The organism is Bordetella genomosp. 13 (genome assembly GCF_002119665.1).
Classification (GTDB): domain Bacteria; phylum Pseudomonadota; class Gammaproteobacteria; order Burkholderiales; family Burkholderiaceae_B; genus Bordetella.
In genome coordinates this window covers 1,698,680-1,753,240 of the sequence record NZ_CP021111.1, presented here as the reverse complement: position 1 = coordinate 1,753,240, position 54,561 = coordinate 1,698,680, and the positions used below count along the sequence as shown (strand labels likewise).

At 67.9% G+C, this 54,561-nt stretch carries 57 protein-coding genes (2 of these 57 only partly in view); 31 read left to right on the top strand and 26 right to left on the bottom strand.

The window, feature by feature from the left end; genetic code table 11:
* The 11 genes from fliP to fliF form a co-directional block, all read right to left on the bottom strand.
* A protein-coding gene (fliP, locus tag CAL15_RS07855) for a flagellar type III secretion system pore protein FliP (RefSeq protein WP_086078067.1) crosses the window boundary here: on the bottom strand, nucleotides 1-409 show its 5' portion. It extends 386 nt beyond the left edge of the window; only the first 409 of its 795 coding nucleotides appear in the window; its start codon is at nucleotides 407-409; its stop codon lies beyond the left edge, outside the window.
* A gap of 13 nt (nucleotides 410-422) precedes the next feature.
* Nucleotides 423-800 (bottom strand): flagellar biosynthetic protein FliO, encoded by a 378-nt coding sequence (gene fliO, locus CAL15_RS07850; protein ID WP_086078066.1) that lies wholly within the window; start codon nucleotides 798-800, stop codon nucleotides 423-425.
* Nucleotides 801-804: 4 nt separating this feature from the next.
* Nucleotides 805-1,320, bottom strand: coding sequence for a flagellar motor switch protein FliN (fliN, locus tag CAL15_RS07845; RefSeq protein ID WP_086078065.1), 516 nt, complete (start codon nucleotides 1,318-1,320; stop codon nucleotides 805-807).
* Nucleotides 1,313-2,314: a flagellar motor switch protein FliM gene (gene fliM, locus CAL15_RS07840; protein WP_086078064.1), complete on the bottom strand. Its 1,002-nt coding sequence runs from the start codon at nucleotides 2,312-2,314 to the stop codon at nucleotides 1,313-1,315. The genes fliN and fliM overlap by 8 nt, the downstream gene beginning before the upstream one ends.
* Nucleotides 2,315-2,316: 2 nt before the next feature.
* Nucleotides 2,317-2,907: a flagellar basal body-associated FliL family protein gene (locus CAL15_RS07835; protein ID WP_086078063.1), complete on the bottom strand. Its 591-nt coding sequence runs from the start codon at nucleotides 2,905-2,907 to the stop codon at nucleotides 2,317-2,319.
* A gap of 142 nt (nucleotides 2,908-3,049) precedes the next feature.
* Complete coding sequence (locus CAL15_RS07830; RefSeq protein ID WP_232468157.1) at nucleotides 3,050-4,447, bottom strand: flagellar hook-length control protein FliK; 1,398 nt, start codon at nucleotides 4,445-4,447, stop codon at nucleotides 3,050-3,052.
* A gap of 16 nt (nucleotides 4,448-4,463) precedes the next feature.
* Nucleotides 4,464-4,910, bottom strand: a complete 447-nt coding sequence (gene fliJ, locus CAL15_RS07825; protein WP_086078062.1) for a flagellar export protein FliJ — start codon at nucleotides 4,908-4,910, stop codon at nucleotides 4,464-4,466.
* Entirely contained in the window at nucleotides 4,903-6,369 is a 1,467-nt protein-coding gene (fliI, locus tag CAL15_RS07820; protein ID WP_232468156.1) for a flagellar protein export ATPase FliI, read from the bottom strand. The genes fliJ and fliI overlap by 8 nt, the downstream gene beginning before the upstream one ends.
* Nucleotides 6,370-6,377: 8 nt before the next feature.
* On the bottom strand, nucleotides 6,378-7,127 hold the full coding sequence (gene fliH / locus CAL15_RS07815; protein ID WP_086078060.1) for a flagellar assembly protein FliH: 750 nt from the start codon (nucleotides 7,125-7,127) through the stop codon (nucleotides 6,378-6,380).
* Nucleotides 7,120-8,130 (bottom strand): flagellar motor switch protein FliG, encoded by a 1,011-nt coding sequence (fliG, locus tag CAL15_RS07810; RefSeq protein WP_086078059.1) that lies wholly within the window; start codon nucleotides 8,128-8,130, stop codon nucleotides 7,120-7,122. Before fliG ends, fliH begins: the two co-directional genes overlap by 8 nt.
* Complete coding sequence (fliF, locus tag CAL15_RS07805; protein WP_086078058.1) at nucleotides 8,120-9,805, bottom strand: flagellar basal-body MS-ring/collar protein FliF; 1,686 nt, start codon at nucleotides 9,803-9,805, stop codon at nucleotides 8,120-8,122. Before fliF ends, fliG begins: the two co-directional genes overlap by 11 nt.
* Nucleotides 9,806-10,136: 331 nt before the next feature.
* Between fliF and fliE the strand changes: the two genes are divergently transcribed.
* The gene (gene fliE, locus CAL15_RS07800; protein ID WP_086078057.1) at nucleotides 10,137-10,469 is read left to right on the top strand and encodes a flagellar hook-basal body complex protein FliE; all 333 of its coding nucleotides are present in this window, start codon (nucleotides 10,137-10,139) and stop codon (nucleotides 10,467-10,469) included.
* 43 nt (nucleotides 10,470-10,512) lie between these two features.
* Here the strand turns inward: fliE and CAL15_RS07795 are convergent, their stop codons facing one another.
* The 7 genes from CAL15_RS07795 to CAL15_RS07765 form a co-directional block, all read right to left on the bottom strand.
* Nucleotides 10,513-10,899, bottom strand: coding sequence for a hypothetical protein (locus tag CAL15_RS07795; RefSeq protein WP_157666624.1), 387 nt, complete (start codon nucleotides 10,897-10,899; stop codon nucleotides 10,513-10,515).
* A 12-nt stretch (nucleotides 10,900-10,911) separates the two neighbouring features.
* Complete coding sequence (locus tag CAL15_RS07790) at nucleotides 10,912-11,232, bottom strand: EscU/YscU/HrcU family type III secretion system export apparatus switch protein (protein ID WP_086078055.1); 321 nt, start codon at nucleotides 11,230-11,232, stop codon at nucleotides 10,912-10,914.
* Nucleotides 11,229-12,563 carry a flagellar hook-length control protein FliK gene (locus CAL15_RS07785; RefSeq protein WP_086078054.1) on the bottom strand — a complete coding sequence of 445 codons (1,335 nt, stop codon included), beginning with the start codon at nucleotides 12,561-12,563 and terminating at the stop codon, nucleotides 11,229-11,231. Before CAL15_RS07785 ends, CAL15_RS07790 begins: the two co-directional genes overlap by 4 nt.
* Nucleotides 12,560-12,910 (bottom strand): flagellar protein FliT, encoded by a 351-nt coding sequence (locus tag CAL15_RS07780; protein WP_086078053.1) that lies wholly within the window; start codon nucleotides 12,908-12,910, stop codon nucleotides 12,560-12,562. Before CAL15_RS07780 ends, CAL15_RS07785 begins: the two co-directional genes overlap by 4 nt.
* 49 nt (nucleotides 12,911-12,959) lie before the next feature.
* Nucleotides 12,960-13,388, bottom strand: coding sequence for a flagellar export chaperone FliS (gene fliS, locus CAL15_RS07775; RefSeq protein WP_086078052.1), 429 nt, complete (start codon nucleotides 13,386-13,388; stop codon nucleotides 12,960-12,962).
* A gap of 12 nt (nucleotides 13,389-13,400) precedes the next feature.
* Nucleotides 13,401-14,798 (bottom strand): flagellar filament capping protein FliD, encoded by a 1,398-nt coding sequence (fliD, locus tag CAL15_RS07770; RefSeq protein ID WP_086078051.1) that lies wholly within the window; start codon nucleotides 14,796-14,798, stop codon nucleotides 13,401-13,403.
* A gap of 141 nt (nucleotides 14,799-14,939) precedes the next feature.
* Nucleotides 14,940-15,335: a flagellar protein FlaG gene (locus CAL15_RS07765; protein WP_086078050.1), complete on the bottom strand. Its 396-nt coding sequence runs from the start codon at nucleotides 15,333-15,335 to the stop codon at nucleotides 14,940-14,942.
* A 372-nt stretch (nucleotides 15,336-15,707) separates the two neighbouring features.
* Here CAL15_RS07765 and folC point away from each other — a divergent pair, with 372 nt between their 5' ends.
* From folC to purF, 4 genes are all read left to right on the top strand, one after another.
* Nucleotides 15,708-17,015 (top strand): bifunctional tetrahydrofolate synthase/dihydrofolate synthase, encoded by a 1,308-nt coding sequence (gene folC, locus CAL15_RS07760; RefSeq protein WP_086078049.1) that lies wholly within the window; start codon nucleotides 15,708-15,710, stop codon nucleotides 17,013-17,015.
* 73 nt (nucleotides 17,016-17,088) lie between these two features.
* A complete protein-coding gene (locus CAL15_RS07755) occupies nucleotides 17,089-17,958 on the top strand; it encodes an SPOR domain-containing protein (RefSeq protein ID WP_086078048.1) in 870 nt (289 codons plus the stop codon).
* A complete protein-coding gene (locus CAL15_RS07750; protein WP_086078047.1) occupies nucleotides 17,955-18,443 on the top strand; it encodes a CvpA family protein in 489 nt (162 codons plus the stop codon). Before CAL15_RS07755 ends, CAL15_RS07750 begins: the two co-directional genes overlap by 4 nt.
* 27 nt (nucleotides 18,444-18,470) lie before the next feature.
* Nucleotides 18,471-19,994: an amidophosphoribosyltransferase gene (gene purF, locus CAL15_RS07745; RefSeq protein WP_086078046.1), complete on the top strand. Its 1,524-nt coding sequence runs from the start codon at nucleotides 18,471-18,473 to the stop codon at nucleotides 19,992-19,994.
* Between the two features lie 25 nt (nucleotides 19,995-20,019).
* Here purF and CAL15_RS07740 read toward each other — a convergent pair whose 3' ends face one another.
* The 4 genes from CAL15_RS07740 to map form a co-directional block, all read right to left on the bottom strand.
* Entirely contained in the window at nucleotides 20,020-20,499 is a 480-nt protein-coding gene (locus CAL15_RS07740) for a disulfide bond formation protein B (RefSeq protein ID WP_086078045.1), read from the bottom strand.
* Between the two features lie 84 nt (nucleotides 20,500-20,583).
* On the bottom strand, nucleotides 20,584-21,297 hold the full coding sequence (locus tag CAL15_RS07735) for a MarC family protein (RefSeq protein ID WP_086078044.1): 714 nt from the start codon (nucleotides 21,295-21,297) through the stop codon (nucleotides 20,584-20,586).
* Between the two features lie 47 nt (nucleotides 21,298-21,344).
* The gene (locus tag CAL15_RS07730) at nucleotides 21,345-23,942 is read right to left on the bottom strand and encodes a [protein-PII] uridylyltransferase (RefSeq protein WP_086078043.1); all 2,598 of its coding nucleotides are present in this window, start codon (nucleotides 23,940-23,942) and stop codon (nucleotides 21,345-21,347) included.
* A 32-nt stretch (nucleotides 23,943-23,974) separates the two neighbouring features.
* A complete protein-coding gene (gene map, locus CAL15_RS07725; protein ID WP_086078042.1) occupies nucleotides 23,975-24,796 on the bottom strand; it encodes a type I methionyl aminopeptidase in 822 nt (273 codons plus the stop codon).
* A 295-nt stretch (nucleotides 24,797-25,091) separates the two neighbouring features.
* On the opposite strand from map, the gene rpsB reads away from it, so the two are divergent.
* The 16 genes from rpsB to CAL15_RS07645 all read left to right on the top strand — a co-directional run bounded on the left by rpsB (nucleotide 25,092) and on the right by CAL15_RS07645 (nucleotide 41,033).
* Entirely contained in the window at nucleotides 25,092-25,841 is a 750-nt protein-coding gene (gene rpsB / locus CAL15_RS07720; protein ID WP_086078041.1) for a 30S ribosomal protein S2, read from the top strand.
* A 172-nt stretch (nucleotides 25,842-26,013) separates the two neighbouring features.
* On the top strand, nucleotides 26,014-26,892 hold the full coding sequence (tsf, locus tag CAL15_RS07715) for a translation elongation factor Ts (protein ID WP_086078040.1): 879 nt from the start codon (nucleotides 26,014-26,016) through the stop codon (nucleotides 26,890-26,892).
* A gap of 106 nt (nucleotides 26,893-26,998) precedes the next feature.
* A complete protein-coding gene (gene pyrH, locus CAL15_RS07710) occupies nucleotides 26,999-27,715 on the top strand; it encodes a UMP kinase (protein WP_086078039.1) in 717 nt (238 codons plus the stop codon).
* A gap of 26 nt (nucleotides 27,716-27,741) precedes the next feature.
* Nucleotides 27,742-28,302, top strand: coding sequence for a ribosome recycling factor (frr, locus tag CAL15_RS07705; protein WP_086078038.1), 561 nt, complete (start codon nucleotides 27,742-27,744; stop codon nucleotides 28,300-28,302).
* A gap of 18 nt (nucleotides 28,303-28,320) precedes the next feature.
* A complete protein-coding gene (gene uppS / locus CAL15_RS07700; RefSeq protein ID WP_086078037.1) occupies nucleotides 28,321-29,085 on the top strand; it encodes a polyprenyl diphosphate synthase in 765 nt (254 codons plus the stop codon).
* Between the two features lie 10 nt (nucleotides 29,086-29,095).
* Nucleotides 29,096-29,953 carry a phosphatidate cytidylyltransferase gene (locus CAL15_RS07695; protein WP_086078036.1) on the top strand — a complete coding sequence of 286 codons (858 nt, stop codon included), beginning with the start codon at nucleotides 29,096-29,098 and terminating at the stop codon, nucleotides 29,951-29,953.
* Nucleotides 29,954-29,999: 46 nt separating this feature from the next.
* A complete protein-coding gene (locus tag CAL15_RS07690; RefSeq protein ID WP_198299242.1) occupies nucleotides 30,000-31,190 on the top strand; it encodes a 1-deoxy-D-xylulose-5-phosphate reductoisomerase in 1,191 nt (396 codons plus the stop codon).
* Nucleotides 31,191-31,392: 202 nt separating this feature from the next.
* Nucleotides 31,393-32,724, top strand: a complete 1,332-nt coding sequence (gene rseP / locus CAL15_RS07685) for an RIP metalloprotease RseP (RefSeq protein WP_086078035.1) — start codon at nucleotides 31,393-31,395, stop codon at nucleotides 32,722-32,724.
* Between the two features lie 166 nt (nucleotides 32,725-32,890).
* Nucleotides 32,891-35,308, top strand: a complete 2,418-nt coding sequence (gene bamA / locus CAL15_RS07680; RefSeq protein WP_198299173.1) for an outer membrane protein assembly factor BamA — start codon at nucleotides 32,891-32,893, stop codon at nucleotides 35,306-35,308.
* Between the two features lie 118 nt (nucleotides 35,309-35,426).
* Nucleotides 35,427-35,981 carry an OmpH family outer membrane protein gene (locus tag CAL15_RS07675; protein WP_086078033.1) on the top strand — a complete coding sequence of 185 codons (555 nt, stop codon included), beginning with the start codon at nucleotides 35,427-35,429 and terminating at the stop codon, nucleotides 35,979-35,981.
* Between the two features lie 9 nt (nucleotides 35,982-35,990).
* Nucleotides 35,991-37,094 (top strand): UDP-3-O-(3-hydroxymyristoyl)glucosamine N-acyltransferase, encoded by a 1,104-nt coding sequence (gene lpxD, locus CAL15_RS07670; RefSeq protein WP_086078032.1) that lies wholly within the window; start codon nucleotides 35,991-35,993, stop codon nucleotides 37,092-37,094.
* A gap of 82 nt (nucleotides 37,095-37,176) precedes the next feature.
* Complete coding sequence (fabZ, locus tag CAL15_RS07665; RefSeq protein ID WP_086078031.1) at nucleotides 37,177-37,632, top strand: 3-hydroxyacyl-ACP dehydratase FabZ; 456 nt, start codon at nucleotides 37,177-37,179, stop codon at nucleotides 37,630-37,632.
* Entirely contained in the window at nucleotides 37,633-38,427 is a 795-nt protein-coding gene (gene lpxA, locus CAL15_RS07660; protein ID WP_086078030.1) for an acyl-ACP--UDP-N-acetylglucosamine O-acyltransferase, read from the top strand. It abuts the gene before it with no gap.
* Complete coding sequence (gene lpxB, locus CAL15_RS07655) at nucleotides 38,424-39,659, top strand: lipid-A-disaccharide synthase (protein ID WP_086078029.1); 1,236 nt, start codon at nucleotides 38,424-38,426, stop codon at nucleotides 39,657-39,659. Before lpxA ends, lpxB begins: the two co-directional genes overlap by 4 nt.
* Nucleotides 39,646-40,263, top strand: a complete 618-nt coding sequence (gene rnhB, locus CAL15_RS07650; protein ID WP_086078028.1) for a ribonuclease HII — start codon at nucleotides 39,646-39,648, stop codon at nucleotides 40,261-40,263. The genes lpxB and rnhB overlap by 14 nt, the downstream gene beginning before the upstream one ends.
* Nucleotides 40,251-41,033, top strand: coding sequence for a TrmH family RNA methyltransferase (locus tag CAL15_RS07645; protein ID WP_086078027.1), 783 nt, complete (start codon nucleotides 40,251-40,253; stop codon nucleotides 41,031-41,033). Before rnhB ends, CAL15_RS07645 begins: the two co-directional genes overlap by 13 nt.
* Before the next feature lie 84 nt (nucleotides 41,034-41,117).
* Here the strand turns inward: CAL15_RS07645 and ppsR are convergent, their stop codons facing one another.
* Nucleotides 41,118-41,942: a posphoenolpyruvate synthetase regulatory kinase/phosphorylase PpsR gene (gene ppsR / locus CAL15_RS07640; RefSeq protein ID WP_086078026.1), complete on the bottom strand. Its 825-nt coding sequence runs from the start codon at nucleotides 41,940-41,942 to the stop codon at nucleotides 41,118-41,120.
* A 160-nt stretch (nucleotides 41,943-42,102) separates the two neighbouring features.
* Here ppsR and ppsA point away from each other — a divergent pair, with 160 nt between their 5' ends.
* Complete coding sequence (gene ppsA, locus CAL15_RS07635; protein ID WP_086078025.1) at nucleotides 42,103-44,469, top strand: phosphoenolpyruvate synthase; 2,367 nt, start codon at nucleotides 42,103-42,105, stop codon at nucleotides 44,467-44,469.
* Nucleotides 44,470-44,662: 193 nt separating this feature from the next.
* Here ppsA and CAL15_RS07630 read toward each other — a convergent pair whose 3' ends face one another.
* Nucleotides 44,663-45,553: a LysR family transcriptional regulator gene (locus CAL15_RS07630; RefSeq protein WP_198299172.1), complete on the bottom strand. Its 891-nt coding sequence runs from the start codon at nucleotides 45,551-45,553 to the stop codon at nucleotides 44,663-44,665.
* A 147-nt stretch (nucleotides 45,554-45,700) separates the two neighbouring features.
* On the opposite strand from CAL15_RS07630, the gene CAL15_RS07625 reads away from it, so the two are divergent.
* The 3 genes from CAL15_RS07625 to CAL15_RS07615 all read left to right on the top strand — a co-directional run bounded on the left by CAL15_RS07625 (nucleotide 45,701) and on the right by CAL15_RS07615 (nucleotide 48,294).
* Nucleotides 45,701-46,615, top strand: a complete 915-nt coding sequence (locus tag CAL15_RS07625; RefSeq protein ID WP_086078023.1) for an NAD(P)-dependent oxidoreductase — start codon at nucleotides 45,701-45,703, stop codon at nucleotides 46,613-46,615.
* Between the two features lie 111 nt (nucleotides 46,616-46,726).
* On the top strand, nucleotides 46,727-47,677 hold the full coding sequence (locus CAL15_RS07620) for a Bug family tripartite tricarboxylate transporter substrate binding protein (protein ID WP_086078022.1): 951 nt from the start codon (nucleotides 46,727-46,729) through the stop codon (nucleotides 47,675-47,677).
* A 35-nt stretch (nucleotides 47,678-47,712) separates the two neighbouring features.
* Nucleotides 47,713-48,294 (top strand): amino acid synthesis family protein, encoded by a 582-nt coding sequence (locus tag CAL15_RS07615; protein WP_086078021.1) that lies wholly within the window; start codon nucleotides 47,713-47,715, stop codon nucleotides 48,292-48,294.
* Nucleotides 48,295-48,375: 81 nt separating this feature from the next.
* Here CAL15_RS07615 and CAL15_RS07610 read toward each other — a convergent pair whose 3' ends face one another.
* Nucleotides 48,376-49,113, bottom strand: a complete 738-nt coding sequence (locus CAL15_RS07610; RefSeq protein WP_086080988.1) for a glutamine amidotransferase — start codon at nucleotides 49,111-49,113, stop codon at nucleotides 48,376-48,378.
* A gap of 172 nt (nucleotides 49,114-49,285) precedes the next feature.
* Here CAL15_RS07610 and CAL15_RS07605 point away from each other — a divergent pair, with 172 nt between their 5' ends.
* From CAL15_RS07605 to CAL15_RS07595, 3 genes are all read left to right on the top strand, one after another.
* Entirely contained in the window at nucleotides 49,286-49,705 is a 420-nt protein-coding gene (locus CAL15_RS07605; protein WP_086078020.1) for an NfeD family protein, read from the top strand.
* 64 nt (nucleotides 49,706-49,769) lie between these two features.
* Nucleotides 49,770-50,696 (top strand): SPFH domain-containing protein, encoded by a 927-nt coding sequence (locus CAL15_RS07600; protein WP_086080987.1) that lies wholly within the window; start codon nucleotides 49,770-49,772, stop codon nucleotides 50,694-50,696.
* Nucleotides 50,697-50,721: 25 nt separating this feature from the next.
* Entirely contained in the window at nucleotides 50,722-51,891 is a 1,170-nt protein-coding gene (locus CAL15_RS07595) for a GGDEF domain-containing protein (protein ID WP_086078019.1), read from the top strand.
* Nucleotides 51,892-51,903: 12 nt separating this feature from the next.
* On the opposite strand, the gene smpB is transcribed toward CAL15_RS07595, so the two are convergent.
* Complete coding sequence (gene smpB, locus CAL15_RS07590; protein WP_086078018.1) at nucleotides 51,904-52,371, bottom strand: SsrA-binding protein SmpB; 468 nt, start codon at nucleotides 52,369-52,371, stop codon at nucleotides 51,904-51,906.
* A gap of 139 nt (nucleotides 52,372-52,510) precedes the next feature.
* Between smpB and CAL15_RS07585 the strand changes: the two genes are divergently transcribed.
* The 3 genes from CAL15_RS07585 to CAL15_RS07575 form a co-directional block, all read left to right on the top strand.
* Complete coding sequence (locus CAL15_RS07585; RefSeq protein ID WP_086078017.1) at nucleotides 52,511-52,945, top strand: type II toxin-antitoxin system RatA family toxin; 435 nt, start codon at nucleotides 52,511-52,513, stop codon at nucleotides 52,943-52,945.
* Nucleotides 52,935-53,279 (top strand): RnfH family protein, encoded by a 345-nt coding sequence (locus CAL15_RS07580; protein ID WP_086078016.1) that lies wholly within the window; start codon nucleotides 52,935-52,937, stop codon nucleotides 53,277-53,279. The genes CAL15_RS07585 and CAL15_RS07580 overlap by 11 nt, the downstream gene beginning before the upstream one ends.
* A 199-nt stretch (nucleotides 53,280-53,478) precedes the next feature.
* Nucleotides 53,479-54,561 carry the 5' portion of an acyl-CoA dehydrogenase family protein gene (locus tag CAL15_RS07575; RefSeq protein WP_086078015.1) on the top strand. Its footprint extends 72 nt past the window's final position, so the window shows 1,083 of its 1,155 coding nt (coding positions 1-1,083); it begins with the start codon at nucleotides 53,479-53,481; its stop codon lies off the right edge, out of view.

Sequence of the window (54,561 nt, the reverse complement as noted above, 5' to 3'; positions counted from 1 at the left end):
TGGACAGGGGCTGGTAGGCCTCGGCATAGATCTGGTCGAAGACCGGCGACATCGTGTAGAAGGTGAGGAACAGCGCCAGGCCGATCAGCACGTGGTTGGGCGGCGAAGTCGGCGTGCCGATGGCGCTGCGCAGCAGCCCCAGCACGATGATGATGCGGGTGAAGCCGGTCATCATCAGCAGCGCGGCCGGCAGGAACGACAGCGACGTCATCAGCAGCAGCGTCTGCATGCTGAGCGAATAGGTTTCCGAGCCGCCCGGGCCGGGTGTGGACGTTATGGCCGGCAGCGTGGCCTGGGCCAGCGTGGCGCCCGGCCACAATGCCAGCGTGGCCAGCAGCAGCAGGGCTGCGTGGGGCCAGGCCAGGCGCGGGCGCTTACGCGCGATGCGGCGGCAAAAGAGGGAAAACATGATGTCCGGAAAGCTACGGGCGCTTGTTCAGCGCATCGGCGAAGCGCTTGGCCAGCGCCGTCGCGAAAGTGGCGGGCATTTGCTGTTGCTGTATGGAGGCGGCATCGGCCGCCGCCTGGGGCGAACCGGGTTCCGCGACCGGCTCGGCGGGCAGGGTATGCAGGGGCGTCATGCCGTTGGGCGTGATGCCCACCACCACCCAGGTGTCGCGCACCTGCACCACCGCGATGTTCTGCCTGGGGCCGACGGAGAGGCTGGCGACGATGCGAAGCACGCCGCCGCCCTGGCGCTGCAGCAAGCCGGACCGTCGGGCCAGCCAGGCGGCCAGTAGTATCGCGGCGACGATCAGTACTAAGGCGATCGCGACGCGCAGGACGTCGGCTTGCGTCATGGGTTCAGCGGCGATTGTTCAGGCGGTTGAGGCGTTCCGACGGCGTGATGATGTCGGTGAGGCGGATGCCGTACTTGTCCTCGACCACGACGACTTCGCCTTGGGCAATGAGGTAGCCATTGACGAAGATGTCCATCGGCTCGCCGGCCAGGCCGTCGAGCTCGACGACGGAGCCCTGGCCGAGCTGCAGCAGGTTCTTGATGGTGAGACGGGTGCGGCCGAGCTCGACGGTGAGCTGGACCGGAACGTCCATGATCAGGTCGATGTCGGTACCCGTGACGGTGTCCTTGCCCGACAGCGGCTTGAAGACCGACTGCGCGGCCGACTGGGCCGCCGGCTGGGCGGGGGCCTGCGGAGCGGCGGCGGTGGCGGCGCTGGCGGCCGGAGCCGGGTCGGACGACTTCAGGCCGTCGGCCTGCGTGGGAGGGTTCGGAACGCGGGATTGTTCCGCGAGCGCGTCGGCCCAGTCGTCGGCGGCCGAGGAGGCGGGCGTGCTGCTGTCGCCGGTCTGGTCAGTCATTTTCGGAAGCCTCGGAGGGTTCGTAGTTGAGCATATTCTGTACGCGCAGGGCGTACTGGCCATTGAAGACGCCGTAACTGCATTCCATGAGCGGCACGCCGTCGATATGGGCGGTTACGGTTTGAGGAACGTCGATCGGCAGGATGTCGCCGACCTTCAGCCGCATCAGGTCGCGGATGGATGAGGGGATGCGCGCGAACTCGGCCGCCAGCTCGACGTCGGCGCTGCGCACCTGGCGCGACAGCTGCTGGGTCCAGCGCTGGTCGACTTCGTCGAGCGCGGTCTCCTGCAGCGGACGGGTGAGCAGGTCGCGGACCGGCTCGATCATCGAGTAGGGCAGGCAGATGTTGAGTTCGCCGCCGGTGGCGCCGAACTCGATGTGGAAAGGCGTGACCACCACCACCTCGTTGCTGCCGGTGACGCTGGCGAACTTGGTGTGCATTTCCGAGCGCACGTACTCGAACTCGATGGGATACACGGGCTCCCACGAGCGGCCGTAGCATTCCAGCGACAGGTTCAGCAGTCGGCGGATGATGCGCTGCTCGGTGTTGGTGAAGTCGCGGCCCTCGACTCGCGTGTGATAGCGGCCGTCGCCGCCGAACAGGCTGTCGATGACCAGGAACACCAGGTTGGGGTCGTACGTGAACAGGGCCGTGCCGCGCAGCGGCCGCATCTGCACCATGTTCAGATTGCTGGGCACCGGCAGGTTGCGTTCGAAGTCGGCGTACTTCTGGATGCGGATGGCGCCGACCGTGATGTCGGCGCTGCGCCGCATGAAGTTCAGCAGCACGTTGCGCATGCCGCGCGCGAAGCGCTCGTTGATGAGTTCGAGCGTCTGCATGCGCCGGCGCACGACGCGGTCCGGCGAACTGAGGTCGTAGGCCCGGGTCCCTTCGGGCTCCGCAGGCGCCGAGGGCGCCGCGTCGGCCTCGCCGGTTACGCCGGCGAGCAGGGCATCGACTTCGTCCTGGGAAAGAAACGCCTCATAGGCCATGCTTATTGCACCACGAATTCCGTGAACAGCACATCGGAGACGTACTGGCCGTCAGGGATCGGCGAAAACGGCTTGTTGACGGCAGCCATGATGGCCTTGGCCATGTCGGCCTTGCCTTGCGGCGTGCGCACGGTCTGCGGCGTCTGGGCCGACAGCACCATCAGCACGCGGCTGCGCACTTCGGGCAGGTACTTCTCGATGCGCGTACGGCTTTGCTCGTCGCTGACCCGCAGCGTGATGCCGACGCGCACGATGCGCTCGGACTCGGGATCTTCGACGGTGGCGGTGAACGGCTCGAGCGGAATGAAGATGGGAGCCGGCACCTGTACCGGCGCCGTGGGCGGAGGCACGAAGGTGGTGGGCTGCGCGCCGGGCGCGCCGGCTGCCTGGGCCTGGCCCGGGCCGCCTACGCCGATCTGCACGGGGCTGAGCTCGCGGCCCGCCTGCCAATTCATGAAGAACCACGTGGCGGCCACGCTGGCGGCGGCAACCGCGAGCAGAGCCAGCAGCATGAGCAGCGGACGCAGCAGACGGCCGATGCCGCCGGAGGAGGATGCGGCGCGGGGAGCGCTAGGGATCTTGGTGGTCGCCATCTCGTTGTCGATACGGGTTGTGCGGCTATGACTGAACCGATGCTGATGGAATGAGAGCATTCTGCCCCAAAGTCCGCATGCCCAGGCACGCGAAAAACAGGACGAAAGCGGGGTATCTCACGCTATTACTGTGCAATGCCGATCAGGCGAAGGTGTCGACCAGCGCGTTGGCATCGCGCACCACTGCCACGGGCTGCGGCACGACCTGGTCGCCCTGGGCGTCACCGGCGGAGGCAGACTGGCCGCGGCCCTGCTGGCCGGTGGACTGTTCCTGCGCGAACTGGTTGCCCTGTTCGCCCACGTTAGCCTGGCCCAGCGAGATGCCGGCCTCGGCCAACGCCTGCTGCAACTGCGGCAGCGCCGATTCCAGCGCCTGGCGCACGGCGGCATGCGACGACACGAAGCTGGCGCTGGCCACGCCGTCGGAAAGGCTGAGCGTGACGCGCAGCGGGCCGAGATCGGGGGGATCCAGGCGCAGTTCGGCGGTGTGGTGGCCTCGTTGGGCGTCACCGCCCAACAGGACCAGTTGCCGGCCCAGATCGCGTCCCCATTGCGCGGAACCCACGGGGCTGGAAACCTCCAGCAGCGGCATCGGCGCCGCGGGGCGCAGTTCGGCCGGAACGGGCGTTTGCGCGCCGGGGCCGCGCACGCTGGCCGTCAGGGCGCCCAACGTGAACTGCGCCGGGGCGTCGCCGTTCTTGCCCGAGTCCGCCAGCTGCGCGCCGAAATCGGGCAGCTCGGGCGTGGCTTCGGGCATGGCGGCCGCCTGGAGGGGCGCCTCGAGAGAGGCTTGAGCGGACGTTTGCTGGCCGGCCTGCGCGGCATGAGCCGCGGCCGCGCGCGGGTCGCGCGCCGTGGCGATGGTCAGGTGACGCGGCAGCGTGACGGGCTGGCCGTTCTGGACCTGTTCCGCGGCAACGGGCATGGCGGCAGCCACGACAGTGTGCTGCGGCAACGGGGCCGCCTGCGGGACGGCCGCGGCAACGGCGGCCTGGCCGGGCAGCGCCGCGGCAGGCTGGGGCGTGCCACGCACTTGCGACGATGGCTGTTGCGCCACCGCGGCGGTCGCGGCGGCTGCCGGCGATGCCGCCACGCCGGTCTGCTGCGCGGCCAGCTTGGCGGCCGACTGGCTTTGCAGGGCTGCCGACTGCGCGGCGATTTCGAGCGCCTGCAGGGGCAGGGTGGGCGCCGCGACCGGCGCCTGCACCATGGCGACGACCTGGGCGTCGGGCGCCGCGTCGGCGGCGGCGGTGTCCGCGGCGCTGCCGTTCTCGGAACCGACGGCGTCGTCAGCGGGCGGGTCCGCTTCGGCGGACTTGCCGGGCTGGGCAGGCTGCTCGGTCTGCTCGGGCTTGGCGTCGGCCGGCTTTCCTTGCGCCGACTTGGCGGGCGCGTCGTGGCGCGGGGCGTTCTTCTGATCGTCCAGCACCTTCGAGAACGACGGACCCTTGTCTTCGCCGGCGGCCGGCTTGGCGGGGGCGGACGAAGGCGAAGTGGCGGCGATCTGCGGCAGGACAGGGAGCATGGCGGGAGTCGGCATGATGGGATGCTGCTTATCAGTAGATGGCCTGGCCGCGCATCAGGCGGGCCGAATATTCGTCGCTGGCGCGCTGCTCGCGGCGGTTCTCCGCGACCTGCTCGGCGCGCACCTGGCGCTGCGACAGGGCGTCGAACGAGTTCAGCTTGCGCTGCTCCTGCTGCCAGTGCTGGCGGCCGCGCGCCAGGTGGTCGTCGGCCACGCGCAACACATTGGTCTGCTGGCCGATGGCGTCGTCCAGCGTGGAGATGAAGCGCTGGTAGTTATGGCAGTCGGCGGCCGACATGCCCGTCTGCATGGCCTGCTGCAGGCGCTGCAGATAGTCCTGCCGGTAGTCGTACAGCATGGTCAGCTGGCGCTCGGCCTGGGTGCGCTCGGCGTTCAGCCGGCCCAGCACGCGGGCCGCCTCGTCGGTGCTTTCCTTGGCCAGACCGATCAACATGTCCAGGGGCAATTGGCTAGGCATAGGTTTCCTTGATCTCGAACGAGCCGCGCAACTGATCGATCGCGGTCGGATAGTCGATGTTGTCGGAAATGTCCTGCTGCAAATAGGCTTCCAGGCGCGGATAGCGCGCGATGGCGTCGTCCAGCTGGTGGTCGTTGCCGGCCGCGTAGGCGCCCACCGCGATGAGGTCGCGATTGCGCTGGTAACGCGAGAACGTCTGCTTGAAGCGCCGCACCAGCGCGAACTGCTGCGGCGTGATCAGCGAGGTCATGGCGCGCGAGATCGACGCCTCGATGTCGATGGCGGGATAGTGCCCGGCTTCGGCCAGATGGCGCGACAGTACGATGTGGCCGTCGAGAATGGCGCGCGCGGCGTCGGCGATGGGATCCTGCTGGTCGTCGCCCTCGGCGAGCACGGTATAGAAGGCGGTGATGGATCCGGCCTTGCCGTTGGGACCGGGCGCGCCCATGCCGGTACGCTCGACCAGTGCCGGCAGCCGCGCGAACACCGACGGCGGATAGCCCTTGGTGGCCGGCGGCTCGCCGATCGCCAGCGCGATCTCGCGCTGCGCCATCGCGTAGCGGGTCAGCGAGTCCATGATCAGCAGCACGTCCAGGCCCTGGTCGCGGAAATGCTCGGCCAGGCGGGTGGCATAGCTGGCGCCCTGCAGGCGCAGCAACGGAGATACGTCGGCCGGGGCGGCCACCACCACCGAGCGCGCCAGGCCTTCGGGCCCGAGGTTGTGCTCGATGAATTCCTTCACTTCGCGGCCCCGTTCGCCGATCAGGCCCACCACGATGATGTCGGCGCGCGTGTAGCGCGCCATCATGCCCAGCAGCACGCTCTTGCCGACGCCGGAACCCGCGAACAGGCCCATGCGCTGGCCGCGGCCGACAGTGAGCAGGCCGTTGATGGCGCGCACGCCCACGTCCAGTACCGTATCGATCGGAGCGCGCGACAGGGGGTTGATGGGCAGCGCGGTCAGCGGCGCCTGCTCGGCCCCGGTCAGCGGACCCAGGCCGTCCAGCGGCCGTCCGGCGCCATCGACCACGCGGCCCAGCATGGCGTTGCCCACCGGAAGGTGGCGGCCGATCTGGGGCTTGGCGTTGCCGTTGAGTTCTGCCTTGCGGGGCAGGGGCACGGGGCGTTGCAGCGCGGGCTCGCTGGGCATGACGCGCGCGCCCGGCGGCAAGCCCGAGATGTCGGCCTGCGGCATCAGGTACAGGGTGTGTCCATCGAAACCGACGACTTCGGCGTCGGCCCAGTAATCATGGCCGCGCGCGATCTCGATGCGGCAGGCGGCGCCCACGGGCAGGCGCAGGCCGGTGGCGTGCAGGACCAGCCCGGTGGCGCGCGTGATGCGCCCGGTGACCAGCCAGGGTTCGGTGGAGACGGTGCGGATCGAGCCGATCTGCAGCTGCGTCTTCCAGCGCTCGGTGAGCGGCACCGGCGCCGCGGCCGGATCGGCGTGCGGTTGCATGACCGGATTCATGCCTGTTCGTCCCACGAGGCGCTGCGGCCCAGCGAAGCGGCCACGCGGCGCCACCGCGTCTGCAGCGTCGCGTCGATGTCGCCGTAGGGCGTCTCGGCGCGGCATCCGCCGCGCGTGATCGATTCGTCGGCCAGCACGCGCCAGTTGCCTTCCTTCAGCTCGTCGGCCAGGTGCAGGCGCACCAGTTCGAGGTCTTCGGGATGCACCCACAGGCGCAGCGCGCCCTGCGGCGGCGTCGGGTTGATGTGCAGCACTTCGCGCACCGCGGCCACCATGGCCTCGGGATGCTGGTCGAGCCGCTCGCGCACCACCTGGCCGGCAATGTCCAGGGCCAGCGTGATCAGACTCTGGCCCAACTGCTCTTCGAGCGCGCGCAGCGAGGTCGCGAGGCTGGAGGCGAGGGCGTTGAGATGTTCGGCTTCCTGGCGGCCATGTTCGCGCGCCTGCGCCAGGCCCTCGGCATAGCCAGCCTCGCGGCCGGCCTTCAGGCCTTCGGCGTGGCCCTGTTCGCGGCCTTCGGCCAGGCCTTGCTGGTGGCCTTCGGTAAGGCCTTGCAAGCGGCCTTCGGTGCGCGCCTGCTCGCGCAGCGCCTGGCGAACCTCTTCCGGGTCGGGACCGGGATCGGGCGCGGGCTCGGGTTCCGCCGGCAGGTCTTCGACCTCGGGCTCGTCGAACGACACCATCTGCCAGCGCCGCCAGGCGGCGCGGCGCGACAGCTGCGATTCGACGGAACCGTGGTCAGACATAGGCGTCGTCCCCTTGGCTGCCCAGGACGATCTGGCCGCTCTCGGCCAGGCGGCGGGCGATCTGCAGGATCTTCTTCTGCTCGCTCTCGACCTTCGACATGCGGACCGGCCCCTGGGCTTCGAGGTCTTCGCGCAGCATCTCGGCGGCGCGGCTGGACATGTTGCGCAGGAACTTGTTGCGCAGGTCTTCGGGCGCGCCCTTGAGCGCGACCATGAGCATGTCGTTGTCGATTTCCTTGAGGATGAGCTGAATGCCGCGGTCTTCGACGTCGAGCAGGTTCTCGAACACGAACATCTCGTCGATGATCTTCTGCGCCAGGTCGGCGTCGCGCTCGCGCAGGCTGTTGACCACGGCCTCTTCCTGCGTCGAGTTCATCATGTTCAGGATCTCGGCCGCGGTGCGCACGCCGCCCATCTTGCTGCGCTTGGCGCTCTGGCCGGACAGCATGGAATTCAGCACGTCGGTCAGTTCGGACAGCGCCGCGGGCTGCACGCCGCCGAAGGTGGCGATGCGCAGCATCACGTCGTTGCGCAGGCGGTCGGTGAGCAGGGCCAGCACGCCGGCCGCGCGGTCGCGCTCGAGGTGGACGAGGATGGTGGCGATGATCTGCGGGTGCTCGTTGCCGATGAGTTCGGCCACGGTGTTGGGATCGAGCCAGTTCAGGGCGTCGATGCCACTGCCTCCTTCGCCGGCCTCGAGGATGTCCTCGATGAGGCCCGCGGCGCGATCGCTGCCCAGGGCCTTGGTCAGCACGGTGCGGATGTAGTCGTCCGAGCCCAGCGTGACGGCGGTGAACTGGTCGGCTTCCTGGCGGAACTCTTCGAGCACCACGCCGACGTCGCGGCGGGTGACCTGCTTGAGCGTGGCCATCGCGGCGCCGACCTGCTGCACTTCACGCGCCGTGAGGTAGCGGAAGACTTCGGCCGCGGCGTCCTCGCCCAGCGACATCAGCAGTACGGCGCTGCGGTTCAGGCCGTCCATGGGTTTGGCGTCAATCGTCATTTTTGCTCATCCAGGTGCGCAGCACCATCGCGACGGCGCGCGGGTCTTTGGTGGCCATAGCGCGCGCGCGCTCGAGGTTTTCTTCGTAGCGGTCGATTTCGCGGGCGCGGGCGACGGCCTGGGCTTCGCGCTCGGCCTCCTTGCGCTCGTTCTCGGCGATCTCGGGATCGACCTGCGGGAAGAAGTGATCCATGGCCATCGGCTTGATCGTGCGATACAGCCACAGCAGGATCACCGCGAACAGCAGCCAGCCGACGATGGTCTTGGTCAGCGAGACCAGTTCGGGATCGCGCCACAGCGGCACGGTCGGCTCGACGTCGTTGAACTGGCTGTTGACGACGTTCAGCGAGTCGCCGCGCGCCTCGGAATAGCCCATGGCCTCGCGGACCAGGTCGGTCAGCTTGTTGAGCTCTTCGGGCGGCAGGGCCTGCGGGTCGCCGCCTTCCTTGCCGGGCAGGTGATTGACCACCACCGCCACCGACATGCGCTTGAGCATGCCGACCGGCTGCTTGATGTGGCTGATGGTGCGGTCGACTTCGTAGTTGGTCGTGGTGTCGCGGCGGTCGCTGGACGAGACGGCCGCGGCCTGGGCGGTGCCGGTGTTCTGGCCCTGTTGTGCTTGCTGCGGCTGTTGCCCTTGCTGGCCTGGCTGGCCGGGCTGCTGATTGGGCGGCAACTGCGGATTGACCAGGGGCGCCTGCGTGGGCGCGGGCACCTGGTTGCTGAGCGCGCCCGGCACGCCGCGCGCGGGATCCACGCCGGTCTGGCGCGATTCGCTGTTCTGCTGGCTGCGCACGGCCGCCTGGCCGGGCTCCTGGTTGGGGCGGTAGACCTCGGACGTTTCTTCGCGGCGCGCGAAGTCGACGTCGGCGGTGGCCTGGGCGTGCACGTTGCCCGGACCGACCAGCGGATTCAGGATGGTGAGGATGCGTTCGACAGTACGCTGCTCGATCTCGCGCACGAAGCGCAATTGATCGGCGTCCATGCCGCGGCCTTCGCCCTGCGGCGCGGAAAGCAGGCGGCCGTTCTGGTCGACGATGGACACGTTGTCGGCGGTCAGCTCGGGAACGCTGGAGGCGACCAGCCACGTGATGGACGAGACCTGCGCGTCGCTGAGGCTGCGGCCCGGATACAGGTTGAGCAGCACCGAAGCCGTGGGCGCCTGGCGTTCGCGCACGAAGAGCGACTGGCGCGGCATGGCCAGGTGCACGCGCGCCTTCTGCACGCCGTTCATGGCCTCGACCGAGCGGGCCAGTTCGCCTTCCAGGCCGCGTTGATAGTTGATCTGCTCGGTGAACTGGCTGGCGCCGAAGCGGGCGTTGTCCATCAGCTCGAAGCCGACCGCGCCGCCGCGCGGCAGTCCCTGGGCGGCCAGCTGCATGCGCGCGTCGTAGACCCGCTCGGCCGGCACGAGGATGGCGGTGCCCGTGTCGTTGTAGCGATAGGGCACGTTCATGGTGCCCAGCGCGGCCACGATGGCGCCGCCATCGCGGTCTTCGAGATTGGAGAAGAGAACCTTGTAGTCGGGCTCGCGGCTCCACAGGGCCGCGACGGCGATGAGCGCCACCAGGGCCGCGGCCACGCCGATCAGCAGAGGTTTGGGCATCGTCCGTACTTTCTCGAGTACCGGAAAACGTGCCAGAAGCGAAGCGCCGAAGGCAGCCTGTTGATTCATCGGCGGCTCCCGCAAGCAACGCGGAGCAGAGATTCTAGCGACATGGTCGAGGACGGCAGGTTACGCATGCAACGTGCTTTAGGTCGGGGAGCGTGGATTATGGCGGGCCGTACGGCAAAGCCAATCGATGAAAACAACCGTTTTTTGGCGTTATTTGTCCCCTATGTCAGCCGCGTTGCCGCCTGCTTGCGCAGCTGGCGCCGCCGCGGGGCGGCCAGGCTTGCGGCGCGAGCGAACTGGCGGGGTTTTTGCCGTCTTTTAAGCGTTATGGCGCACACGCGCGCGGGGTACTCTGGCCGCCATTGTCCCGATTGACGTTCGAGGTATTTTCATGGCGGTTCAAGGCCTGTCCGGCATCGAGAGCATGTTGCAACAGATGCGCGCCGTGGTGCACGCCGCGCAGAATGGCGTGGCCAGCCCGGCCGAGCTGGCGCCCGCGCCGACCGGTTTCGCGGCTGAACTCGAGCGCTCGCTCAAGCGCGTTTCCGCGGCCCAGCAGGCCGCCACGGCCCAGGCCAAGGCGTTCGAGCTCGGCGCGCCCGACGTCGCGCTCAACGACGTCATGATCGACCTGCAGAAGGCAAGCATCGGCTTCCAGACTGCGGTGCAGGTCCGCAACCGCCTGGTCGCGGCATACCGCGAAATCTCGTCGATGGCCATGTAAGGTCGCGCGGCGCCCAGCCCCGGCTTGCTGCCGAGGCGCCGCATCAGCCCGGATTGAACTCGTGCCGCAAGCGCGCGGGGAAGGGCGACACCATCAGCAGGCTGCCGTCGTCGAATCGCACCAGGGCGGGCTGCCCCGCCTGGAACTGCAGCCAGCTGCCGTCGTAGGCCGTGGCCGTGAAGTCCAGCGGCGCCGATGCCAGCCTGTCGGCCAGGCCGTCCGCCTGCCGCGCCATGCCGCTGTCCGGCCGCCAGAAGAACAGGCGCGACCGCGAATCCAGCCCAAGCACTTTCACGATCCACTGCATGCCGACGCTGTCGCGCGCCTGCACCAGGCTGGCCGGATGCGTCAGTGAATTGAGGGCGCTGCGGATGTCGGTGGTGCGCAGCAGCCATCCCTCGTGCTCGGGCGGTTCGACGGAAGCTTGCACGATCGGCCTTTCTCAGGCGTGCGGCTGCGCGGCGGGCGCCGGCATGGCCGGCGTATCCCGCGCCTCGAGACGGTACAGCCAGGCCAGCAGTTCAGCCACGGCCACATACAGCTGTGGAGGGATCTGCGAATCCAGGTCGACCTGCATGAGCAGGCCGACGAGTTCGGTGGACTCGTGCACGTACAGGCCATGTTCCCGTGCGGAGCGCACGATCGTGTCGGCCACCTTGCCATAGCCCTTGGCCACCACGCGAGGCGCTTCCTGGCGCTCGTCGTACGAGATGGCGACGGCGGCGCGGCGATCGGGGTCGGGAGACGTCGACGGTTCGTTCATGGCTCGAACACGAAGGGCGAGGGCGGCGCAACGTCCACGTTCAACTGGCTGAGCGTGAGACCCGCCGAGGTGAGGCCCTGGCGCAGGCCGTCGCCGTTGCGGCCGAGCTCGGCGGCGCTGCGCGGCGCGACGAGATGCATCACCACCTGGTTGCCGGCCAGATTGATGCGCGCCTCGACCAGCCCCAGGCGCGGCAGGTCGAGCTTGATGCGGGTGGCCCAGTGGCCTTCCTCGGGCTCGGGCGAACCGGCGGTGCGGTCGCGCTCGACTTCCCATTCCATCTCGGTGCCCGGCCACGCCTGGCCCTGCCAAGTGAGCGACTGATTGGCCAGCACGTCGAGCTGCTGGCGCACCAGCTGCATGGCTTCGGGGTGGATGCCCGCCAGCGGTTGGCCCTGGCCCGACGATGCGCCCGACGGCGAGGCGCTGCCGCTGCCGCTTGCGGAACCGGCCGCGGACTGCGACGCCTCGCGTGCAGGGGCGGGGGTGTCGGCGGCCTGGCGCGCGGTACTGGGTGCGTTGTCAGGCTGGCCCGCCGGCAGGCGCAGCGCGGCCTGCGGTTCTTCGGCCAGTTGCTGCGGCGTGCGCTGGCCATAGACCATCTGCGTCAGGTGCGATTCGTAGAACAGGCCGCTCTGTTGCAACGCCACGCGCAAGGCCAGCGCCAGCGTGGCGGGGTGCGGGGCGTCGGCGCGCGGCGCCACGACCTGCAGGGCCTGGGCGGCGGGAGTCGGTGCGTTGGCGGCACGAGGCGTCCCGGCTTGGGCGGCGTCGGCCGCGGGCCTGGACTGCGCGCCCGTTGGCGCCAGCTCAGGGTCGGCCGCGGACGCGGTCGCGGCCGATCCCTGTGTGACAGGCGCGCCGGCCTGGCCGCCAGCGGGGCGGGCACTGGGCGCCGCCGCGGGATCCGCCTGTCCGCCGGCAGGCGTCCACAGCGGCGCACGGCCGGGCACCGGCGGAGCCTTTTCGGGAAACTGGGCCAGCACGGCAAGAATGGTGCGTGCCGTGGAACCGAGGGTAGTGGGCGCCGATGCCGTGAGGTCGGTGCGCGTGACCAGGCCTCGTGCGGCCAGGGCCAGCGCGGCGGCGGTCTTGGCGTCGGCGATGGCATTCTGCCGGCCGCCCGCGCCGCCTTCGACGACGTTGACGCCCTGGCGCGGGCCTCGCGTGGCGTGCTCCGACCCGTCGGGCCGAGCGCCTTCGCCGGGCTGCGTGACCGCGTCGGGGCGCGCGCCGGTGACGGCGTTGGCGTGCGCGGCCATCGTGGTCCCGAGAACGGCATCGAGCCGCTGGACCAGGATGTTGCCTAGCGCGGGTGGGCCGATACTCATGCGCCCGCCGCTCTACCCCGGTACGTGGCAAGCAGCGACTGCTGGCGCTTCATGCGGCCCAGCAGGTTGCCCAGGCGGGCCAGTTGCGGCAGGGCCAGGTCGCGCACCGCCGCGTCGTTCTCGAGGATGCGCACGAGCAGGTCGTACTTGAGCGCGCGCCCGGCCTCGTCGAGGGATTGCTGGGGTTCCAGCTCGCGCAGCCGCTCGACGGCCTCGCAATACTGCTGACCGTAGGTCATGACCCTGTCCCAGTCATCCGACTGCGCGGCGATCAGCATTGCGCCGGTGATATTCGCGATATCCAGATATAGATCGAGAATGGGAGCGTGCTGCATAAGGGACGGCATAGAATTCTCGCGGTCGAGACGGGCTGGCAAGAAAACAGGTCAACCAGGATCAGGCCGGATTGGCGGAAGGTTGGACGTCAACCGATTGTTGCCAGGCTTCGGCCAGATCCGCCAGCAGCCGATCGGCGAGGTCGAGTTGCTCGACGTCGGACTTAAGGTTTGCGGTCAGCAGCGTACGGATGATGTAGTCGTATAGGCGAGCGAGGTTTTCTGCCACCTCGCCGCCAGCTTCGAGGTTGAGACTGAGCTTGAGTCCCTCGTCGACGATGCGCACCGCCTTGCCGATGGCGGCGCCGCGATCGGCCGTGCGGCCCGCTTCCATGTGGATGCGGGCCTGGGCGATGGCGGTCCTCGCGCCGCTGAACAGCAGTGTGATCAGGCGTTCCGGTCCGGCGCTCAATACCTGGGTTTCCAGGCCGATGTCGGTATAGGAGCGGACTGAATAGGAGCCGGTAGGGCGACGCGAGGCGTAAGTCATATCACGAGCGGGTTATCTGTTCTGCGACGACGACATATTCGCGAACTGTTGGGTCAGGTAGCTGCTGGTGCTTTCCATCTGAGCGACGAGGACGCTCAGGTTGACGAACTGGGCGCGCATGATGTCCAGTTCGCCTTCGAGGCGGGCCTCGGTATTGTCATGCTGTTCCTGCAGCGAATCCACCGTGTTGCGCAGGCCGTCCTGACGAGTGGCGATAGAGCCTTCGGCGCCCAGCATGGAGTCGGTGGCCTTCTTGATCGACGCGCTCAGGCCGTTCGGCCCGGCCAGCAGGCGCGCCACGTCGCCGGGATTTTCCTTCAGGGCTTCGTCCAGCTTGGTCTGGTCGATGCTCAGCGTGCCGCCCGCGCCGCCAACCTTCTCGGGGTTGATCGTGATGCCGAGCTGTGCCAGCGTGCGCACCGTGCCTTCGTCGGACACCACCTGCAGGGCGGCGGCCAGGCTGGTCTGGATGCCGCGCGCCGTGCTGTCGCCGGTCAGCGCGCTTTGCGTTTCGGCTTCGACGTCGAACTTCGTCAGGTTGTAGATCGTCGTCTGCAGCGAGTTGTACGCATTGACGAACTTGGTGACGGCGCCCGACAGGGCGGCGGCATCGTGCGTGATGTCGATCGTGACGGTGCTGCCTTCCTCGACGTCGGCGGCCAGGTTGATCGTGACGCCGTCGATGACGTCGGAAATGCTGTTGCCGCTGCTCGTGACGTCGATGCCGTTGATGGTCAGCTCGGCATCGTTCGCCTCCTGCGTCTGGGTCAGGCCGCCGCCGGTGGTCGCCGCGTCGTAGCTGAGGATCTGGTCCAGGTCGCCATCGTTGCCGGTGACCGTGATCTTGGTGACGGCGTTGTCGACTCCGGTCTGCTTGGAGGTCAGCATCAAATGTGAGCCGCCGCTGCCGTTGTTAATGACGGTGGCGTACACCCCGGCCTCGTCGCTCGCATTGATGGCCTTGGCAACTTCCTCAAGCGAGGTGTTTTCCTCGAGCGTGATGGTGGATTTGTCGCCGTTGCGCAGTTCGATCTCGATGGTGCCGCCGCTGCCGTGGTTCTCGGTGCGGTCGACCGCGGCGGATTGCAGGCGCTGGCTCTTGGCCAGCCTGTCCACGGTAACGGAGTACTGGCCCGGCGCCGCTCCTGCCTGCGTCGTGAGCGAAACGCCCTTACCGGTGACGGAGCTCTTCACCGCATTGAGGGTCTTGCTGTCGGCCAGCGCGTTGGAGGCATCCAGCACCGACTGGACGCTGCTTTGCAGCTGGCTGAACGACGAGATCTTTACCTCATAGCTCTTCTGGCGAGCAGTGATCCCGTCCAGAGTCGTTTGGTTCGCATCCTGCAATCCCTTGAGGATGGTCTCCAGGTCAAGCGACGTGCCGGCGCCCAGGGAGGTGATGGTGGCCATGAAAACTCCTTACTAGCGTAGATTCTGTCGAAAAAAGTATCCAACCTATTGACCGGGCAACGGCACAACGTTGGGCTAATTCAAAAAACTCTAGATAAGTGCACCGATCTGGTGCGTTTTTTCGCACTGTCGGCGCCGGTCTCAGGCCGACGTCTCCACCGCATTGCCTTGAAGCTTCACAATCATTTTCGCGATCCGCAGCACGGCGTCCGAAGGGATGGTGCGCACCACGTCGCCGGTGTTCGAATCGACGATCGACACCACCACGCGATTGATGTCGGGGTCGATCTCGAACTGAAGCTGTGTCGCCCACGCCTTCATCTGCTGGTTAATGTCGTCCAACGCTTTCTCGAGCGGTTCTTGCGGCTGCTGCTGCGGGTTGGATGCGGCATCGCGCGCGCCGTTGCTGTCGGTGGCCTCGGCAGCGGGCTTAACCGCCAGAGAAGCGTCGACGGTAGTGGGGGCCGCAGGCGCGGCCACTGCGGGCGCGACCGGCATGGGAAGCGCGGCGGCAGGATGAAGCGGACTTACGGCCATGATGGTTTTAGCTCCGGCAGGGAATGCGTGAAGGACGCGTTCGGTGTCAGCAAAATCACAGTTACCATTACGGCATCGCCGAGTTGAACTTTAGCCGTGGGGGTAACACGTCCGACGCGGTGCAATCGCGCGAAATCCAGTGCGAAAGTCCGCCATCTTTCGATGAAGGCGCGGTTTCGTGCACCATATGGGTGCGGCGGCTGCTATATCGCGTCGGACCATCGCGGTATGGGAACGCACCGCAGCGTCGCCCCGGCCAAGCTGCGCGCCTGGCGCCGGCCGCCTGGACAACCGCGTCCACAGCACGGGTATGCGGGTAAACACGGACGCGGCTGGTACACTGCCGCGTATTTCATTTTCGTGTCGCCGCTCATGTCGTCCTCGCGTCCCGATGCCGCCACGCCGCTGGATGGCTGGCTGCAGTACCTCGAATCCCTGCATGCGCAGGCCATTGAACTGGGCCTCGAGCGGGTAGGGGAAGTGGCCGGACGGCTCGGCATCCAGCTGGATGCGGTCAAGTTCGTGGTGGGCGGCACCAATGGCAAGGGTTCCACCTGTGCCATGCTCGAGGCCATTCTGCTGGCCGCCGGGTACAAGGTGGGCCTGTATACGTCGCCTCACCTCATCGATTTCAATGAGCGCGCCCGCATCAACGGCGAGATCGTGACGGATGCCGCCTTCGTCGAGCAGTTCCAGGCCGTCGAGGCCGCGCGCGGCGATATCAGCCTGACGTACTTCGAGTTCACCACCCTGGCCGTGCTGCGCCTGTTCGCGCGGGCCGGGCTGGATGCCGTGGTGCTCGAGGTCGGGCTGGGCGGACGGCTGGACGCCGTCAATATCGTGGACGCCGACTGCGCCATCGTGACCAGTGTCGACCTGGACCATATGGATTACCTGGGCGACACGCGCGAGAAGATCGGCCTGGAGAAGGCCCACATCTACCGTCCGGGCAGGCCAGCCGTCTGCAGCGATCCGGTGCCGCCGCAATCGTTGCTGGACCACGCCGCGGCCATCGGCGCCGATCTGTGGCTGTTCGGACGCGACTTCAATTACTCGGGCGATCGCCAGCAGTGGGCATACGGCGGCCGAAGCCAGCGCCGCGCCGCGCTGGCGTACCCGGCGCTGCGCGGCGCCAACCAGCTGTTGAACGCGTCGGCGGCGCTGGCTGCGCTGGAATCGGTGCGCGACCTGCTGCCGGTGCCGCAGCAGGCGGTGCGCATCGGCCTGCTGCAGGCTTCGCTGCCGGGCCGCTTCCAGATCCTGCCCGGCCAGCCGCTGGTGATCCTGGACGTGGCGCACAATCCGCACGCCGCGGCGGTGCTGGCGCAGAACCTGGACAACATGGGATTCCATCCCTATACGCATGCGGTGTTCGGCATGCTGTCGGACAAGGATATCGCGGGCGTCGTGGCCAAGCTGGGCACCCGCATCGATCATTGGCATTGCGCGGGCCTGCCGGGACCGCGCGGGCTGGCGCCGCAGGCGCTGGCCGAAAAGGTGCGCGCGGCCTTGCCGGCGGCGCCGGCAGGGGCGGAAGGCCCCACCGTGCACGCCTATGACGACCCCGCCGCGGCCTATGCCGCCGCACGGGGGCAGGCGGGCGAGGGTGATAGAATTCTCGTGTTCGGTTCCTTCCTGACCGTGGCTGCCGTCCTCCAGGCGCTGGGCCGCCGTGGATAGCGCAGTGGTCAGGTCGCCGAGCGAGGCGCAGACAGGCCGGGTGCACCATCCGGCCGCCAGGGGTTGATCTCGAATGGGCTTGTTCAAACGCAAGGATTCCGCCGCCGATACGGGTTCGTCGCGGCCGCGTCCATCCGTAAATAGCGAGGCCCAGGCGGCCGAACTGCGGGTCCGCGCCAGGCGGCGCCTGGCCGGCGCGGTGGTCCTGGTGCTGGCGGCGGTCATCGTGCTGCCCATGATCCTCGACTCCGAGCCGGTCCCCGTGGCCGACGACATCCCGATCCGCATTCCCGATCGCGACAGCCCGTACCAGCCCCAGGTGTCCGAGCCGCAGGCCCAGGGCGCCCAGCCGGCGCCTTCGACCCCGCCTTCCACCCCGCCTTCCGCCATTACCCCGGCCGCGCCTGCCGACACGCCTGCGGCGCCGCCCCAGACTTCCACGCCGCCCGCGGGCGAGCCTCCGGCTCCGCCCGTGCCCGGCCTGCAGGCCGGCAATGCGCCGCCCGCCACGCCCGCGCAGCCGGTCACGCCGCCCAAGCCGGCCGAGACCAAGCCCGTCGAGCCCAAGCCCGAGACGGCGAAGCCTGAAACGTCCAAGCCCGCCACGCGGTCCGACGACGGCGCGCGCGCGCTGGCGCTGCTCGAAGGGCGGGCGCCCGGCCAGCAGCCGCCCGCGGCCAAGCCGCCGGCTCCGGCGGCGCAGCAGAAGGGCAACTTCGTGCTGCAGGTGGCGTCTTACAGTGCGCAGACGGATGCCCAGTCGCGCCGCACGCAACTGCATCAGGCGGGCATCACCAACGCCTTCGTCGAACAGGCCAGCATCAACGGCAAGCAGCAGTATCGCCTGCGCGTCGGGCCGTTCCCGTCGCGCGAAGCGGCTCAGGCGGCGCAGGCGCGCCTGCGCACGCTGGGCTACGACAACGGTTTCATCGCCGCACAGTGACCGGCTTCGATTTCGTCGTGCTGGCCATCCTGGCCGTCTCGGGCGTGCTCGGGCTGGTGCGCGGCCTGCTGAAAGAACTGCTGTCCCTCATCGCGTATCTGGCGGCCTTCGCCGCGGCGATCTGGTGGGGGCCGACGGTGTACGTGTGGCTGGAACCCTATATCGAGACCACGCTGCTTCGCATGGGAGTGTCGTATGCCGCGGTTTTCATCGTGGTGCTGCTGGGCGTCGGGCTGGTCAACATGACTCTCTCGGCGCTGATCCGCACCACAGGCCTGGGGCCGGCCGATCACGGCCTGGGTGGAATGTTCGGGTTGGCGCGCGGATTGCTGATCATCCTGGTTCTGGTGGCCGCGGCCGGCTATACGCCGCTGCCCAAAGAGCCCTGGTGGGAACAGGCCATGTTTTCGCATTCGGCGGTCGAGGCCGTCAAACATATCAAGTCATGGCTGCCGCCGTCGCTGGCGGCGTATCTGCCGTACTGATATCGCTTTACTTATACAGGAACTACCATGTGTGGAATCGTCGGGGTCATCGGGCGCGGGCCGGTCAACCAGCTCCTCTATGACAGCCTGCTGCTCTTGCAGCATCGCGGCCAGGATGCCGCGGGCATCGCAACGTCCAACGGCAACCAGTTCAACATGTTCAAGGCGCACGGCCTGGTGCGCGACGTGTTCCGCACCCGCAACATGCGCGCGCTTCCCGGGGCCAGCGGGGTGGGGCAGGTGCGCTACCCCACGGCCGGTTCCAGCCACAGCGAGGAAGAGGCCCAGCCGTTCTACGTGAACGCGCCGTTCGGCATCATGTTCGCGCACAACGGCAACCTGACGAACTGGCGCGAGCTGCGCGAGTCGCTCTATCGCATCGACCGCCGGCACATCAATACGAACTCCGATTCCGAAGTCTTGCTGAACGTGCTGGCGCACGAACTGCAGTCGGCCGCCAACGGCGTGACGCTGGACGACGACGCGATGTTCCGCGCGGTGGCCGCCGTGCACAAGCGCGTGCGAGGCGCCTACGCGGTGGTGTCGCAGATCTCCGGCTATGGGCTCTTGGCGTTCCGCGACCCCTACGGCATCCGACCGCTGTGCATCGGCCGCCAGGAGACCGACGAGGGCGTCGAGTGGATGGTGGCCTCGGAATCGGTGGCGCTGGAAGGCAGCGGTTTCAGCTTCGTGCGCGACGTCGCGCCGGGCGAGGCCGTGTTCATCGACCTGGACGGCCGCCTGGTCAGCCGCCAGTGCGCCGAGAACGCGCAACTCGTGCCGTGCATCTTCGAGTATGTGTACTTCGCCCGTCCCGATTCGCTGATCGACGGCGTGTCGGTGTACAGCGCGCGGCTGCGCATGGGCGAGTACCTGGCCGACAAGGTGGCGCGCAACATGCGCCTGGGCGACATCGACGTGGTCATGCCGATTCCCGATTCCTCGCGTCCAGCCGCCATGCAGCTGGCTGCGCGCCTGAATCTGGATTATCGCGAAGGCCTGATCAAGAACCGCTACGTCGGCCGTACCTTCATCATGCCGGGGCAGGCCGTGCGCCGCAAATCGGTGCGCCAGAAACTCAACACCATCGGCGTCGAGTTCAAGGGCAAGAACGTGCTGCTGGTGGACGACTCCATCGTGCGCGGCACCACCAGCCGCGAGATCGTCGACATGGCGCGCGCGTCCGGCGCCAACAAGGTCTACTTCGCGTCGGCGGCGCCTCCGGTGCGCTTCCCCAACGTGTACGGCATCGACATGCCGACCCAGAAGGAACTGATCGCCACCGGCCGCAGCGACGCCGAGATCGCCCAGGCGATCGGCGCCGATGCGCTGGTCTATCAAGACCTGCAGGACATGCAGCAGGCGGTGCGGGACATCAATCCTTCGTTGTCGCGCTTCGAGGCCTCGTGCTTCGACGGCCAGTACATCACCGGCGACATCAACGAGGAGTACCTGGCCCGCCTCAGCCAGTCGCGCGATTCGGGCCCGGGCGACGAAGAGCGCAACGGCGGCCTGCAGTTCAACATGGGCTACGCGGCGAACGACGCGTAATGTCCCGCGCTGCCCGGCCGTCGCGTCAGGCCGGGTAGCGCCTTAGCGCCGCCACCAGCGACAGCGCCAGCAGCAGGGCGAACAGCGCCAGGCTCCACAAGGCATATTCCACGCCCAGCACGTGCACCACGGCGTCCATGCACGTGGCGTAGATGCCGAACAGCCAGGGCACGGCGGCGTCCAGGCCGGTGGACACCATGAACCGGTCGGCGAAGGTCTGGTCGCACGACAGCATCTTGGCCGCCACGGTGTACTGGTACCAGGCAGCGACGATGCCGCCGGCCGACAGCATCGCTGCCAGCATGCCCTCGATGCGGGCTGCCACGCCTCCCGTCACCGCGCCGATGAGGGCTGCCACCCCGACTCCCAGGTATAGCAGGCGCTGGAATACGCACCACGCGCAGGGAGGCATGTCGTAGACATGCTGCGAGATCAGTGCGACGCCCAGGGCGCCGAAGCACAACGCGCTGATCAACAGCAGCAGGCGTTCGCGGGTCGAGATCATGTCAGCGGAATTCAAGTAGTGGATGGAATGGGGAAAGGATGAACGGCCAGCCGGGGCGCGGGCGGCAACCCGCGGCCGCCAGGCTTAGGCCGGCGGCGCGGCAATTGGTTGCATGCCTTCTCGCAAGAGACCGAGCAGCAGCTCGCGCGCGCCGTCCCAGAAGATCTGCACGCCCAGGCACAGCATGATGAACGCGGACAGGCGCATGAACACGGCCGTGCCGTTGTCGCCCAGCCGGTGCAGCAGCTGCGCGGCGAAGCGCAGGCAGGCATAAAGGGCCAGCGATACGACGATGAGGCCGGGCAGCGAGCCCGCCACTCGCACGGCGCTGACCAGCGGATGCGGATCTCTCAGCGAGGCGCCGACAGTGATCGCCGCGGCAATGGAGCCAGGGCCGCAGCTGATGGGGAAGGTGAGCGGATAGAAGGCGCGAGAACGCGCCATTTCAGGCGTGAATGATTCGGCCATGCGCGCGACGCGGCTGGTGTCGGCATCGGGCGAGTTGACCAGGCGCCATGCGCTGTAGACGACCAGGATGCCGCCGCCTACGCGCACGATGGCCAGCGAGATGCCGAAGAAGCTCAGCAGCAGGTTGCCGGCCAGCATGGCTCCGACCAGCATCAGCAGCACGTTGATGGCGACGCGCTTGGACAGGGCCGCGCGCGTCTGTGTGGAGGCACCCTCGGTGAGCGCCCAGAAGATCGGCGCGATCGCGGGCGGATTCAGGAAGGGCAGCAGCGTGGCCAGCGCGAAGAAGAAGCTGCGGCCGAAGATCAGCAGATATTCGTTGTCCGGCATGCCGGCCCGCCCCTGGTGAATGGTGTAGGCAGATTGTATGCGCGAACCTATGCCGCGGCCTGCTGCGCCTCTTCGCCCGCCAGCGCCTGCAGCACTGCGCGCTCGAACTGCATCTGCGTGCGCGGGCGCTCCAGCGCCGAACCCGAGATGATGAACACGTCCTCGACGCGATCGCCCAACGTCATGATCTTGGCCATGATCAGGCTGACGCCGTGTTCGGCGAACACGCGCGCCAGCGCATGCAGCAGGCCGGGGCGGTCGGTGGCCGTGACCGACAGGCGCCACGAACGGCTGCCCTCGTCGGGCTGCAGTTCGGCCTGCGGCCGCACGGGAAAGAGCTTGGACAGGCGCGACTGCCGGGCGCGGAAATGGCGCACCGGCGGCCGGTTCTGCGCCACGTCGCGCAAGCGCAGCCGTTCGGCCAGCTCGTGCTCGACCAGGGGCGCGAGCGCGCGCAGATCCGACTGGCCTTCGGGCGGCAGCACGATGTAGCTGTCCAGCGCCCAGCCGTGGCGTGTGGTGTGCACGCGCGCGTCCTGGATGCTAAGGGACTGGGCGTCGAAGTAGGCGCAGGTGTTGACGAAGAGGTCGTCCACGTCCGGCGTGTAGACCATGACCTGCAGGCCTTCGCCGTGTTCGGTGGGCCGGGCGCGCACCACGGGCTGTTCCGGGGCCACCTGGTAATACAGGTGGCGTGTGTGCCACGCGATTTCCGAAGCGTCGTGCCGCAGGAAATAGGCCACGTCCAGCTGCCGCCAGAAGGCCTCGCGGGCATCGTCGCGCAGGCCGGCCAGCCGCGTCAGCCTTGCCGCTTCCTCTTTGCGCTGCGCCAGGACGGTATGCGCGTCGGCATGGGCGCCGCCCAGCGCGGCGAGGGTCAGCCGGTACAGGTCTTCGAGCAGCTTGCCCTTCCAGGCGTTCCAGACCTTCGGACTGGTGCCGCGGATGTCGGCCACGGTAAGCAGGTACAGCGCGGTCAGGTGGCGCTCGTCGCCGACCTGCGACGCAAACTCGCGGACCACGGCGGGATCGCTCAGGTCGCGCTTCTGCGCGACCGCGGACATCAGCAGGTGCTGCCGCACCAGGAACTCGACCAGCTCGGCGTCTTCGGGATCCATGCCGTGTTCGTGCGCGAAGCGGCGCACCTCGCGTGCGCCCAGCTCGGAATGGTCGCCGCCGCGGCCCTTGGCGATGTCATGGAACAGCGCCGCCACGTAGAGCACCCAGTGGCGGTCGAGTCCGGCGATCAGCTGGGTGGCCAGCGGATACTCCTGCGCATGCTCGGGCATGGTGAAGCGGCGCAGGTTGCGCACCACGGCCAGGGTGTGCTGGTCCACGGTATAGACGTGGAAGAGATCGTGCTGCATCTGCCCAACGATGCGACGGAACACCGGCAGGTAGCGCGGCAGGATGTTCAGCATGGTCATGCGGCGCAGTTCGTGCACGATGCCGCTGGGCTGCTGCAGAATCTGCAGGAACAGCCGGCGATTGACCGGATTGCGGCGGAACTGCGCGTCGATGCGATGGCGCGAATGCCAGATCGCGCGCAGCGTGCGCGCCGACATGCCGTTGAGTTCGGGGTGCTGCTGCATGGTGAGGAAGGCGCGCAGCAGCAGGGTGGGATTGCGCTCGAAGCAGTCGTCGCGGACGATGTCGAGACGGTCGTGCAGGTTGCGGAAGTCTTCGTCGATGGGGCGAGAGTCTTCGTCGGGGCGCGGAAACAGGCGCTCTTCGATGTTCTGCACCAGGATCACGTTGAGCTGCGTCACCAGGCGGGCGGCCCAGTAGTAGCGCTGCATCAGCAGTTCGCTGGCGCGGCGGGTGGCGGTGCCGTGGATGCCGTAGACCTCGGCCAGCCCCGGCTGCAGGTCGAACAGCACGCGGTCCTCGCGCCGGCCGGTCAGCAGGTGCAGTTCGATGCGCAGGCGCTTGAACGCCTGTTCGGCGCGCCGCAGGTCGCGCGCCTCGGCCGGCGTCAGCAGGCCGGCCTGCGCCACTTCACGCCACGTTCCTCCCAGCTCGGCCGCGCGCGCCATCCACAGGATGACCTGCAGATCGCGCAGGCCGCCGGGCGATTCCTTGCAATTGGGCTCGAGCGAATAGGGCGAATCGCGGTGGCGCGCATGGCGCTGCTGCATCTCGACCCGCTTGGCCTGAAAGAAAGCACGGCTGTCCAGCCGCGCGTGCATGGCCTGGTCGAAGCGCTTCATCAGCGACCGGCTGCCCGCCAGCCAGCGCGATTCCAGCAGGGCGGTCTCGACCGTGATGTCGGCCTGCGCCTCCTGCTCGCATTCCGCGATGGTGCGCACGCTGTGGCCGGGCTCGAGCCCCAGGTCCCACAGCGAGGCCACCAGCCGTTCGATGGCGCCTTCGTCTTCGGCGGCAGGCGCCTGCGGCAGCAGGATCAGCAGGTCGACGTCGGAGTGAGGATAGAGCTCGCCGCGCCCGTAGCCGCCCACGGCCGCCAGGGTGGCGCCGGCTGGCAGCGGACACAGCCGCACCAGTTCGCGCAGTGTCTGGTCGACGATGCGGCGCAGTTCGGTCAGCAGCGTATCCGGCCGGCGGTGCGCGCGGAACTCGGCGATGGCCTCGGCACGCGCGGCCTGCATGCGCGTCTTGAGCGGGGTCAGGTCGATGGTGTTCATGCAGGGCGATGCGCCGGGCGCTGCGGAGCGAATCAGGCCGCTGGGATGGCGACGGGTTCGGTGATGAAGGCCGGCGGCTTGGGCATGCCGGGCGAGACGGTGAGGACTTCGTAGCCGGTGTCGGTGACGCACACGGCGTGCTCCCACTGGGCCGAGAGGCTGTGATCGCGCGTGACCACGGTCCAGCCGTCGGCCAGTTGGCGGATCTCGCGGCGCCCGGCGTTGATCATGGGCTCGATGGTGAACAGCATGCCGGTGACCAGGCGCACGCCGGTGCCGGGCTTGCCGTAGTGCAATACCTGGGGGTCTTCATGGAAGCGCCGGCCGATGCCGTGGCCGCAGAATTCGCGCACCACCGAGAAGCCGTTCGCCTCGGCGTGCTTCTGGATGGCCGAGCCCACGTCGCCCAGCGTGGCGCCGTTGCGGACTTGCTGGATGCCCTTCCACATGCATTCGAAGGTGATGTCGGCCAGGCGGCGCGACAGGATGGAAGGCTCGCCCACGTGGTACATGCGGCTGGTGTCGCCGAACCAGCCATCCTTGATGATGGTGACGTCGATGTTCAGCGAGTCGCCGTTCTTCAGCACGCGGTCGCCCGGGATGCCGTGGCACACCTGATGGTTGACCGACGTACAGATGGCGCCGGGGAAGGGCGGATAGCCCGGAGGGGCGTAGCCCACGGTGGCCGACTTGACCTTGAGTTCTTCGGTCAGGTATTGCAGGCACAGGCGATCGAGCTCGCCAGTGGTGACGCCGGGCTTGACGTAGGGGGTGATGAAGTCGAGGATCTTGGCGGCATCCTGGCAGGCGGCGCGCATCTTGGCCAGGTCGGCCGGATCGGTTACGAGTCCCATGTATCTCTTGGTCGGCTCTGGCGGCGGCAGCGAGGCGGTGTAGGCCGTGGCGGTCTAGAGCCTATGGCCGCTGGCGGCTTGAGCAGTTGCGTGGAAAGATAGTAGAATTATAGGCTTTCCCGAACTTTCGGGAAATTCGTGGTGGATAGCCGCCACGAAAATCACGTGTCATGCCCCAAAGGGTCCGGAATGGCAACTGCCGTGGCAACCGCCTGGCAACTGCCGTGGCAATCGCTACGGCAACCGCCCACCCGGCACTGGCATGGCGCAAGACCCAACCCTTGGAGATTTTAATATGTCCCTCATGCGTGAAATGCTGGAAGCAGGTGTGCACTTCGGTCACCAGACCCGTTACTGGAACCCGAAGATGGCCCCCTATATCTTCGGCCATCGCAACAAGATTCACATCGTCAACCTGGAAAAGACGGTCGAGAAGTACCAGGAAGCCACCAAGTTCGTGAAGCAGCTGGCTGCCCGCAACGGCAACATCCTGTTCGTGGGCACCAAGCGCGCCGCGCGCGAGCTGGTGGCGGCCGAAGCGGCCCGCTGCGGCATGCCCTACGTCGATGCCCGCTGGCTGGGCGGCATGCTGACCAACTTCAAGACGGTCAAGACCTCGATCAAGCGCCTGAAGGACATGGAAACCGTCGTCGCCGAAGGCGGCGCCGAGCGCATGATCAAGAAGGAAGGCCTGCTGTTCCAGCGCGAACTCGAAAAGCTGAACAAGTCGATCGGCGGCATCAAGGACATGGCCGGCCTGCCCGACGCCCTGTTCGTCATTGACGTCGGCTACCACAAGATCGCCGTTGCCGAAGCCCGCACGCTGGGCATCCCGGTGGTCGCCGTGGTCGATACCAACCATTCGCCCGATGGCATCGATTACGTCATCCCCGGCAACGACGATTCGGCCAAGGCCATCGCGCTGTACGCCAAGGGCATCGCTGACGCCGTGCTGGAAGGCCGCGAGCAGAACCTGAACGGCCTGGTCGAGGAACTCGGCGAAGGCCAGGAAGAGTTCGTCGAAGTGCAGGACAACCAGGGCTGAACGACGCGGGCGCATGCCCGTGTCATGTCGGACGGCTAGCATGGTGCGGGGCAACCCGCCCGCCGTCCGGCCGCCGTGGTCCGGGGCGCGCAAAAAGCGCCCGTCCGCCTCGTAATATCCATACCATTGCCCCGGCCCGCCCGGGGCATGTCTTAGCGAAATTGGAGCAAACATGGCTGAAATTACCGCCGCGCTGGTCAAAGAGCTGCGCGAAAAGACCGACGCCCCCATGATGGAGTGCAAGAAGGCCCTGACGGAAGCCGAAGGCGACCTGGCTCGCGCCGAGGAGATCCTGCGCGTCAAGCTGGGCAACAAGGCCAGCAAGGCCGCTTCGCGCGTCACCGCCGAAGGCCTGATCGGCCTGTTCATCAGCGCCGACGCCAAGCAGGGCGCCGTGCTCGAAGTCAACTGCGAAACCGACTTCGTGGCCAAGAACGACGACTTCGTCGCCTACGTCAACAAGCTGGCCGAGCTGGTCGCCACGCAGAACCCCTCCGACGTTGCCGCGCTGTCCGCGCTGCCGATGGGCGAAGGCACCGTCGAAACCACCCGCACCGCCCTGATCGGCAAGATCGGCGAGAACATCTCGATCCGCCGCTTCGAGCGCGTCGAAACCCCGAACGCGCTGGCCAGCTACGTGCACGGCGGCAAGATCGGCGTGCTGGTCGAGTACTCGGGCGCCGAGGAAGTGGGCAAGGACCTGGCCATGCACATCGCGGCCACCAAGCCCAAGGCCCTGAACGCCGAAGGCGTGCCCGCCGAAGACATCGCCACCGAGCGTTCGGTTGCCGAGCAGAAGGCCGCCGAGTCCGGCAAGCCGGCCGACATCGTCGCCAAGATGGTCGAAGGTTCGGTGCAGAAGTTCCTGAAGGAAGTCACCCTGCTGTCGCAGCCGTTCGTCAAGAACGACAAGCAGAGCGTCGAACAGATGCTCAAGGAAAAGGGCGCTACCATCAGCAAGTTCGCGCTGTACGTGGTGGGCGAGGGCATCGAGAAGAAGACGACCGACTTCGCCGCCGAAGTCGCTGCCGCAGCCGCCGGCCGCGCCTGATCGGCCGCGCCGCGCGGGCCGGTGCCCGGGGGCCGTTGCAACGGTTCCCGGCCCGGCCCGTTTCTTGTCATACACTTTCGTCGGATCGTTCCTCGGGATATTGCCTATGAGCAGCAGATCATACAAACGGGTTCTTCTCAAACTTTCCGGCGAGGCGCTGATGGGCGAGGATGCCTTCGGCATCAATCGCAGCACCATCGTCCGCATGACCGAAGAGATCGCCGAGGTCGTCGCCACGGGCGTCGAGCTGGCCATCGTCATCGGCGGAGGCAATATTTTCCGTGGCGTCGCGCCCGGCGCGCAGGGCATGGACCGCGCCACGGCCGACTACATGGGCATGATGGCCACCATCATGAACGCCCTGGCGCTGCAGGACGCCTTGAAGCACCGCGGCGTCGAAACCCGCGTACAGTCGGCGCTGAACATCGACCAGGTCGTCGAGCCGTACATCCGCCCCAAAGCGCTGCGCTACCTCGAGGAAGGCCGTGTGGTGATCTTCGCGGCGGGTACGGGCAATCCGTTCTTCACCACCGACACGGCGGCCGCCCTGCGGGGTGCCGAAATCGGCGCGGAGATCGTGCTGAAGGCCACCAAGGTCGACGGCATCTACAGCGCCGATCCCAACAAGGATCCGACCGCCACGCGCTATTCGCGCATCAGCTTCGACGAGGCCATCGTGCGCCGCCTCGAAGTCATGGACGCCACGGCCTTCGCGCTGTGCCGCGACCAGAAGCTGCCCATCAAGGTGTTTTCGATCAACAAATCGGGGGCGCTCAAGCGCGCCGTCGGTGGCGAGGACGAAGGCACCCTGGTCCACGTCTAAGTTCCACGCAAGCAAGGAAGAAGACCATGAGCGTCGCAGAAATCCGCAAATCCGCCGAAACCAGGATGACCAAGTCGCTGGAAACCCTGAAGGCGAACCTGGCCAAGATCCGTACGGGCCGTGCGCATACCGGCATCCTGGATCACGTGCAGGTCGAGTACTACGGTTCGCCCGTGCCCGTGGGGCAGGTGGCCAACGTCAATCTGGTCGACGCGCGTACGCTCAGCGTGCAGCCGTACGAGAAGTCCATGGCCGGCCCCATCGAGAAGGCCATCCGCGAGTCCGACCTGGGCCTGAACCCGGTTCCGCTGGGCGACACCATCCGCGTGCCCATGCCGGCCCTGACCGAAGAGCGCCGCCGCGACCTGACCAAGGTGGTCAAGAGCGAAGGCGAGGACGCCAAGGTCGCCGTGCGCAACCTGCGCCGCGAAGCCAACGAAAGCCTGAAGAAGCTGGTCAAAAACAAGACCATCTCCGAGGACGACGAGCGCCGCGGCCAGGACGACGTGCAGAAGCTCACCGACCGCTTCGTCGCCGACATCGACAAGATGGTGACGCAGAAAGAAGCCGAAATCATGACGGTCTGAGGGACGCGCGACCATCCCATGACCATCAGTTCCACCCAGGCGGTTCCCGAGACTGGCGCCATTCCGAGGCACGTCGCCATCATCATGGATGGCAATGGCCGCTGGGCCACGCGCCGTCACCTGCCGCGCACGGCCGGCCACGCCAAGGGCGTGCAGGCGGTGCGGCGGGTAGTCGAGGCTTGCGGCCGCAAGGGGGTGCGCTACCTGACGCTGTTCGCCTTCAGTTCCGAGAACTGGCGGCGGCCGGCCGACGAGGTCTCGCTGCTGATGCGCCTGTTCGTGCAGGCCCTCGAGCGCGAGGTCGACAAGCTGCAGGAGCAGGGCGTGCGCCTGCACGTGGTGGGCGACCTGTCTCCCTTCGAGCCGCGGCTGCGCGAGCTGATCGATGCCGCGCAGCAGCGCACCGCGCACAACGACCGGCTGCACCTGTCGATCGCCGCCAACTATGGCGGCCGCTGGGACGTGCTGCAGGCCACCCGGGCCATGCTGCGCGAGCAGCCCGGGCTGGCGGCCGATCCCGACCGCATCGAAGAATCCACGATGGCCGGGTACCTGTCGATGGCATGGGCGCCCGAGCCCGACCTGTTCATCCGCACGGGCGGAGAGCAGCGCATCTCCAACTTCCTGATCTGGCAGCTCGCCTACACCGAGCTGTATTTCACCGACCTGTATTGGCCCGACTTCGACGCCGAGGCGCTCGGGGCGGCCTTCGAGTGGTATCGCACGCGCGAACGCCGTTTCGGCCGCACCAGCGCGCAGGTGCGAGACGACGCGACGCGCTGAGGAGTCTGCGATGCTGGGCCAGCGTATTCTTACCGCCGTCGTGCTGCTGGCCATCCTGGCAGCGGCACTCGCTTCCGATCAACCCATGTGGTTTCTCACGGTGCTGGCGCTGGCCACGGCGGGCGCCGCGTGGGAATGGCTGCGCATGACGCTGCCGCAGGGCCTGCCGCGCGCCACGGGGCCCGGCACCGCCATCGTGCTGTTCGTCGTCATGCTGGGCGCGGCAGGCTTGTGGGTGCAGGGCGGCGATGCCGCGCTGCCGCTGCAGCGCCTGGTGGCCGCCATCCTGGCGCCGGCGGCCGCTCTGGTGTGGCTGCTGGGGGCGTCGGCGGCGGTGGTGCGAGGCCAGTCCGATGCGGCGCCGGGCAACGTGGGATGGTCGCTCTTCGCGCCGTTGGCGCTGTTCACCGGCTGGGCCGTGCTGGCGCTGATGTACCTGGCCTATGGCGGGGTGTTCGTGGTGTCGCTGCTGGCGCTGGTCTGGGTGGCCGACATCGCGGCCTATTTCGTGGGCCGCGCGCTGGGGCGCCACAAGCTGGCGCCCCGCGTCAGCCCGGGCAAGACGATAGAAGGCGCTGTCGCGGGCGTGGCGGGGGCGGTGATCTGGATCCTCGTCAGCGCGATCTGGCCTAACACCTTCGGCCACCTGCTGGTCGAGCGCTGGACCGTATGGGGCGCGATTCCGCTGGCCGCTCTGCTGGGCGGCATCGCCATCATGGGCGACCTGTTCGAGTCCCTGCTGAAGCGCCGCGCCGGCCGCAAGGATTCCAGCGCGCTGCTGCCCGGACACGGCGGCGTGTACGACCGCATCGACGCCATCATCCCCGTCATGCCGGTTGCCCTGCTGCTATCCGGGATAATGTCTTGATCCAGTGGTTGGCCCGATGATGGCCGCAGAGGTTTCAGTGAACGCTATGCAACGCGTGGTCGTGCTCGGCTCGACCGGTTCGATCGGGGTCAGCACCCTGGACGTGATCGCCCGCCATCCCGACCGGATGTCGGTGTATGCGCTGTCCGCGCACAGCCGCATGGAAAGCCTGGCCGCTCAAGCCGCGGCCTGCGGCGCCGCCGTGGTGGTGGTGCCCGACGACGCGGCCCGGGCCCGCTTCCTGGCTGCGTGGGGCGGCGGAGCGACGCCGCCCGAGATCCGGGTGGGCGCGCAGGCGCTGGCGGACACCGTGGCCGAGGACGCCTGCGACACGGTGATGGCCGCCATCGTCGGCGCTGCCGGACTGCCGTCGGCGCTGGCCGCCGCGCGCGCGGGCAAGCGCGTGCTGCTGGCCAACAAAGAGGCCCTTGTGGCCGCTGGCCCGCTGTTCATGCGCGCGGTGCGCGAAGGCGGCGCCGAACTGCTGCCCATCGACAGCGAGCACAACGCCATCTTCCAATGCCTGCCGCACGGCGCACGGGCCAGCGCGCCCACCGAACCGGCCGCCGGGGTGCGCCGCCTGGTGCTCACGGCCTCTGGCGGGCCGTTCCGCCGCGCGGACCCGGCCGACCTGGGCGAGGTCACTCCCGAGCAGGCGTGCGCCCATCCCAACTGGAGCATGGGCCGGAAGATCTCGGTCGATTCGGCCACCATGCTGAACAAGGGGCTGGAAGTCATCGAGGCCCACTGGCTGTTCGCCATGCCGCCGGACCGCATCGAAGTGGTGGTGCATCCGCAAAGCGTGGTGCACTCGATGGTGGAGTACGAAGACGGCTCGGTGCTGGCGCAGCTGGGCCAGCCCGACATGCGTACGCCCATCGCCTACGCCTTGGGCTTTCCCGAGCGCATCGGCAGCGGAGTAGGGCTGCTGGACCTGGCCCGCGTCGGGCGCCTGGATTTCGAAGCCCCCGATTTCGCGCGTTTCCCGTGCCTGCGCCTGGCCTTCGAGGCGCTGCGCGCGGGGCAGGCCGCCAGCGTGGCCCTGAATGCCTCCAACGAAGTCGCGGTGCAGGCCTTCCTCGAGGGCCGGCTGCCTTACACATGGATCGCGCGCGTGATCGAAGCGGCGCTGGAGTGGCAGGCCGGTCGATCATCTGTTACGCTGGCCGACCTGGACGGCGTGCTCGCCCTGGACGCCGAAGTACGCGCGTATGCGGGAGATCTCGGCCTGGCCTAGGTGCGTGCCGCAATCCTGGCCGTGATCCCGCCCGCAGCGCACCGCCCGTAGCACCGCCCGTAACCCGCCGCCAGCACGCGCCGGATGCAGAACCCGGCCTGGTGGCCGGGAAGTAGAACCCGGCCCCGCAGGCCGCGTCGAAGGGAACCCGGGCCCGGCCTGACGGTCAGCCCTCTCGGACATTACTTCGGATTACCCATCCATGCTCTTCACGCTGCTCGCCTTCGCCGTCGCGCTGGGCGTTCTCATCACTTTCCACGAGCTCGGCCATTACTGGGTCGCCCGCCTGTGCGGCGTGCGCGTGCTGCGCTTCTCGGTGGGCTTCGGCAAGGTGCTGCTGCGCCGGGTCGACCGCAACGGCACCGAATGGGCGATCTCCGCCATTCCGCTGGGCGGCTACGTCAAGATGCAGGACGACGCACCGGCGGGCGCTCCCGCCGCCGAGGTGGCCCGCTCGTTCAACGCCCAGCCGGTCGGTCGGCGGTTCGCCATCGTGGCGGCCGGGCCGCTGTTCAACCTGGCGCTCGCGGTCTTTCTCTATGCCTGCCTGAACGTGGTCGGCGTCGAAGAGCCCGCGCCCATCGTGGCCAGGCCGGTGGCGGGCAGCGCCGCCGAGCAGGCCGGCTTCCAGGCGGGCGACCGCATCCTCGCGGTCGATGGCAACAAGGTGGAGTCCTGGAACGACACGCGGTGGCACTTGCTGGACATGCTGTCGTCCGGCGGCAAGGCGGTGATTGACGTCGATACGACCGCCGGCGCCCCGCAGCAGCGCACGCTGGCCGTGCCGTCCGGCACGATGGACCCGGCCGACGGCGACCCGCTGGCCAATACCGGGCTGCGGCTGGCGCGGCCCAAGCCGGTCGTGCGCGAGGTCATCGCGGGCGGCGTGGGCGAGGCGGCCGGCCTGAAGGCCGGCGACCGCATCGTGGCGGCGGGCGAGCTGCGCGATCCGGACGCGGGCGAACTCGTGCAGGCCATCCAGGCGCATGCCAGCCAGCCGTTGGTCCTGTCCGTGGTGCGCGACGGCGCGCCGCTGGCCTTGTCATTGGTTCCGCAGGCCGAGACGGTCGAAGGCCGCACCATCGGACGCATCGGCGTGCAGCTGGGCGGCGACTTGCCCATGGTCACGGTGCGCTATGGCGTGCTCGAAAGCGTGTGGCGCGGCGCAGAGCGCACCTGGGACACCGCGTGGCTATCGCTGCGCATGATGGGCCGCATGGTGCTGGGCGAGGTCTCGTGGCGCAACGTCAGCGGCCCCGTCACCATCGCCGACTATGCCGGGCAGACCGCCCGCATCGGTCTGGCCGCATACATTGCCTACATGGCGCTCATCAGCATCAGCCTCGGCGTCCTGAACCTGTTGCCCATCCCCATGCTGGACGGGGGGCATCTGCTGTACTATCTCGTCGAAATCGTGCGAGGCCGTCCCCTTTCAGATCGGTGGGTGGACCTCGGGCAGCGAGCTGGCATCGGCCTGCTTGCCTGCCTGATGGGCCTGGCGCTGTTCAACGATTTCGCGCGCCTGTTCACCTAGGCACGAATCGAATAAAATCCACGGCTTTGCCGCCGGGCCGCCCAAAGGCAGAAGCGCCGGTGCAGGTAGACACCCACGGTTCGGATGAATCAGGTGTTTACCGGCGGGCGCGGCAAGCCAGCGGCGCCGGGTGAGGCCCCATTTGCTAGACCAAGGATACGCAAGGATGTCTTTTCGCCGGATGTTTCAGTTTGAACGGGGCTGGACAAAACGGGGCTTTACCGCGCAGGCCTTCACGACGCGGAGCTTCACGGCGGGCGGCCTCGGGCCGGTAAGAAGGGCGCTTGCGCCGAGTGTGTTCGCCGCCGCGCTGCTCGTGCCGGCAATTGCCCATGCGTTCGATCCGTTCGTGGTGCGCGACATCCGTGTCGAAGGCATCCAGCGCATCGATGCGGGCACCGTGTTCGGCTATCTGCCGGTCAAGGTGGGCGAGCAGTTCTCCGAGAGCGAGGCCACCGAGGCCGTGCGCCGCCTGTACAGCACGGGCTTCTTCAGCGACGTGCAGATCCGCACCGACAACAACGTGGTGGTCATCGCCGTGCAAGAACGGCCCACGATCGCGTCCATCACGTTCTCGGGCATGCGCGAATTCGACTCCAAGGCCATCGTCACGTCGCTGAACCAGGTCGGTTTCGGCGAGGGCCGCATCTTCGACCAGTCGATGCTCGAGCGCGCCGAGTACGAACTGAAGGAACAGTACCTGGCCAAGGGCAAGTACGGCGTCGAGGTCACCTCCACCGTCACGCCCCTGCCGCGCAATCGCGTCGGCGTCAGCTTCGACGTGTTCGAAGGCGAGGTGGCCAGCATCCGCGAGATCCGCGTGGTGGGCAACAAGGCGTTCTCCGAAAGCGAGCTGCTGGACCAGTTCGACCTGACCACGCCGGGCTGGCTGACCTGGTACACCAACACCGACAAGTATTCGCGCGAAAAGCTCGAGGGCGACGTCGAGCGGCTGCGTTCTTTCTACCTAGACCAGGGCTACCTCGAGTTCTCGGTCGAGCCGCCGCAGGTCACCATTTCGCCCGATCGCAAGGACATCTTCATCACGATCACGGTGCACGAGGGCGAGCCCTACAAGGTGCGCGACGTGAAGCTGGCCGGCAACCTGCTGGGCCTGGACAAGGAAATCAACAACCTGGTGCAGGTCAAGCCGGGCGAGGTCTTCTCGGCCGCGCAGGCCAACGCCTCGGCCAAGGCCATCACCGACTACCTGGGCGACCTGGGCTACGCCTTCGCCAACGTCAACCCCAATCCGCAGCTCGATCGCGCCAAGCACGAGGCCGACGTCACGTTCTACGTCGACCCCAGCCGCCGCGTGTACGTGCGCCGCATCCAGGTGGGCGGCAACACGCGCACCCGCGACGAGGTCATCCGCCGCGAGATGCGCCAGCAGGAAGCGGCGTGGTACGACGCGGGCGACATCCGCATCTCGCGCGACCGCGTCGATCGCCTCGGGTACTTCAACGAAGTCAACGTCAAGACCGATCCCGTGCCGGGCTCGCCCGACCAGGTCGACGTGAACGTCGACGTGAAGGAAAAGCCCACCGGCATGATCAACCTGGGCGTCGGCTACGGCTCGACCGAGAAGGCCATCCTGTCGGCCGGCATCAGCGAAGACAACGTGTTCGGAAGCGGCACCAACCTGACCCTGCAGGTGAATACCAGCTCGATCAACCGCGCCGCGGTGCTGTCGCACACCGACCCGTACTTCACGAAGGACGGCATCAGCCGCACCACGTCGATCTACTACCGCACCACCGAGCCCTGGGACAACAACGACGGCGACTATCGCGTCAAGTCCATGGGCCTGGGCATGAACTTCGGCGTGCCCATCTCGGAATTCGACCGCGTGTTCCTGGGCGCCAACCTGGAACGCAACGAGATCGGCCTGTACCGCAATTCGCCGCTGGCCTACAAGAACTTCGTCGATCAGTACGGTGACCAGACCAATTCGGTGATCTTCAACGCGGGCTGGTCCAAGGACACGCGCGACAGCTCGCTGGCGCCCACCCGCGGCTCGTATACGCGCCTGAAGGGCGACTTCGGCACGGTGGACCTGAAGTACTACATGCTGACCGCGCAGCAGCAGTACTACCTGCCGCTGGGCCGCTCGTACACGCTGGCGTTCAACGGCATGGTCGACTATGGCCGCAGCTACGGCGGGCTCGACTACCCGGTCATCAAGAACGTCTACGCGGGCGGCATCGGCACGGTGCGCGGCTACGACGGCGCCTCGCTGGGTCCGCGCGATCCCGAGACGGGCGACTACCTGGGCGGTTCGCGCCGTATCGTCGGCAACGTGCAGCTGTACCTGCCGTTCCCGGGCGCGGCGCGCGATCGCACGCTGCGGTGGTTCCTGTTCGCCGACGCCGGCCAGGTGTCCGCGGGCAGCGGCCTGGGCTGCTCGGGCGGCGAACCCGGCGATTCCGTCGATGATCCGTGCGGCTGGCGCTACTCGGCCGGCGTGGGCCTGTCGTGGCAATCGCCGCTGGGCCCGCTGCAGCTGTCCTATGCCCGTCCGCTCAATGCCAAGCCGGGTGACGACAAGCAGAGCTTCCAGTTCCAGATCGGCACGGGGTTCTAAGAGCACTGGTTACGCATGAAAACAAGGGAAAAACGGCGCTCGCCGGGCGCTCCTGTTGTTTAATGGCACAATATTGCCTTGTCCGCATTGCTTTACCTCATTCGAAGGTGAGATTTTCATGATGTCTGATTTTGCACTCAACACCCTGGGTACCGTTCGCGGTGGCAAACTGGGCATGACGCTGGCCCTGGCGGGTGCGCTGCTGCTGGGTCCCGTGGCCGCTGGCGCCGCCCAGGCCCAGGCCCAAGGCACCAAGATCGGCTTCGTGAACACGGAGCGCATCCTGCGCGAATCGGGTCCCGCCAAGGCCGCCCAAAGCAAGATCGAATCCGAGTTCAAGCGTCGCGACGACGAACTGCAGCGCATGAGCTCCAACCTGCGCGCGCAGGCCGAGAAGTTCGACAAGGACTCTCCCGTGCTGTCGGACTCCGACCGCGTGTCGCGCCAGCGCGAACTGTCGAACCTCGACATGGACCTGCAGCGCAAGCGCCGCGAGTTCCAGGAAGACTTCAACCGCCGCCGCAACGAAGAGTTCTCCACCATCGTCACCAAGGCCAATGACGCCATCAAGCGCATCGCCGAGCAGGAGAACTACGACCTGATCGTCCAGGACGCCGTCACGGTCAATCCCCGCATCGACATCACCGACAAGGTGATCCAGAGCCTGCGCTGATCACGAGCCATGCCGGTTCTGCTGGACCTCGCCCATGCGCCGACCCTCGATGTACTGCTGGCCGGCGCCGATACCCGGGGCCTGGACTGGCGGCTGGAAGGCCATTCCGGGGATAGTCTTCCCCGCATTCGCGGCATCGGCACCCTGTCGGGCGCCGGTCCCGAGGAAGTAAGCTTCCTCTCCAACAAGCGCTACCAGGCGCAATTGTCGGGCACTCGAGCCGCGGCGGTCATCGTGCCGCCCGAGGCCGCCCAGGCGCTGGATGCCCTGCAGCCCCCCGCACCGTTCGTGCGGGTCGTGTGCGCCCATCCCTATCTGCTGTACGCGCGCCTGGCGCAATGGTTCGAGGCCGCCAGCCGGCCCGCCGAGCCCCCCGGCGTGCATGCCACCGCCGTGGTGGCCGATGACGCCGAGCTCGAGCCCGGCGTCAGGGTAGGGCCGCACTGCGTGGTCGAATCCGGCGCGCGTATCGGGCGCGGCACCGTCCTGGGGCCGGGCTGCGTCATCGGACGCGGATCGCAACTGGGGCCGGACTGCCGGCTGCACGCGCGCGTCACGCTATACCACGGCGTGCGCGTGGGCGCGCGGGCCATCATCCACAGCGGCGCCGTGCTGGGCGCGGACGGGTTCGGTTTCGCGCCCGATCCGTCGCTGGGCAAGGGCGCCTGGACCAAGATCTCGCAGCTGGGCGGCGTCCTGGTGGGCGACGACGTCGAGATCGGCGCCAACACCACCATAGATCGCGGCGCCATCGACGACACCACGCTGGGCGACGGCGTCAAGCTGGACAACCAGATCATGATCGCGCACAACGTGCGCATCGGTGCGCATACCGCCGTGGCGGCGTGCGTCGGCGTGGCGGGTTCCACGGTCATCGGCCAGCGCTGCACCATCGGCGGCGCATCGATGCTGTCGGGCCATCTCACGCTGGCCGACGACGTGCACATCTCGGGCGGCACGGCTGTTACGTCCAACATCTCCAAGCCGGGCCAATATACGGGCGTGTATCCTTACGCCGAACACGGCCAATGGCAGCGCAACGCTGCGGTCGTTTCCCAGCTGGCTCAGCTGCGCCAGCGGATACGGGCCCTGGAAAAAGATTCGTCGGCGTAGCCGGCCGGACCGCGAAGACGCTACGCGGGAACGGTCGCGCATGCGCCGCCACCATCATCGACCAAGCAGGAAAGAGAAAGACATGGAACTCGACATCATGGGGATTATGAACCGGTTGCCGCATCGCTATCCGATGCTGCTGATCGACCGGGTGCTGGAGATGGTGCCGGGCAAATCCATAGTCGCGATCAAGAACGTGTCGATCAACGAACCGTTCTTCACCGGCCACTTTCCGCACCATCCCGTCATGCCCGGCGTCCTCATCATCGAGGCCATGGCGCAGGCCTCGGCGCTGTTCTCGTTCTCGGACGAAGAGGGCGGCCTGAAGTGCGACGGCGCCAAGACCGCCTACTACCTGGTGGGCGTGGACGGCGCCCGCTTCCGCCGTCCGGTCGTGCCGGGCGACCAGCTGCGCCTGGAAGTCGAAGCCGAGCGTCTGAGCCGCAGCATCTGCAAATATCAGGGGCGCGCGCTGGTCGACGGCCAATTGGTCGCCGAAGCCAAGCTGATGTGCGCGATCCGCAGCCTGGAAGACTAAATGTCCGGAAACATCCATCCCACGGCCATCGTCGACCCTGCCGCGCAGGTCGACGCATCGGCGCGCATCGGCCCGTACAGCGTGGTGGGGCCGAACGTCACCATCGGCGCGGGCACCGAGATCGGGCCGCACTGCGTGATCGATGGGGTGACGACGATCGGCCGCGACAACCGCTTCTACCGGTTCTGTTCCATCGGCGGCATGCCGCAGGACAAGAAGTACAGCGGCGAGCCGACCCGGCTGGTCATCGGCGACCGCAACACGGTGCGCGAGTTCACGACGTTCAACACCGGCACGGTGCAGGACGGTGGCGTGACGACGATGGGCAATGACAACTGGATCATGGCCTACGTGCACGTGGCGCACGACTGCCATATCGGCAGCAACACCATCCTGGCCAATTCCGTGCAATTGGGCGGCCACGTCCACGTGGGCGATTGGGCCATCGTGGGCGGCCTGACCGGCGTGCACCAGTTCTGCAAGATCGGTGCGCACAGCATGACGGGCGGCAACAGCTCGCTGATGCAGGATACGCCGCCCTACGTGCTGGGCGCGGGCAATCCGTGCCGCCCGGTGGGCATCAATGTCGAGGGCCTGAAGCGCCGTAATTTCAGCGCCGCGACGATCTCGGCGCTGCGCGACGCCTACAAGGCCATCTACCGCCGCGGCCTCACGCTCGACCAGGCCTGCGCCGAACTGCGCGCCCGCCAGCAGGCCGAACCCGAAGTCGCCCCGCACCTGCAGGTCATGCTCGACTTCATCGACGCGTCGACGCGGGGACTGATCCGGCCATGAGCCGGGCGGCGGCGCGCCCACCGGGCGAATCCTCGCGAGGCGGCAGCCCCGTCATCGGCATGGTGGCGGGCGAGCCGTCCGGCGACCTGTTGGCCGGACGCATCATCGCGGGCCTGCGCCAGCGCGAGCCGGGCGCCGCGTTCCAGGGCATCGGCGGTCCGCACATGCATGAGCAGGGCCTGGCCACGTGGCATCCCATGCATGCGCTGACGGTCTTCGGCTACGTCGACGCCCTCAAGCGCCTGCCGGGTCTGCTGGCGACCTATCGCGACGTGCGCGAGCGCTGGCTGGCGCAGCCGCCGGCTGTGTTCGTGGGCATCGACGCGCCCGATTTCAACCTGCGCCTGGAACACCGCCTGCGCGAGGCTGGCACCCCCACCGTGCACTTCGTCGGCCCGTCCATCTGGGCCTGGCGCTATGAGCGCATCAACAAGATCCGCGAATCGGTATCGCACATGCTGGTGCTGTTCCCGTTCGAGGAAGAGATCTACCGCAAGGAACGCGTGCCCGTTACCTACGTGGGCCATCCGCTGGCGGGCGCGATCCCCATGCAGCCCGACCGCGAGGCGGCCCGCCGCCGCCTGGGAATCGACCCGCAGGCGCGCGTGCTGGCCATTCTGCCGGGCAGCCGCGGCTCCGAGATCCGGCTGATGGGGCCGCGCTTCCTGCAGGCCGCGCAGGGGCTGCTGCGCCGCGATCCCGCGCTGCAATGCATCGTGCCCATGGTGAACGAACAACGGCGCGCCGAATTCGAGGCCCTGCTGGCCCGCCATCCGGTGCCCGGGCTGCGCTGCATCATGGCCGAACCCCAATCCAACGGGCAGGCCGGCCAGCCCATCGCGTGGTCGGCGATGGAGGCGGCCAACGCCGTGCTGGTCACCAGCGGCACGGCCACCCTGGAAACCGCGCTGTACAAGCGGCCGATGGTCATCTCTTACGTGCTGTCGCCGTGGATGCGCCGTATCATGGCGTGGAAGTCGGGGCAGCAGCGTCCGTATCTGCCCTGGGTGGGGCTGCCCAACGTGCTGCTGCGCGATTTCGCGGTGCCGGAACTGCTGCAGGACGACGCCACGCCGCAGGCGCTCGAGGCAGCCACCTGGGCCGCGCTTACCGACGACGCCCAGGCGGCCCGCATCGAGGCCCGCTTCACGGCGCTGCACCAGGACCTGCTGCGCGACACGCCGGCCCTGGCCGCGCAAGCCATACTCGAGGTGGCGCATGGCGCAACCTGACCTGTTCGGCGAACTCGCCCCGCTGCCCGCCGTCATCTGCGGCGTGGACGAGGCCGGCCGTGGCCCGTTGGCCGGGGCCGTGTATGCGGCCGCGGTCATCCTGGATCCCGATTGCCTGGTGGACGGCCTGGCGGATTCCAAGGTACTGCTGGCCGAACGCCGCGAAGAACTGGCCGAACAGATCAAGCGCTGCGCGCTGGCCTGGAGCGTGGCCTTCGCCACGGTGCAGGAAATCGATACGCTGAACATCCTGCGCGCCACGCTGCTGGCCATGCAGCGGGCGGTACAGGGCCTGGCCATGGCGCCGCAACTGGCGATGGTGGACGGCAACCAGGCGCCGCACCTGTCCTGCGCGGTGCAGACCGTCATCAAGGGCGATGCCACGGTGCCCGCCATCTCGGCGGCCTCCATACTGGCCAAGACCGCGCGCGATGCCGATCTGCTGCGGCTGCACAGCCTGTATCCGCAGTACGGTTTCGATCGCCACAAGGGCTACGGCACACCGCAGCACCTGGACGTGCTGCGCCGCTACGGACCGTGTCCCGAACACCGGCGCAGCTTCGCGCCCATCCGGGACTTCGGTGCCGAACCATGCGTCACCTGACCTCGCGCGACAACCCCGTCGTCAAGGCCCTGCGCAAGGTCGCTACGGGCCACGGCCGGCGCGGCGAGCCCGTGCTGCTGGACGGCGTGCACCTGTGCCAGGCCTGGCTGGACCACTACGGCGCTCCGCAGCAGGCGGTGTTCGATGCCGAACGCCTGGAGCGCCCCGAATTGCGCACGCTGGCCGGGCGATTGCCCGAATCGGTCTGCATCGCGCTGGACACCCGCGCGATGCGCGACATCGCCAATGTCGAAAGCGGGCAGGGCGTGGTGTTCGCCGTGCGTCCGCCCGAGCCGACGCTGCCCGACCGGCTGGACGAGACCTGCGTACTGCTGGATCGCATCCAGGACCCAGGTAACGTAGGCACGCTGCTGCGCACCTGCGCGGCCGCAGGCGTGCGGCGCGTGCTGATGGCCACGGGCACGGCGGCCGCCTGGTCGCCCAAGGTGCTGCGCAGCGGCCAAGGCGCGCATTTCGCGCTGCAGATCCACGAGCACGTCGACCTGGCCGGCCTGCTGGCCCGGCTCGACGTACCGCTGGTGGCCACCGCGCTGGACGGTTCGCAAGACCTGTACGACGCCGAGCTGCCGCCGCGCTGTGCGTGGGTGTTCGGACATGAAGGACAAGGCGTGGCCGGCGAACTGCTGGACGCCGCTGCGCTGCGGGTACGCATCGACCACGATGCCCGCGCCGTGGAGTCGCTGAACGTGGGCGTGGCGGCCGCGATCTGCCTGTTCGAGCAGCGGCGCCGGCTGCGCGGCAAAGGCTAGCACCGCAAGCCGCCGGCCGCCTCCGGCGCCGCTTGCGCCGAGGCGCGACCCTTCGATCGCCGCCGCCGGCGCAGCGCGCTGCTTTCAGCGGTTCAGCCGCACCTCTTGCAGCACCGTCGTGGCGATCTCTTCGATCGACTTGGTGGTGGTGGACAGCCACGAGATGCCCTCGCGGCGCATCATGCGCTCGGCTTCGGCCACTTCGTAGCGGCATTGTTCGAGCTCGGCATACTTGCTGTTGGGCCGACGCTCGTTGCGCACCTTGGACAGGCGCTCGGGCTGGATGGACAGGCCGAACAGCTTCTCGCGATAGGGCGCGATGGTGGCGGGCAGGACGCCGCGCTCGAAGTCGTCGGGCGTCAACGGATAATTCGCCGCCTTCACCGCGTACTGCATGGCCAGGTACAGGCTGGTGGGGGTCTTGCCGCAGCGCGAGACGCCCACCAGGATGACGTCGGCCTGGTCCAGCTGGCGGATGAACTGGCCGTCGTCGTGCGCCAGGCTGAAGTTGATGGCGTCGATGCGCTGCGTGTAGCGCTCGGAGTCGGCCGCCATGTGCGAACGCCCGATGGAATGGCTCGACTTCAATCCCAGCGCCTGCTCGATGTGGCTGACGAAGGTGCCGAACAGGTCGAGGAAGATGCCGTTGGCCTGGCGCACGCGCGACAGGATGTCGGGATTGACCAGCGTGCTGAACACGATGGGCGGCACGCCGGTTTCCTGCGCGTTCTGGTCGATGCGCTGGGCGACGTCTTCGGCTTTGGCCAGCGTGTCTATGAACGGCACGCGCACGGAGCGGAAGCGCACCTGGTCGAACTGCGCCAGCACGGAGTTGCTGAAGGTCTCGGCGGTGATGCCGGTGCTGTCCGAAACGATGTAGACGGTGCGAAGTGGGGACGTGTCATTCATGTGTAAAAAAATCCAACCATGTCGGGGAGTTGAGAGCCGCGTAAGGGTACAATCTGCCCCCTATAAGTCACCCCAAGGGCATCCGAGGCCGGTTTGGTCAGCGCAGGGTTTTTCTGTCCTGACCAAACTCGCTTTCTCTCCATTGTAAAAGGTGACTTCAATGTCGTACGTCGTTTCGTTCGAGCAGCTCCGCATGACGGATGTGGACTCGGTAGGAGGCAAGAACGCATCTCTCGGTGAAATGATCAGCCAGCTGGCCGGCGCGGGCGTCCGCGTGCCGGGCGGCTTCGCCACCACCGCGCAGGCCTTCCGCGACTTCCTCAAGGCGTCCGGGCTCGACCGGCGCATCGCCGAGCGACTGTCCACGCTCAATCCCGAAGACGTACGCGAACTGGCCCTGGCCGGCGCCGAGATCCGCCAGTGGATCGTCGACGCCCCGTTCTCGCCCGAATTCGAAAAGCAGATCCGCGACGCCTTCGCCGGCCTGGATGCCGACGGCAAGGGCTCGTTCGCCGTGCGCTCGTCGGCCACCGCCGAAGACCTGCCCGACGCCTCGTTCGCCGGCCAGCAGGAAACCTTCCTCAACGTCGTCGGCATCGAGGACGTGCTGGACAAGATCCGCCACGTGTTCGCGTCGCTGTACAACGACCGCGCCATCTCGTATCGCGTGCACAAAGGCTACGCGCATGCCGAGGTGGCCCTGTCGGCCGGCGTGCAGCGCATGGTGCGCTCGGACAAGGGCAGCGCCGGCGTGATGTTCACCATCGACACCGAATCGGGCTTCAAGGACGTGGTGTTCATCACCTCGTCGTACGGCTTGGGCGAGACCGTGGTGCAGGGCGCCGTGAATCCCGACGAGTTCTACGTGTTCAAGCCCGCGCTTGAAAAGGGCGACTACTCCATCGTCAGCCGCCGCATCGGCTCCAAGCTGATCAAGATGGAGTTCGACCCCGAGCGCACCGAGGGCCGTGCCGTGCGCACCGTCGACGTGCCGGTGTCCGAGCGCAATCGCTACTCGCTGACGGACGACGAAGTGGCCGAGCTGGCGCGCTACGCGGTCATCATCGAGCAGCACTACAAGCGCCCCATGGACATCGAATGGGGCCGCGACGGCGTGGACGGCAAGATCTACATCCTCCAGGCGCGTCCCGAGACGGTGAAGTCGCAGCAGACCAACGCCGACGTGCAGCAGCGCTATCGCCTGAAGGCCACGGGCACGGTGCTGGTCACCGGACGCGCCATCGGCCAGAAGATCGGCTCGGGTCCGGTGCGCATCGTGGCAGACGTGTCCGAGATGGACAAGGTTCAGCCTGGCGACGTGCTGGTCACCGACATGACCGACCCCAACTGGGAGCCGGTGATGAAGCGCGCCTCGGCCATCGTCACCAACCGCGGCGGCCGCACCTGCCACGCGGCCATCATCGCGCGTGAACTGGGCATCCCGGCCGTGGTCGGCTGCGGCGAAGCCACCGACGTGTTGAAGGAAGGCCAGGCCGTCACCGTGTCCTGCGCCGAGGGCGACGAAGGCCGCATCTACGACGGCCTGATCGAGACCGAGGTCGAGGAAGTGCGCCGCGGCGAGATGCCGCCGCTGGACCTGAAGATCATGATGAACGTCGGCAACCCGCAGCTGGCCTTCGACTTCGCGCAGATTCCCAACGGCGGCGTGGGCCTGGCGCGTCTCGAGTTCATCATCAACAACAACATCGGCATCCACCCCAAGGCGGTGCTGGACTACCCGAACGTCGACAGCGAGCTGAAGAAGGCCGTCGAATCGGCCGCGCGCGGCTACGCCAGCCCGCGTGCCTTCTTCGTCGAGAAGCTGGCCGAGGGCATCGCCACCATCGGCGCGGCGTTCTGGCCCAAGCCCGTCATCGTGCGCCTGTCCGACTTCAAGTCGAACGAGTACCGCAAGCTGGTGGGCGGCTCGCGCTACGAGCCCGAGGAAGAGAACCCCATGCTGGGCTTCCGCGGCGCGTCGCGCTATATCGCCGCCGACTTCGACGAGTGCTTCCGCATGGAGTGCGAGGCGCTGAAGAAGGTGCGCGACGAAATGGGCCTGACCAACGTCGAGATCATGGTGCCCTTCGTGCGCACGCTGGGCCAGGCCGCCAAGGTGGTCGACCTGCTGGCCGCCCACGGCCTGAAGCGCGGCGAGAACGGCCTGAAGCTGATCATGATGTGCGAGGTGCCTTCCAACGCCATCCTGGCCGAGCAGTTCCTCGAATACTTCGACGGCTTCTCGATCGGATCGAACGACATGACCCAGCTGACCCTGGGCCTGGACCGCGACTCGGGCATGGAGCTGCTGGCCGCCGACTTCGACGAGCGCGACGAGGCGGTCAAGTTCATGCTGCAGCGTGCCATCCAGGCGTGCCTGAAGGCCGGCAAGTACGTGGGCATCTGCGGCCAGGGCCCCAGCGACCATCCCGACTTCGCGCAGTGGCTGAAGGACGAGGGCATCCTGTCCATGTCGCTCAACCCGGACACCGTGGTCGATACCTGGCAGAAGCTGGCGGCGAAGTAAGCGGTCGATCGGGGCAGGCGGCGGTACGCCGCCGGCCGCATGGCCCGCCATCCAGGACCCCGCCGGTTACAGCGGGGTTTTCTTTTGGTCGTGAGGAATGTGCTCGGGAACGCGCCCGGGCACGGCCACGCATCGGCCGTCCTGCGAGCCGTGTGAGCGCGTGCGATTCTGCCTGCAGGCGGGCCGACGCGCCTCAACTTCCGGACGGCGCGCGCCCCGATTCCGCCACCGACTGCTTCAGCAGGCGCACGAAGCGCTGCACGTGCGCACCGGGCCGGTCGAAGCGCGAGCGAGCCAGGCTGAGCGTCAGAGGAATGGCTTCGCGCAGCGGACGGGCCACGATGCCTGGCCAGCGCGAGCCGCCCACCGAGAACTCGTCCACCACCGCCACGCCTGCGCCTGCGCGCACCAGCGCGCAGGCCTGCTCGGCGCGCGGGATCTCGATGCGTGGCCGCCATTCCACGCCGGCCTTCTGCAAGGCGGCCGCCATCAGCTGGCCGAACGGAATGCCGCGGTTGTACAGCACCATGGGATGGCGGGCCAGTTCGGCCAGGCCGACGTCGGGCTGTGCCGCCAGCGCATGGCCCGCCGGCAGGATGCACACCATGCGGCCGGTAAGAAAGGGCTCCACCACCAGATTGGGATGGTCGATGGGCAGCACCGACACGGCCAGTTCGGCCTTGCGGGCCAGCAGCTCGTGCGGCATGTCGGCCAGCAGGGTGGTGTGGTATTTGATGCGCACGTCGGGGTAAGCCTCGCAGTAGCGCGCGATCACGGGCGGCACGAGGTCCAGCGCCAGGGATGGGCTGGAACACAGCGTCATCGCGCCCTCGTGGCGCGAGGCCAGGTCGCGCGCGAACTCGTCGACGCGCAGCGCGTCCTCGAACAGCGGGGCCACTTCGCGGAACAGAAGCTCGGCCTCGGCCGTGGGCGTCAGCTTGCCGCGGTCGCGGTAGAAGAGTTTCAGCGACAGGCTTTGCTCGGCATGCGCGATGAGCCGGCTGATGGCGGGCTGCGACACGAACAGCAGCTTGGCCGCCCCGTTCATCGAGCCGGTGAGCATGACGGCGCGAAAGGCTTCCATGTGCCTCAGGTTGAAGCGCAACGGGCGACTCCGATAATGATTTCTTATATCCCGGAAAAACATAAGCATAAGACGAAAAACAGGTGTTTCCGTAGGATTGCGGGGAAGGGGCAAACGGAAATCGCCCCGTATGCATAAGGAGACTGCATCTTGCAAACCATCGGTTTCGTCGGCCTGGGCATGATGGGCCTGCCCATGCTGGAGAACCTGGCCTCGCGGCTGTCCGCCACCATCCTGGCGTGCGATGCCGACGACGCCCCGTTCGAGACCCTGAAGACGCATCCCGCCTGGGGCCGCACCCTGCGGCGCGCGGCCATCGTCGACATGGCGGACTGCGAGGCCGTGATCACCATGCTGCCCAACAGCAGGATCACCAACGCCGTCATGCTGGGCGGGGAGGGCGCCAAGGGGCTGATCGACGTGCTCGCGCCCGGCGCCGTGCTGATCGACATGGGATCGTCCAATCCCCCCGATACCCAGAACCTGGCCCAGGCCTGCGCAGCACGCGGCCTGCGGCTGGTGGATGCCCCGGTCTCCGGCGCGGTGGTCAAGGCGCGCAACGGCACGCTGGCCATCATGGCGGGCGGGGAGGCGGCCGACGTGGCGCGCGTGCGTCCGCTGCTGGAGACGATGGGCGCCACGCTGATCGCCACCGGCGCGGTGGGCTCGGCGCATGCCATCAAGGCCCTGAACAACTACGTGTACGCCGCCGGCCTGATGGCCGTGTGCGAGGCCCTGGCCATCGCGCAACGCATGTCGCTGGATCCGCAGGTCCTGACGGAGGTGCTCAACGCCTCCAGCGGCCGCAACGTGGCCAGCGAGACCAAGCTGGCGCAGTTCATCATCCCCGAGACCTATGCAGGCGGCTTCGCGCTGGGCCTGATGAGCAAGGACCTGGACACCGCCAGCGGCCTGCAGGCCCATGCCGGCGTGAACGCGCCGCAGCTGTCGCTGTGCGCGCGGCGCTGGCGCGAGGCGCGCGAAACGCTGCCCGCGGGCGCCGACAACACCGAGATCTTTCGCCTGGTTCGCGACGGCGCGCTCGCGGGCCGCAACGCCTAGCATCCGTTCATTTTCTGAATTGCCGTACGCGACCGCGCCCTCCCGGGCGCGGCGCATGGCCACACCCGCGCGTTCGCAGAAACGCCGCATTCCAAACCGAGGAGACGACTCATGAAGCAGATCCTGGCCGCCCTTTGCCTGGCCGCGGCGCCCTTGCTGGCGTCAGCCGCCTATCCCGACCGCCCCGTGCGCATGATGGTGCCGTTCCCGCCCGGCAGCATCACCGACGTGGTGGCGCGCAGCCTGGCCGAATCGATGGCGCGCGACCTGGGCCAGCCCGTCGTCGTGGAGAACAAGGCCGGCGCCAACGGCATCATCGGCACGCAGGATGCCACCAAGAGCGCGCCCGACGGCTACACCGTCGTGGTGGTGGGCGTGACCACCGCGGCCAGCAACGTCAGCCTGTTCAAGCAACTGCCGTACGACCCGCGCCGCGACCTGGCGCCGATCGGCGCGGTCGCCGAGACGCCGTACCTGCTGGTGGGAGCGCTCGACGCCCCGGGCAAGACCGTGGGCGAGCTGTTCGAGTACGGCCGCCAGCATCCCGACTCGCTGACCTTCGCGTACGGGTCCGGCAGCGCGCAGGTGTTCGCCGCCAAGCTGGCGGACATGGGCAGGATGAAGGTGACGCCGGTGTCATACCGGGGTGGCCCCCAGGCGCTGACCGACGTCATGGGTGGCATCGTCGACCTGACCTTCACCGACTTCGCCAACGGCCTGCAGCAGGCCCGGGCCGGCCGAGTGAAGGCCTATGGCGTCAGCACGGGCGAGCGCTTCGCGCTGGCGGCCGATCTGCCCACGTTGGCTGAAAGCGGCGCGCCCGGCTTCGACCTGACCGTTTGGTTCGGCCTGATGGCGCCCGCGGGCCTGCCCGCCGATGTACAGCAGCGGCTGGCCAAGGCTTTGAACGCCGCGCTGGAAGACCCTCAGCTGGTCAAGCGCTACGAAGGCCAGGGCCTGACCGTGAAGAAACAATCGCCGCAGGAATTCGGCCGCTTCGTCAACGAAGAAGTCGACAAGTGGGCCAGCATAGTCAAGCAAGCCGGCATCCCGCCCCAATGATCCCATTTCCGACCCGATAACCCGGAGCCATCACGATGAGCCTGATCGCCATCCGCAAACGCCACCTGATCGTCGAGACCACCTACCACGAGAACGGCCCCGCGCCGGACCGCCCGCTGAAGCTGGCGGCCGCCTGCGCGGTGATCCGCAACCCCTACGCGGGCCGCTACGAACCCGACCTGATGCCTTTCATGGCCGAGTTGCGTACGCTGGGGCGCAGCCTGGCCGAGGAACTGGTCGAGGTGATCGGCGGCAAGGATCGCGTCGAGGTCTACAGCAAGGCCGCCATCGTCGGCATCAACGGCGAGATGGAGCACGGCGCCGTGTGGCACGAAGCGGGCGGCTGGGCCATGCGCTCGGTGCTGGGCGAGCCCAAGGCCATGGTGCCGGCGGTGAAGGCCGTGGCCAGCGCAGGGTATCGCGTGATGGTGCCCGTGCACTACGTCCACGCCTCGTACGTGCGCAGCCACTTCAACAGCATCGAGATCGGCATCCAGGACGCGCCGCGCCCGGACGAGATCCTGTTCGCGCTGGTGATGGGCGACGGCGGCCGGGTGCACTCGCGGCTGGGCGGCCTGCTGAAGGAAGCCGTCAGCGTGAACGACGGGCAGCGCTGAGCGGGTTCATGAAGGGGCCCGGCCGCCCTTGCGGCCACGGTCGCCTGACAGGCGGAGCGAGCCGCCGCGCAGACGCGAGGCTCAGCCCGCCGCGCAGGCTCGCAGGAAGCGCCGCACCAACGAGCCGGACTCAGGCGTGGGGCGCACGGCCTGGCGCAGCGCCGCGGCGTCGATGTGTTCGCGGGCGTAGGGTTCGGCATACAGCGCGACCATGTCGCTGATGAAGTCCGCCCCGAACTCGGGATGGAATTGCGTGCTGTAGCAGGCCGGGCCCCACGCGACCATCTGGTGCGCGTCCTTGTCGGAGCGCGCCAGCACCCGCGCGCCCGCAGGCAGCGACAGCACGGTCTGCAGATGCACCGTCTGCGCGGGAAAGGTGTCGGGCAGCCCTTGCAGCAGGGCATCTTCCCGCCCGGCCGGCGTCAGCGTGATGGCCTGGGTGCCGACTTCGCGGCCGGCGGGGTTGTCGCCCACCTGACCGCCCAGCGCATGGGCGAGCAACTGATGGCCGTAGCAGATGCCGAACACGGGCAGCCCCTCGGCCCGCGCGTCGCGCAGCCACTGCGCGGTGTCTTCGCTCCAAGGCTCGCGGTCGGTGACCATGGCGGGCGAACCCGTGATCAGCGCGGCCCGATACCGCGGCGGCGCCAGCGGCCGTTCGCCGCGGAACACCGCGACGATCTGACTCTGCTCGGGCGCGAGGCCCGCCGCCACGCGCAGTTGTTCTCCATAGCCGCCATGGCTCGCCCGCAGCGATTCGTCGGGATCGCCGGTGTGCAGGATGAGGACGGGCAGGGACGCGGACGGCGGCTGGTTCATGGCGATGCGGCGGTCGGGAAAGACTGGAGGACAGGGCGTGGCACGATCGCGCCGATGATAATGCATGCGCCCGCGCGCTCGCCGCCGCGGCGCCTCGGACGGTCGCGTCACGGCGTGATCCCCGGGAAATCCGTACAATCCGCTGTGTTTTCACCCGCGCGGAGCACTGGCGATGTGGATTTGGTTCGGACTGGCAGCGCTTGCGCTCATCGGTGAAGTCATGACCGGCACGTTCTATCTGTTGCTGGTGGCGCTGGGCCTGGCGGGTGGCGGCATCGCGGCCGCCCTCGGCATGGCGGTGCAGTGGCAGTTGGTGGCCTGCGGCGCGGTCGCGCTGGTGGGGCTGGCCGTGCTGCGCGGCACGGGCATACTGAAGAAGCGCGAGGTCGACGCCGCGCGCAATGCCGACGTCAACCTCGACATCGGCCAGGCCGTGCAGGTCGAGGAATGGTCGTCGTCCGGCACGGCGCGCGTGTGGTATCGCGGCGCGCATTGGCAGGCCGAGCTGGCCGCGGGGGAAACGGCCGCACCGGGTCCCTATGTGATCGCCGAAATGCGCGGCACCCGGCTGGTGCTGGCGCGCAAGCGCTGATCGGCGCGGCCGCACGCCTGTCCGGCGCCGCCGGCTTACTTTCCCAGAAGGAGCTTTACCGATGATGTTCGACCCTTCAACCATCTTCCTGATCATCGTCGTTTTCCTGGCGCTGCTGATCATCATCCGCGCCATCGCCATCGTGCCGCAGCAGCACGCATGGGTGGTCGAGCGGCTGGGCAAGTTCGACCGCGTGCTGTCGCCCGGCCCGGGCTTCGTCATTCCGTTCGTCGAGCGCGTCTCGTACAAGCACTCGCTGAAGGAAATCCCGCTGGACGTGCCCAGCCAGGTCTGCATCACGCGCGACAACACGCAGCTGCAGGTGGACGGCGTGCTGTATTTCCAGGTCACCGACCCGATGCGGGCCTCGTACGGTTCGTCCAACTACATCACCGCCATCACGCAGTTGGCCCAGACCACGCTGCGCTCGGTCATCGGCAAGCTGGAACTCGATCGCACGTTCGAGGAACGCGAATTCATCAACAGCACCATCGTGGCCTCGCTGGACGAGGCGGCGCTGAACTGGGGCGTGAAGGTGCTGCGCTACGAGATCAAGGACCTGACGCCGCCCAACGAGATCCTGCGCGCGATGCAGGCGCAGATCACCGCCGAGCGCGAGAAGCGCGCGCTGATCGCGGCTTCCGAAGGGCGGCGCCAGGAGCAGATCAACATCGCCACCGGCGAGCGCGAGGCCGCCATCGCGCGCTCCGAGGGCGAGAAGCAGGCGCAGATCAACCAGGCCCAGGGCGAGGCCGCCGCCGTGCTGGCGATCGCCGAGGCCACCGCGCGCGCCATCACGCAAGTGGGCGAGGCCGTGCGCCAGCCCGGCGGCATGGAAGCCGTGAATCTGCGCGTGGCCGAACGCTATGTCGAGGCTTTCGGCGAAGTCGCCAAGGAAGGCAATACGCTGATCCTGCCGTCGAACCTGTCGGACGTCGGGGGGCTGGTGGCCTCGGCCATGACCATCGTCAAGGCCACCCGCAACCCGTGAGCGGACGCCGGACGGCGGTGCGTCGATGCTGGCTCCGGTCAACCTCCTGGTCATCATGGCGCTGGCTACCGCCATCTGCCTGGCCGTGCTGGGTTCGCTGGCGCGAAGCGGCGTGCCCGGCATACGGGAGGCGGTGTGGGCCAACGTGCTGGTCATCGGCTCGCTGTTCAGCTTCACGCTGCAGGCCAGCGGCGGTCCGGCGTGGATCAGCATCCTGCTGTCCAACCTGCTGATCTCGGCGGGCTATTGCCTGTACTACGCCGGCGTCTGCCGCTTCCTGGGGCAGGACGCGCCGGCGCGCCTGCTGGCCATGGGTGTGGCGCTGCTGATGGCGGCCATCGCGCTGTTCTGGTATGTGTGGCCGTCCACGAACATCCGCATCATCGCCGCCTCGCTGCTGCACATGCTGATCAGCCTGGGCCTGGCCGCCGCGATATGGCGCGCGCTGCCGACGGTGCGGTCGCGCTACAGCTACCTGTTCACCTTCGGCATCGCGGTGCTGGCCACGCTGGGCTATGCGCTGCGCATCGCCGTCTACGCGACCGGCGTGGAAGACGCCCGCGCGCTGCTGCAGCCTACCTGGTGGAACGTCGCGTTCCTGACGCTGGGCGTCATGGTCATGCCCAGTCTCACGCTGGGCCTGATCATGATGATCCACGACCGCATGCTGGGCGATCGCGAGCGCGAGGCCAACACCGACTTCCTGACCGGCCTGCTGACGCGCAAGGCCTGGTGGCGCGAGGCGCTGCGGCTGCATGCGCGGGCCGGGCGCGGCGGACTTCCGCTGACGCTGCTGACGGTCGACATCGACTATTTCAAGCAGATCAACGACGTGCACGGTCACGCCGCGGGCGACGCGGTGCTGCAGCACTTCGCGCGGGTGGTCGGCGGGGTGCTGCGGGCGGGCGACGTAGTCGGGCGCGTGGGTGGGGAGGAGTTCTCGGTGGCGCTGCCGGATACGTCGTTGACGCAGGCACGGCAGGTGGCGCAGCGCCTGATGCAGGCCCTGCGCGAGACGCCGTGCTTCTACGAAGGCCGTATGCTGACCTGTACGGTCAGCGGCGGACTGGCGCAGTGCGGGATGGAAGAGTCGCTGGAATCGGCCAGCCGGCGCGCCGACCAGGCGCTGTACGCGGCCAAGGCGGGCGGCCGCGACTGTCTGGTGACGGCCCCGCCGCAAGGCCATGGACCGTGATGCGCGGGCGCGTCAGTCGTCGCGACGGGCACGGCGCGTGTCGTGCTTCATGACGCGGTCTTTCTCGCGCTGCCAGTCTTTCTCGCGCGCAGTGTCGCGCTTGTCGTACAGCTTCTTGCCGCGCCCCAGCGCGAAATCGAGCTTGATGCGGCCATTCTTGTAGTGCAGGTTCAGCGGCACCAGCGTGTAGCCGCGCTGCTCGACCTTGCCGATCAGCTTGCTGATCTCTTCGGCGTGCAACAGCAGCTTGCGGGTGCGCATGGCATCGGGATGGATGTGCGTGGAAGCCGTGGCCAGCGGGCTGACGTGCATGCCCAGCAGGTAGATCTCGCCCTCGCGGACGATGACGTAGCTTTCCTTGAGCTGCACGCGGCCCGCCCGGATGGCCTTGACCTCCCATCCTTGCAGGGCAATGCCGGCCTCGTAGCGGTCTTCGATGAAATAATCGTGCGAGGCCTTGCGGTTGTCGATGATGCTCATGTGGGGCGATGCGCGGGGGGTACGGCAGAGAAGATGGGCGGCAGGCGGGACACGGCGTAGCGATGGCTTACGCCGGGGTAACGATATCAGGTCCGCGGTACCGGTAAAATCTGATCATTCTAGCCATTTGCCATAGTCGATGCACACAGTCCAGCGTTCCGTTCTCGTACCGTATTCGGCGTCCCAGATGTTCGACCTGGTGGCCGACGTGGAAAAGTATCCGGAGTTCATGCCCTGGTGCGGCGGCGCCGAGGTGCAGTCGCGCGACGAAAAGGGCATGCAGGCCACCATCACCATCAGCCTGGCCGGCCTGAAGCAGCGCTTCACCACGCGCAACACTCACGACTATCCCAACCGCATCAATCTCGAACTGGTCGACGGCCCGTTTTCGCGCCTGGTGGGCAACTGGCAGTTCCAGGCCCTGGCCGAGGACGCCTGCAAGGTGCTGTTCACCCTCGAGTACGCCTTCTCCAACCGTGCGCTCGAGATGGTGGTGGGGCCGGTGTTCAACCGCATCGCCACCAGCTTCATCGACTCGTTCACCAAGCGCGCCCAGGCCCAGTATGGAGAATGACGCGGACCCCGCCGGCCTGCGCGTGCAGGTGTGCCATGCCGGCGCCCAGGGTGTCTGGCTGCGCGAGCTGACGGTGCCGGTCGGCGCCACGGCCGCGCAGGCGCTGCAGGCCAGCGGGTTCGCCCAGGACTTTCCCGGCGTCGACCCGTGGCGGCTGGGCGTAGGCATCTTCGGCCGCGCCTGCGCGCCGGAGACGGTGCTGGCCGAGGGAGACCGGGTGGAGATCTATCGCGCGCTTACCTTCGACCCGAAGGAATCGCGGCGCCGGCGCGTCGAACACCGCCGCGCGCGTGCCGCCGCGCAGGGCAGGGAACGGCCGCCGGGACTGCTGTAGTCCGTCGCGCCGCGCGCGGCCCGGCTGCCCGCCCACGCGGATTGTCATTCGCAGGACAAAACCGGGCGCCGCTTCCGGCGTAAGATGGCGGCGTTGAGGTGACGTTTACGTCAACGTCACATGTTGACGCGATTCCGCGGCCGGCAGCGTTCACGATGCGGTCGCACACCCATAAGACCATACGACATCGGAGACCGCCGTGGACCTGGAACTGACCGACGAACAGCGCGCTTTCGCGCAAGCCGCCCGCGACTACGCGCAGGGCGAACTGGCCCCTCATGCGGCGCGCTGGGACGAGGAAGGCATCTTCCCGCGCGAGGCGTTCGCGCGGGCGGGCGAGATGGGCTTCTGCGCCATCTACGCCAGCGAAGAGATCGGCGGCCTGGGCCTGCCGCGCCTGGACGCCACGCTGGTATTCGAGGAGATGGCGGCCGTCGATCCTTCCACGACCGCGTTCCTCACCATCCACAACATGGCGACGTGGATGGTGGGCCGCTGGGGCCAACCCGAACTGCGCGCGGCCTGGGGACCGCTACTGTCCAGCGGCCAGAAGCTCGCCTCGTACTGCCTGACCGAGCCGAACGCCGGTTCGGATGCCGGATCGCTGGGCACGCGCGCCGAACGCGACGGCGACGACTATCTGATCAGCGGCGCCAAGGCATTCATCTCGGGCGGCGGCGACACCGACCTGCTGGTGGTGATGGCGCGCACGGGCGGGCCCGGTCCGGGCGGCGTCAGCGCCTTCGCCGTGCCGGCCGACACGCCGGGCATCAGCTATGGCCGCAAGGAGCAGAAGATGGGCTGGAACAGCCAGTCCACCCGGCCCATCACTTTCGAGAATGTGCGCGTGCCGGCCAGTCATCTGCTGGGCGCCGAGGGCGAGGGTTTCAAGATCGCCATGAAAGGCCTGGACGGCGGGCGCATCAACATCGCGACGTGCTCGGTCGGCGCCGCGCAGGGCGCGCTGGACGCCGCACGCCGTTACATGGACGAGCGCCGCCAGTTCGGCCGCCGCCTGGCCGAGTTCCAGGCCCTGCAGTTCAAGCTGGCGGACATGGCGACCCACCTGGTGGCCTCGCGCCAGATGGTGCGGCTGGCCGCGTGCAAGCTGGACGGCGGCTCCCCGGACGCCACCACGTATTGCGCCATGGCCAAGCGCTTCGCCACCGACATGGGCTTCCAGATCTGCCTGGACGCGCAGCAACTGCATGGCGGATATGGTTACTTGCGTGACTATCCACTGGAGCGTCTGGTGCGCGATACTCGCGTACACCAGATTCTG

Bases quoted from the DNA above. Each gene is read 5' to 3' on its own strand.
- CAL15_RS07690 (WP_198299242.1), top strand. From the start codon at position 30,000: ATGCAACGCGTGGTCGTGCTCGGCTCGACCGGTTCGATCGGGGTCAGC.
- fliI (WP_232468156.1), bottom strand. From the start codon at position 6,369: ATGCAACCGCACGCCGATCCGGCCGCGGCGCCGGTGCCGCTCACCGAG.
- fliG (WP_086078059.1), bottom strand. From the start codon at position 8,130: ATGACGATTGACGCCAAACCCATGGACGGCCTGAACCGCAGCGCCGTA.
- bamA (WP_198299173.1), top strand. From the start codon at position 32,891: ATGTCTTTTCGCCGGATGTTTCAGTTTGAACGGGGCTGGACAAAACGG.
- CAL15_RS07620 (WP_086078022.1), top strand. From the start codon at position 46,727: ATGAAGCAGATCCTGGCCGCCCTTTGCCTGGCCGCGGCGCCCTTGCTG.
- CAL15_RS07605 (WP_086078020.1), top strand. From the start codon at position 49,286: ATGTGGATTTGGTTCGGACTGGCAGCGCTTGCGCTCATCGGTGAAGTC.
- CAL15_RS07790 (WP_086078055.1), bottom strand. From the start codon at position 11,232: ATGAACGAACCGTCGACGTCTCCCGACCCCGATCGCCGCGCCGCCGTC.
- fliS (WP_086078052.1), bottom strand. From the start codon at position 13,388: ATGACTTACGCCTCGCGTCGCCCTACCGGCTCCTATTCAGTCCGCTCC.
- uppS (WP_086078037.1), top strand. From the start codon at position 28,321: ATGACCATCAGTTCCACCCAGGCGGTTCCCGAGACTGGCGCCATTCCG.
- CAL15_RS07740 (WP_086078045.1), bottom strand. From the start codon at position 20,499: ATGATCTCGACCCGCGAACGCCTGCTGCTGTTGATCAGCGCGTTGTGC.
- frr (WP_086078038.1), top strand. From the start codon at position 27,742: ATGAGCGTCGCAGAAATCCGCAAATCCGCCGAAACCAGGATGACCAAG.
- fliO (WP_086078066.1), bottom strand. From the start codon at position 800: ATGACGCAAGCCGACGTCCTGCGCGTCGCGATCGCCTTAGTACTGATC.
- CAL15_RS07735 (WP_086078044.1), bottom strand. From the start codon at position 21,297: ATGCCGGACAACGAATATCTGCTGATCTTCGGCCGCAGCTTCTTCTTC.
- rpsB (WP_086078041.1), top strand. From the start codon at position 25,092: ATGTCCCTCATGCGTGAAATGCTGGAAGCAGGTGTGCACTTCGGTCAC.
- CAL15_RS07835 (WP_086078063.1), bottom strand. From the start codon at position 2,907: ATGGCGACCACCAAGATCCCTAGCGCTCCCCGCGCCGCATCCTCCTCC.
- lpxD (WP_086078032.1), top strand. From the start codon at position 35,991: ATGCCGGTTCTGCTGGACCTCGCCCATGCGCCGACCCTCGATGTACTG.
- CAL15_RS07730 (WP_086078043.1), bottom strand. From the start codon at position 23,942: ATGAACACCATCGACCTGACCCCGCTCAAGACGCGCATGCAGGCCGCG.
- rseP (WP_086078035.1), top strand. From the start codon at position 31,393: ATGCTCTTCACGCTGCTCGCCTTCGCCGTCGCGCTGGGCGTTCTCATC.
- lpxB (WP_086078029.1), top strand. From the start codon at position 38,424: ATGAGCCGGGCGGCGGCGCGCCCACCGGGCGAATCCTCGCGAGGCGGC.
- fliN (WP_086078065.1), bottom strand. From the start codon at position 1,320: ATGACTGACCAGACCGGCGACAGCAGCACGCCCGCCTCCTCGGCCGCC.
- CAL15_RS07580 (WP_086078016.1), top strand. From the start codon at position 52,935: ATGGAGAATGACGCGGACCCCGCCGGCCTGCGCGTGCAGGTGTGCCAT.
- CAL15_RS07675 (WP_086078033.1), top strand. From the start codon at position 35,427: ATGATGTCTGATTTTGCACTCAACACCCTGGGTACCGTTCGCGGTGGC.
- fliD (WP_086078051.1), bottom strand. From the start codon at position 14,798: ATGGCCACCATCACCTCCCTGGGCGCCGGCACGTCGCTTGACCTGGAG.
- CAL15_RS07765 (WP_086078050.1), bottom strand. From the start codon at position 15,335: ATGGCCGTAAGTCCGCTTCATCCTGCCGCCGCGCTTCCCATGCCGGTC.
- CAL15_RS07780 (WP_086078053.1), bottom strand. From the start codon at position 12,910: ATGCCGTCCCTTATGCAGCACGCTCCCATTCTCGATCTATATCTGGAT.
- CAL15_RS07615 (WP_086078021.1), top strand. From the start codon at position 47,713: ATGAGCCTGATCGCCATCCGCAAACGCCACCTGATCGTCGAGACCACC.
- pyrH (WP_086078039.1), top strand. From the start codon at position 26,999: ATGAGCAGCAGATCATACAAACGGGTTCTTCTCAAACTTTCCGGCGAG.
- rnhB (WP_086078028.1), top strand. From the start codon at position 39,646: ATGGCGCAACCTGACCTGTTCGGCGAACTCGCCCCGCTGCCCGCCGTC.
- lpxA (WP_086078030.1), top strand. From the start codon at position 37,633: ATGTCCGGAAACATCCATCCCACGGCCATCGTCGACCCTGCCGCGCAG.
- ppsR (WP_086078026.1), bottom strand. From the start codon at position 41,942: ATGAATGACACGTCCCCACTTCGCACCGTCTACATCGTTTCGGACAGC.
- fliH (WP_086078060.1), bottom strand. From the start codon at position 7,127: ATGTCTGACCACGGTTCCGTCGAATCGCAGCTGTCGCGCCGCGCCGCC.
- fabZ (WP_086078031.1), top strand. From the start codon at position 37,177: ATGGAACTCGACATCATGGGGATTATGAACCGGTTGCCGCATCGCTAT.
- CAL15_RS07600 (WP_086080987.1), top strand. From the start codon at position 49,770: ATGTTCGACCCTTCAACCATCTTCCTGATCATCGTCGTTTTCCTGGCG.
- CAL15_RS07755 (WP_086078048.1), top strand. From the start codon at position 17,089: ATGGGCTTGTTCAAACGCAAGGATTCCGCCGCCGATACGGGTTCGTCG.
- tsf (WP_086078040.1), top strand. From the start codon at position 26,014: ATGGCTGAAATTACCGCCGCGCTGGTCAAAGAGCTGCGCGAAAAGACC.
- ppsA (WP_086078025.1), top strand. From the start codon at position 42,103: ATGTCGTACGTCGTTTCGTTCGAGCAGCTCCGCATGACGGATGTGGAC.
- folC (WP_086078049.1), top strand. From the start codon at position 15,708: ATGTCGTCCTCGCGTCCCGATGCCGCCACGCCGCTGGATGGCTGGCTG.
- CAL15_RS07585 (WP_086078017.1), top strand. From the start codon at position 52,511: ATGCACACAGTCCAGCGTTCCGTTCTCGTACCGTATTCGGCGTCCCAG.
- fliM (WP_086078064.1), bottom strand. From the start codon at position 2,314: ATGGCCTATGAGGCGTTTCTTTCCCAGGACGAAGTCGATGCCCTGCTC.
- CAL15_RS07785 (WP_086078054.1), bottom strand. From the start codon at position 12,563: ATGAGTATCGGCCCACCCGCGCTAGGCAACATCCTGGTCCAGCGGCTC.
- CAL15_RS07630 (WP_198299172.1), bottom strand. From the start codon at position 45,553: ATGGAAGCCTTTCGCGCCGTCATGCTCACCGGCTCGATGAACGGGGCG.
- CAL15_RS07595 (WP_086078019.1), top strand. From the start codon at position 50,722: ATGCTGGCTCCGGTCAACCTCCTGGTCATCATGGCGCTGGCTACCGCC.
- CAL15_RS07695 (WP_086078036.1), top strand. From the start codon at position 29,096: ATGCTGGGCCAGCGTATTCTTACCGCCGTCGTGCTGCTGGCCATCCTG.
- smpB (WP_086078018.1), bottom strand. From the start codon at position 52,371: ATGAGCATCATCGACAACCGCAAGGCCTCGCACGATTATTTCATCGAA.
- fliF (WP_086078058.1), bottom strand. From the start codon at position 9,805: ATGAATCAACAGGCTGCCTTCGGCGCTTCGCTTCTGGCACGTTTTCCG.
- CAL15_RS07645 (WP_086078027.1), top strand. From the start codon at position 40,251: ATGCGTCACCTGACCTCGCGCGACAACCCCGTCGTCAAGGCCCTGCGC.
- map (WP_086078042.1), bottom strand. From the start codon at position 24,796: ATGGGACTCGTAACCGATCCGGCCGACCTGGCCAAGATGCGCGCCGCC.
- CAL15_RS07830 (WP_232468157.1), bottom strand. From the start codon at position 4,447: ATGCCGACTCCCGCCATGCTCCCTGTCCTGCCGCAGATCGCCGCCACT.
- CAL15_RS07610 (WP_086080988.1), bottom strand. From the start codon at position 49,113: ATGAACCAGCCGCCGTCCGCGTCCCTGCCCGTCCTCATCCTGCACACC.
- fliE (WP_086078057.1), top strand. From the start codon at position 10,137: ATGGCGGTTCAAGGCCTGTCCGGCATCGAGAGCATGTTGCAACAGATG.
- fliJ (WP_086078062.1), bottom strand. From the start codon at position 4,910: ATGCCTAGCCAATTGCCCCTGGACATGTTGATCGGTCTGGCCAAGGAA.
- purF (WP_086078046.1), top strand. From the start codon at position 18,471: ATGTGTGGAATCGTCGGGGTCATCGGGCGCGGGCCGGTCAACCAGCTC.